The following is a 51966-nucleotide window of genomic DNA, read 5'->3' as shown; positions in this document are numbered from 1 at the left end:
CCTTCGGCGCCCTGTCCGTCTTGCGGACGTTGGCCGGGTCGATCTTCAGCTGCATCAGCTTGGCTTCGATGATCTGCATGCGGGACTCCTCAATGTGCTGCGGTTTCAATCGTCGTCGGTGGTGCGGCCGAGCCGCGTGACTCGCCCCTCCCAGTGGGCCGCGCCGTTTGGAATCCGGGTCGTGCTGCCGGTGTGGATCGGGAGCAACTGCTCCTGACCGTCCCAAAAACCGTAGCCGGCCCGGAATGCCTTGCGCCCGCCCTTGGTCAAGCCAATCGGACAGAATGTGAACCAGCCCATATCGATGAACTGCGCGACCGCGACTGGTCCGAGATACCGCTCGACCCTGGGATGAAGGCGCGCTTCTCGGCTCATTTTCGCTTCGCCTTGTTGGCGGCCTTGGCCTTCGCGGCCTTGCGGTTGGCGTTGAAATCGAGCCGCAACTGCATGGCCATGCGGGCCACCGTCGCGTAGGTGCGGCCCGGAAGCAGTGCCGGCACGTCGACAAGCAACCGGCCGGTCTTATGCGCCTTTTGCAGGATCGCCTTTTCAGCGTCGGTCCACGGCTTGCGCTGCTTCAGGCCGAGCTGGCTCGCCATCGAAAGGATTGCGCCACGCGAGCGGTCCAGCTTCTGCATAATCTCAGCGACTGACTGGTTCGCCGTGTACATGGTCGTCAGCGTCTCGATATCGCCGTCAGTCCACGGAACCGCGCTGTTCCGGCTGATGCCGTGCTTCTGGGCAAACTTCGTAATACCCGTGACCCCGCGCTCGAACCCGGCTGCCTTCAGGTCGGCGATGATCTCGCGCGTGGTTTTTCCCTCGTTCAGGCCGGCCAGCGCGATCTTGGTCTCGTCGTCCGTCCAGTAGTTGACGCGGTCGCGGGTGATGCCGAGCGCGATCGCGCGCATCTGAACGGCAACCCTGCCGCGGCTGAAGCCGTTCTCGGCCAGCTTGGTCACGATGTCGATGATACGGGTTTCCTTGCCGTACTCCTCGACGAGGATGGCGTCCTCTTCGGGCTGCCAACCCAGCATGGCCTTCTGGCTGATCAGGCCGAGCGCATGGGCGCGGGTCGAAATGCCGCTGGTCGACACCTGCAGGCCGGCCGCGGCGAGTTGCGCGCCGATCTCGGCGAGCGGAGTGCCGACTTCGTAACCGTCACGGATGATCTTGTCGTGAGCCTGCAGCCAGTCGATGCCGCGGCCGCCGGTGCGCGAGACCTGCCTCACCCGGAGCTCAGCCGGCTCAGAGCCCTCGGGCGCATCGTCAACCTGCGCCAGCATCGCGATCGCATCCGCCGCGCTGACCTGAGGCGGCGCCTCGATCTTGGGAGCCTCGCCCTTGTGCCTGGTCTCGACGCCACCGGCTTTGAAGCGGGACCTGCCGGCGATATTGAAGGCCGGACCGATGCCGATGAACTCGCCGTCGGACAGCGTCCTCAGCGCACGGCTGTGGCCCGAGGTGAAGCCGAGCACGTCACCGGCGCGCTCGAGGTCACGATCGAAGATCGTCCGGCCGACGATGATATTGGTCGGCTTGGCAATGACCGGCGTCGAGGTCTCCGCGATCCGGCTGGTAGCGACGATGCCGGCAAGACCGCGCTTGCGGCCCCGCGTCATGGCATCCGCGAGCGCGCGGATCGTTCGCTTCCTGGTCTCGACCTCGACGTCGCCAGGGTCGTATCGCGGCGCCAGCGACTGCGTCTCGTCGATCAGCACCAGCATCGGGAACCAGAGTTCGGCCGGCGCCTCGACCAGCGCTGTGACCAGGTCCGCCACGATCACGAACCGGTCTTCGGTGGTCGCGTCCGACAGGTCGAGGATGGCGCTGTACCTGTTGCGGCGGATATGCCGGCCGAAGGCTTCGCCGCCGATCCGCTGCACGTCCGCGGCCTTCACGACGGCGACGTCGAACTTCTCCGCGATCGTCGAGAACTCACCGTCGACGTCGATCAGGAGCTGCTGGACCCTACCCCAGGCCTGCTCGAACAGCCGGCGCAGCAGCATCGACTTGCCGGCGCCGCTGTTGCCCTGGATCAGAAGGCGGCCATCGACGAGCTTGTCGAGACTGACGCCGACCTGGTCGCCGTTGGAGCCGGTGCCGAGGTGGATGTCGCCGTCGCGGACCTTCCGCGGTTCCGGCTTTACGATCGGCGCCGGTGCCCCCGATCCGCCCGGTCCGAACCCGCGGCCTTCGCCGCGCAGGGCCTCCGCAAACTTGGCATCGATCACGGTCATGCGGCCTCGCTTTCGTCGGCGGTCGCCGCGAGCATGATGCTACGGTTGTGGACGCTGTGCGGATTGCGCGGGATGCCAAATCTTTCGGTCAGGGCCTCGGCGATGGCGGTGAAGCCATGCCCGGCGATCCGCATCTCGGTAAGCATCGCGTCATGTTCCGGGGTGTATGGATTGATCGTGATGCCGTTGCGCTGATACGGCTTGCGGCCGTAGCTCGGCGGCTTCTTGGATAGGAGGCCATTGCAGAGCGCGTACCAGTAGACGGTGTTTTCCTTCAGGCTGAGCCGGCGCGCGATCTTGGCGGCCGTCGGCTTCTGCATCGAGGCGAACAGCTGCTCGATCTTCTCCCTGATCTCGTCGGTGAGGACGCGGCCCTTTCTCATTCCATCACCCCGAAGCAGTCCGGCGTCGTGCAGGCCGCGCGGACGTGACCGTTCACTGAAGCCCGCGACCAACGGACCTTCCCTTCCTTGCAGGCAGGGCAGTCGAATTCGCCGGACTTGCCCCATTCTGGCTTGTTCTTTTTGTCGCGTGAGGAGCCTGGGATTTGCGCGAGCACCACGAGCATCCGGGCCATTCGCTCTTTCCGCCACGCCTCCCAAACCGCGCGCTCCTCGTCAGTGTGTTCCTCGCGTTTGTCGCACGCGACCTGCTGCGGGCTCGCTGGCATGCACGGCGACGCAGCGCCTGGTGCAGAGAGGTCGATACCGACCGCGCAGCGCGGGCCGGTCCCGGGACCGAGACCATTCACGTAGTCGTAGTGACGACAGTGTCGGCTAGCAGGTTGCGGCCGCGCAAATCTGTTGCTGGTCATGAGATCACCCATCCCTGCAACATCACGGTGCCGTGCTGCTCATTCAAAAGTGAAGCATCACCGCTCGCCGCCGGTGATGTTGGGCGCGCGGGCGGTGTCGCGCGCGGGTCTGCGCCTTGGGGGTAGGCCGCGGCGGGGCTAGTTCCGCGGGCGAGGCAGATTCCTTCGGTCACGATCCGATCTCCCGCAGCGCGGTGTCCCGCGCGTTGTTCAATTCGGCCATAGCTTCCGTGCTGCCGCCGCGATCCGGATGCCGATCGCGTGACAGCGCCTTGTAAGCTGTGTCGATATGAGTTCGAGAGACCGCGGGCACGTCGGCCAGGTCGAGGATTTCTCGCCAATGCTTGCCCTTCGGCGACGGCAGCGCCTGGAATCCGGTGAATGTCGCGCGCACCAGCGCCAGGGTCCCATGCCGCAGCTCGACCCTGCGCGCCTCGATGATGTGATGGATGGCCTGCAGGTTCGCGGCTGGGGTCTCATAACGGTCGACGGGAATGCAGACCTGAAGACCGTCCCACGAAAACCAGACCGCGACGCCAGGATCGGCCGGCCGCTTGCCGGTGTTCTCCGTTAGTGGGTTCAGGTCGATGTTGCTGGACAGCACCGGGCTTTCGATCTTCCGGTTGCTGTCCTTTGCAAAGGCTTCGAGGCTCTTGCGGACATTGCGGAGCGCTGTCTCGAAGTCGGAGCGGAAAGCGCCTGAGGTGCGGCTGCCCTTCCAACGGGGGAAGCCGGCCGGCCAGTGGAGCGGGAAGGCGCGAACGGACTCGGTCACAGCTGCACCGTCCTTCCCGGCTTCGCCTCATAGGCGGCCTTTGCCGCCTGGATGGTCGGGAAGCACTTGCCCTTGAGCCATTCCATGAAGGCGCGGTATCCGGGGTGACCTGCGGCCTGGAATTTTTCGACGCCGTCCCACCACTCCTTCGGCGACGCCATCTCGAACAGCATGCCCTTGCAGTGCGGACAACAGGGCAGCCCGCCGAACGGCCCCCGCCCCCTCGACCCGATCTTCTCGATGCCGTCCCACCAGACGCAGCGCGCGCCGTAGACTATGCGGGTGTCCTCGATCGCGGTCCGCTCGATCATTGTTCACCTGCCAGCATGGAGCATGCGACGATCAGGCGCGCGGCCGCCACGACGCCGAGAACGATCACCGAGATCGAGACGCATCCGATCAGCGGCCAGCCGACGAGCCACACCCACGACCAGGCCGAGGACCAATCGAACACCGGTCCCAGGAAGATCAGATGAAACAGAGCGCCGACGGTGACGGCATAAGCGCCGAGGCTGACGGTATTGGTCATGGCCACGCCGCCGCCTTTCTCCGCTCCTCCAGGTGATGGCGAGCGGTGAACTTGGTGTCGGCGTCCATGTCGGACTTCCGCACGATCCAGTCGAGATAGTCGCCCGGCAGGTCTTTCCACGCCTGACCGCGGTGCTTGCCGAAGGTGACGCGCGGCAACAACGACGGCCCCGCCGACCATACGATCATGTCGGCCAGCGACGCGCCGGCCTTGAAGGCCTCGACCAGGATGTGCGCAGTCACATAGGCATCGGGAGCGGCTCGGTGGGGGGGCATTGCCAAGGCGTCATCGAGCTCGATGCCGAGGTAGTACCGGAGACATTGGTTCGAATGGCTCGGGCATTCCGGCCAGAGGCGGCGGCCAACCTTCAGCGTGCAGATCCAGTTCTTGGCGCCGCCCGTGAAGAACTCGCGCTCAAACGCCATGTTGTGGGCAACGAAGACATCGACGCTCGGGTGATTGAGGGTGATCAGGCCGGTATCGATCGACGGTGCGTCGACCAGGTCGCGATCGCTGATATGGTGAATCGCCCTCGCCTCCGGCGGCATCGGGCGGTTTGGATTGACGAGCATGCCGACCGGCTGACCGATCTTGTCGCCGTCGCTCGTGTCGACATCGCAATAGCCGATCTCGCACAGCGCCGCCTCGGGCGGCATGCCGGTGGTCTCGAAGTCGACGACACGGAAAAGCATCAGATGGTCTCCACGGAAGGTGCTGGACAGTCGCGCGCGAGCTGGTCGAGCGATCGCGTGTCGGTCGGCTCGAGCCTGATGCTGGCGAGGATCTGCAGGCCTTCGCAGCCGACGCGGGGATCGTCGAAAAGGATCTGTGGCGCCGGCCCGCGGACACCACCGATCCAGCAGAAGGTGCGAGGGCGAAAATCCGTCATGCATGCCCCGCTGGTGTTTGCTGGGCCGCGACGCGCGGATGCTTCAGCCAGCGCTTGCGGTGTTCGAGCAGCGCGATGGCGAATGCCTTGGCCGCCTTGCTCGAATGATGAGCGAGCAACTCGCCGAGGATGTTGCCCATCGCCTTCGCTGCTTCATTGACGTCAACCTCAAACGGCGCCGACGGATCGCCGCCCTCGCTGAGGGCAGCGCGGAGACGGCATTCCAGGCAGTTGCACTTCTGCTCGGTCACGACTCGTGCCCCGGCGGTATTGTCAGACCACAGAACCCGCGGCGAGCGGCTTTCGCCTTCTCGAATTCAGCCTCGGCGACCGAGCGTGGCTCCTCCCAATAGCCGCCCTCCCAACCATCTTTCTCGTCGCCGGTCATCGGCAGCCACGTCGCATCCGGTGGGATGTCTTCCCCACGGTCAGGACCTGACGCGGTCCTTAGAACTTTGTCGTCTTCCGTGTCAGGCCAGAGCTGTTTCGGCTTTCGTTGCTCCGGCTTGGGATCGCGCCAGCGCCACGCCATGCATTGCGAGCCGATGCAGCCCCATGGGCCGCTCGTTCGGATACCGACTCCCTCAGGGGTTCGGAGCTCCGGAACGCTGAACGTGTGGGGACAGGTTTTGCCTTTGGCCTGATCTTCCGTCATTACCGGCATGGCGAGACCTCCGGCAGCAGCGTCGCCGTCGACGTCGGCGACTCGGGCGCAATAGAGCCTGCCGCGGACTCGGCGAGCGCTTTTGCCTGATTGTCGATGGGCGGTACTCCACCGATGACTGCGCCGCTGTCCCTGCCCGCGGCAGGTTTCTCGTGAAGCTGCTTGCCCCGGATCTCGTCGTGCAGCGTCGAGACCAGGTAACCCTGCGCGGATCCGTCGTTGGCGCGCCAGAAGCTCATGGCGAGGTTCAGCGTGTACTCGCCCTCGACCAAAACATTGAAGTCGTCGAGCTCGACATAGCGGAGCCCAAAGGTTTTCAGCGCCGCGAGGCGCGAGGCGCTCGCCGGCTGCGCCTTTTGCCAGCCGCGGTGCCGCTCCTTGAGACGGTCGGACTGATTGATCATGACGATCGCCTCTCCAGCTTGACGATGTCGAAGCCGATGCCGTTGAGCAGGCGGCGGAACGAGCGCGCCGCGGCGATCCAGGGCGACTTCTGCCCAGTCGAGCGGTCCGCCCAGAGCGGCCGCATCAGACCATGCCGGTACCGCAGCAGCGCTTCGCCGAGAGCGTCGACGATCTCCTGGTCGGTCTGCTCGGCGTCCCAGGCGAGCAGCGCCTCGTCGGCGCTGTCGAAGACCTTGCCGGTCGACAGGTGGTAGGTCTGCGAAACCGTCTCGAACTCGCCCTCGGCATCAGGCTTGAAGCCCTCCCAGACCACGGTGATGCCGGGGCAGTTGACGACGTCGAAGGTCTGGCGAACGAGACCAGTGCTGCTGATCTCGGTCGCCCGTGGCCTCGTGATCATGACGGTTTCGGCGGCGCTCATGACCGGTCGGCGTCCCTGATCTCGGCGCACTTCTTGGCGAGCTTCTCCTGCTGCGCCTCGCGGGCATCGGAGCCGACATGTGCCTTGTTGCGCAGCGTCTTCTCCTCCTTCCAGCGCGCCTCGCCGGCGGTGGCGTCGGTGAGCGCGGCAATCCAGGCGTCCGAGTATTTGATGTACTCGGCCTCGGTCTTCGGCGCCGTCATGTTGCTGGCATCCGATTCCGGGCCCGCGGCCGCCCCGTCCCCTTGCTTGGGAGGGCTGGGGTTCGAGGCGGCCTGGCCCGACGCAACGGTTCCCGGAGGGGTGTTTTCGGTCGGTTGCGTCGAAGCTGTGGAATTGGTGGCGGAGCCAGCCTGGTCAGGACCCGAAGCAGTCTGTTGCTTCTGGTCGGCTGGCTCCGCCGTCCCCGCGCCAGCGCCTTGCGAAGGTGCTGCGGCTTCGGCCTGCGCGGTGGATTGGGTGGTTTCCTTGACCTCGCCGGTCTCGGGGTCGTGTGAGGCGCCCTTCGGCGGGAATGTCTCGTCGACGGTCGCCATGCCGTCGGCGATCGCCTTCATCATGGCGATGACCTTGGCGACGTCGGGCGCCGTCCAGTCCTTGGCGGACTTGCCGGTGACGGCCTCGACCCGCGACAACTCGACGCCGAGATTGCCGATGCCCTGGACGGTGCGGTCGCGGTAACCGGCGAGGTTCTTGCCGATCTTCTCGACGAGCGAGCTGCGCGCGGCATCGAACGCGTAATCCGAATAGGTCTGCAGCGCGTTGACGACGACGTTGCGGATGGCCTTCGAGACACCGATCTGAAACGCGATGTCGAGCTTGCGCGCATTGTCGTCGCCGCCGAGCTTGGAGCCGCCCTTGTTCTGCTGGAACGGCCGCGTCAGCGCATAGCCGGTCTCGAAGTCGGTGAACCGGGCATAGATCAGCCAGCTCGTTCCCATGTCGATGACGCGGGTGTCGACCTCGCAGTTGCCGTAGATCCGGGCGACATCGTTGGCGAGCTTGATCGACGCTCCCTCGATGTAGTCGGTGACCCACTCCTCCTTGCCGGTCTCCTTGTCCTTGACTTTCTTCCGGACCGGGAACCGATAGAACCAATCGTCTCCGGCAGCGGCGCCCAGGGCGGCCAGCTTCTGGAACACGCGGGCCTCGTCGCGGTAGACTGCGACCTGCTGGGCACCGAACACGCGATCGCCGGTCGAGGCCATCGGCAGGACGGACGGCGCCTGGACCTCGCGCACCGGGGCGCTGGCAAAAGCATCCAGCGCGCTGCGCCGCTCGGTCCGGTCGTCAACATCAACGTTCGACATTTCGAAATACCTCCTGTTCAGCCGCGGAAGCGCGACCTGTTGTCATTGAAGATGCGGGCGCCCTTGATCTGGCGGCGTCCGGCCTTGATGAAGGCGCGCAGCGCCTGCTCGATCGAGGCCTGCGCGATGAACGGCCGCAGCGTCTCGAGGTCGACGGTGTCCATGTCGAGCTGGTCGAAGGTCCAGTTGTCGACCAGCGAAGCCGTGCCGGCCTCTGTCTTGACGATCCCCATCGAGGACGTCGGCGCGGCCGCCGCAGCAGTGGCCCGGTTTGCGAAATCGGCCAGCGCGTTGGACTGCGTGACCGCGGCGGCGACCGCCTGCACGTTGCCGGACTGCACGGTCTGTTCGACCTGGCGCTGAGCCGCGGCCGCCTTGGCCTGCGCCTCGGCCGCGGCCTGGTCGCGCGCGGCCTGCTCCTTCGCCGCCTTCTTGCGCTGATAGGCTGTCGAGACCTTCTCGAGGTCGGTCTTCAGCGCAGCAAGGGTTGCGCCGAGCCCATGCGCGAAGAACGACTCCAGTAGCGTGTTGGCGTCGAGGAACGGCCGCTTCGCTTCCTTTTTCTGCTCGTCGATCCGCTTCGCCAGCTTGATGATGCCGCTGGCAGCCTTGGTGATCCTGGCGAGGTCCTCATCATCCTCGGCGACGTTGGGAAGATCGAGGCAGTCGTTCTCGATCTCGGCCACGTCCTGGACCAGGTGCAGGAAGTCGGCGGTCAGCTGATCCTTGGTGACCAGTGGCGGCGGGAGGTTGTCGGTCTTCTCGACCTTGCGGGCGACGGCCATCAGCCACCTCCCTTGAGGACGCGCATCACGCGATAGGAGCTCGGCGCGACTTCGTAGCCGGCGCGCTCCTGCGTCTTGTGGCTGACGCGGCGGCCGTCGGCGAGCCGCGCGATCGCGGCCTCGCCCATCTTGCCGGCGATCGCGGTCTTCGCCGTGCCCTCGTCCTTCTCCGCGGCCTTCTTGCGGGCGCGGGCATCCTCGAGCCCGTGCACCAGACCGGGCAATTCGTTGTCATGGCTGAGGTCGATCTCGATCCCGTTGTCCTTCGGGAACAGCAGCTTGACCACTTCCTGGTCGCGCTCGACATCGATCGGCGGCTGGATGCCGGTGTCGAGATAGTTGCGCCAGAATGCGCCGACGCGATCGCGGATCACCGCCTCCGCCGGCGCGTTGCGCTCCAGCGGAATCGCGTAGAGGTCCCACCGGAAGGTGTCGACGACGAGCGCTACGATCATGCCGCGCGCGGCGTCGGCCAGCATCGTCTCGGTCAGGGTTTGCAGCTGGTAGGCCAGCGGCGCGTTGATCGGGCTATGGGCATCCTCGGGATCCGCGCGCCAGTAGGAATCGAACACCGGCCGCGCGATCACCTTGGTCTGGACGACGGTCACGCCGTCGAGGCCGGGGATGATAGCCGCGCCGTCCGGCGTCGCGCCGAGGCGCAGCTCGGTATCGCGGATGTAAACCTTGGCACGTCGGACCTCCCACTCGGGATATTCCCAGCCGATCGCCTCGAACACCGCAGCTTCGCCCCAGAGGCCGCGCTTCATGGCCTCGGTCATCTCCTGCGGCCCGATCTTGCCGAGCTTCTCGGCCCAGACCTTGGTCGCGGAGCCGAACATGCCCTCGCCGCACACCGCCGGCACGTCGCTGGCGGTGATGTCGCGCTGGCGAAGCGCCAGCCAGGTCGCGCGGTCCTTCGCGGGATCGATGGGGTATCGCTCAATTGCCATTGGTCACCTCTCGGGCGATCTGCTCGCGGATCCAGCCAACCAGCTGCCTGCGCTCGTGCTTGCGCTGGCCTTCCTCCATCACGGCGGTGTTGCTGTCGATCAGGTCGAGCAGCGGGCCGAGCGAGGCAACATCCTTGCTGAGCCGCGCAATCTTAATCCGCTTGAAGATGTTCTCCTCGGCCGGCGGGGCGAGCAGCTCGAGCTCGGCGAACAGCCAGGTCGTGCGGATGAAGAACGGCGGCTGGTCCTTCCGTGCCGGCGGCGCCGCGCGCTGGTCGTGCTCGGCCAGGATCGCGGTGGCGGTGGTGAGCATGCGGCTGAGATTGCTCATCGGTCTCCCCACGACGGGTCGACGCTGGCCAGCACCTCGCGCTCGCGGCGGATCTTATCCTGATCGGCGCGGATCGTCTCGATCGTGCGCTCCTTCAGCCAGAACTGAAAGACGATGTGCATTGAGCCGTCGCAAAGCGTTTTCGACAGAACGTGACCGTTGTCGTTCTCGCCGTGGTCCTTGACCGGCAGAGCGATAAGGTCGAACTCGTCGCGCTTCCTCATCAGCACGTAGATCAGCGTGCCGCCCGGATACACGCCGACAAAATCAAAGTCCGGTTTGGATTCTTGGAGCCGCTTGTTCATGCCCGCCTCTTTGGGGTGCTCGGGAATGGGACCACGTTGCTGACCGTCATTCGGTGAGCGAGGATCATGCGAGTAGCCGCGGCCATGCCGCCGCCGGTGCCCCTGAACCCGGGCGGCAGTGCGCCGACGTGCACCTCGAATGACTTCTGCCACTCCTCCAGCTCGACGATCGGCAGTTGCTCGCCTTCCGGCGTTTTCGTGAACTGCTTCCGACCGCCGCCGCGCAGGCCGGTGGCCTTCAGCCATTCGTCCTTGTCGATCGTGTAGGACGCCGGCCCTGTGTCTGGGTGCTGGTGAGGCTCGCTTCCACCCTCATGGGAGTGCCTGATCGACTGGCCATGGTTTGCGCGCGGGACGCTGATGATAGCGTGCTCGTGAACTTCGAGCTGTCGCTGGTCTGGGCTATGTCCGAACAGATCGCCGGTCATACCCGCCTCCCAGGCGTGGTCGGAAACGCGCGTCGCTCGATCGAGCCGGACGGCAAAGCCGGCAAGTTCACCACGTTGCCCTGGATGTGCACGGGCTCGGCCTTCACCTCGCGCCGCGTCCACCGGGTGAATTTCCGCATGGCGTGCTCGTAGCCGAGGCACCAGCCGATCGCGGCCAGCGGACCGCCGATGAAGCCGCCACCGATCATGATGCCGGTGATGGTTGGATGATCGAGCGTGAAGAGGAAAAGCTGGTCCATCACGCCGCCTCCCCGACCGGCCGGCGGGCTTCGAAGAAATCCTTCGGCTCACGGTCTCGGATGTAGATACAGGCGAGACTGTTCCAGGTGATGAACAAGGCGTCACCGACGAGGCTCAGTGGCTTGCGCGAAACCACGTCAAAGGCCACCATCCCAGACAGCATTCCGAGATAGACGAGCCGCAGCATTGGCCCTCTCCATGCCTCGGCCATGGCGTTGTAGACCCGCAAGCTGTGCTGCTGAGCCGCATACCTGCCCGCGGTCCATATCCCCATGATCGCGAGGCAGAAGACATCCAGCCATCCAAACGGCGGCCAGCACAGTTTCTCGCAAACGATGACCGCAAACATCACGGTCGCCGCGTAGATGCCGGGGTCGCCGCGTAGATGCCGGTGCGGTCCCAGATCCACAGATAGGCTTCCTGCGCCAGGTCGATCGCCATCTCGTCGAAGCGGAGAAGGGCCTTCAGCATCACGAGGCCCTCCCTGCTTGGAGGGCGGCATCGGACACGAACTGCTTGCCGTCATGCGGTGGATAGACGATGCCCTCGCCGTATCGCCATTCGAAATTCGTGAAGTCGCCGCCGTCGGTGATGATGACGCGCCGGACAATGCCGGTCTTCGCTGCGACGCTCGACGTGTAGTGCTTGGCGGCTTCGACGGCCTCCTTCGGGCCGACAAAACTGCGAACGACCTCATAGGAGCCGTCCTCAAAGAACTGACAAACTGAAAATTCGCCGGTCATCTGAACGCCTATTGCCGGGGTGGCGGGGCGGCCCGATGCCGCCCCGAGGTGCATCAATCCATCGACTGCCGCGCCAGCTCGGCGTAGGGGTCGTATTCCCGCGCGATCCGGAACTCGTATTCGCCGGGCGGCAGGTCGATCGACTCGTGGGTGTCGTGGTCGCGCTGGTGATCCAGCGATGTCGGATTCTCCAGGATGGCGTAGAGAATCCTCATTCCCTCCGGCGGCCGGTCCAGCACCATCACCTCGGCGCCGTCGCTGCGGGACAGCACGTGATGGTGGCCGGTCTCCGAATGACCGATTACGAGCTTGCCCTTCTCCAGGGCCAGCGGCGTGCAGCCGGCGCGCGACTCCCGCGATGCCGGCACATCCCCGATCCGGCGGATCGTGATCTCGCCCTGGGCGGCGGTCTTGAGGAAGGTCTTCATCATTCTCTCTCCTGGGGGTTACGCCCGTACCTCGGGCTTGACGAAGTCGCTTGGCTCCAGGCCGACGATCCAGGCCTGGGCATCGAGTGCTTTGGTGATGTGCGGCGGGATGCCGATCGCGAACTCGCGGCCGGTGCCGCAGCGGACCCGCAGGAATTTCGCGGGATCGCGGAGGTCTGGCAGCCGGACCTCGACGAGCTCGCCGATCTGCGGGTCAGGATCACGGTCGATGGTCTTCGCCTTCAGCTCGGACAGGATGCGCGACCAGCCGAGGATCTCGCAGGCGGCCCGGCGCAGCTCCATGTTCTGTTCGCCGAGCGCGACCGCCGCCGTCAGCGCGGCTTTGTCCTCGATCCATTCGGCCGGGATTTTCGTGCCGTGCCAGTAATACAGCGACCAGCCGTCGCGCCAGCGGTGTGAGGGGCCGGTCTCACAGTGCGGGCGATTCTGTTCGTCCTTGAGGATGATCTCCGGGAAGTCGGAGACCAGGCAGAATTCCTCGTGCATGATGCGGAAGCCGCCATGAATTGCGGCCTGCTCCCAGTGCGCGTAGGCGGCGTGTTCGCGAAGCTCCAGCCCGAGGATATCGCGGCAGGCGGTGATGTAGCCGTCGTAGCCGGCCCACATGTTGCCGCCCTGGTAGTTGTTGGCCCAGCGGTTGGCGCATAGGAGCCCGAAATCTCCCGCGAGCGCCTTACAGGCGCGAGCGGCAAATTTTTCTGCGTCGTCGGTCGCGTCGTCGGTCGCGGCGCGGGTCGCGTCGTCGGTCGCGGCGCGGGTCGCGTCGTAGGTCGCGGCGTAGGTCGCGGCGTAGGTCGCGGCGCGGGTCGCGTCGTCGGTCGCGGCGCGGGTCGCGTCGTCGGTCGCGGCGCGGGTCGCGTCGTAGGTCGCGGCGCGGGTCGCGTCGTCGGTCGCGTCGTAGGTCGCGGCGCGGGTCGCGGCGCGGGTCGCGTCGTCGGTCGCGGCGCGGGTCGCGTCGTCGGTCGCGGCGCGGGTCGCGTCGTCGGTCGCGGCGTAGGTCGCGTCGTCGGTCGCGGCGCGGGTCGCGTCGTCGGTCGCGGCGCGGGTCGCGTCGTCGGTCGCGGCGCGGGTCGCGGCGTGGGTCGCGGCGTAGGTCGCGGCGTCGGTCGCGGCGCGGGTCGCGTCGTCGGTCGCGGCGCGGGTCGCGTCGTCGGTCGCGGCGCGGGTCGCGTCGTCGGTCGCGGCGCGGGTCGCGTCGTCGGTCGCGGCGCGGGTCGCGTCGTAGGTCGCGGCGTAGGTCGCGCGCACACCATCCTTCGGATGCTTGCGCGCGTACCAGATGGCTGCAGACGCGCCATAGGCGAACGCCATCACCAGCGGCGACGGCACGATCACGACGCGCGGCTTCTTCAGACCGGCGACCTCATACAACCCCTCGATCGCCGGGATGATCTTCTCGGGCTCAATCGGATCGGTCCGCATGGCCCGGGAAATCCATAGCCTGGAGTGCTCCTCCATCAGCTTCAGCTCGCGGTCCGTGACCCCGCCGTGCGCCTTGGTCTTGGTCCGGATGATCTTGGTCATGACGCAACCCCTTCGATGCAGGCTGCAACTGCCCTGCCCCACTCACCACTCGCGCGGTCCATGTTTTGCCAAACGGCGCCCTTCTTCTGCAGCTTGTCCGCTAGCCAGGCGAAGTCGCAGGCGTAACAGATCGCGTGAAGGAGGATGCGCTCGCCGGACGAACAGACGCCGTCGCACTGACGAACGAGCTTGACGAAGTTGCCCTGATCACAATCGTTGAAGTCGACGATCAGTGTGCGAAGTGAGCGCCAGCTCGACGCAGCATCGAGATATTCCGACAAGCCTAGCTTACGGAACATGCACCGGGCGGGCTCTCCCGCTTTGAACTCTGCGAAGGTCATCACGCCGCCCTCGCCTGCTGCTTGTCGACGATCGGCGAGGCCAGCAGCCGGAGCGTCAGCTCAACGGCAGACCACATCTCCTCGTTTGTCTTGGACCGATCCAACGGGAGAGTGACTGAGCGCTCCTCATCGCCGTCGGCGACGCCGATGTCCCAGACCAGCCCGACGCCGAGCTTCACGTACAGGACGGCCCGGCCGATCTCCTCACCATTGAGCTCGAGCTTGATGGTCTCGCAGGTGCCGTACATGCCGATCATCCGGGCGATCTGGATCGCCGGTTCGGCAGGTCGGTGGCGCGGTGCGGTTCGCATGAAACCCTCCCAAGGTCTGGAGGGATCATATGCGGGTATTTACCCGCGTCAATAGGGAAGCGGGTATAAACCCGCAAATTATTTTTTTTGGCCCCGTCGCGCGCGCGTATACGGTTCCCTTGAGATACTTCCCGTATGGACGGTGCTTCAAGCACCGTCCCAATACGAGGATAGATTAGTTATCTATTCTATATGGTGCAAAAGCCGCGCCACAGGCTTCGGGGACAAAATGGACATTGGGGTCATGTCCGTCCCTCGAGCGCGCCTGAAGGGCGCTCAAGAGTATGTTACTTGGCGACGCAAGGGGTGCTGGCGGTGCTCTTCCGACACTCGGCCAACGTCCAGTATCGGCGCTCTCTCCCGGACTGAAACTGGATGACCGTTCCAGCAGGCAGCTTGCTGTCCGGTAAAGCCTGCAGATCATCATCCAGACAGTGCATCATGTTGCTGAACGACTTTTTCGGTGCGGCTGACACCCTGTCCTCGCAGGCCTTCCACATCGTGGCCGGCACAGTCTGTTTCAGCGCCGCGGCTCGATCCATCGCTTCCTGCTCGTTCATGAGACAGATGTCCCGAATCATGTTCACGTAACTGTCGGTTGGGGCTCTGCCCGTCGCCTTCACCTCGGCTGCAGCGTCCTGAGCGACGCCGTTACAGGCCGCGACCGAGATCTCGTTCGTCGCCTTTCGGAACTCGGGCTCTGCGGCGCACGCCGATCCTGCGAAGCCGCTCGCAGCGAACCCGGCTATCCCAAGCCAAACCACGGTCTTTACGGCGCTCATTGTGGCCTCATGTCGATGACCCTCGCGGCCCAGCGGATCTTTGCGTCGCGGATCGGCGGCTCGGTGTTGGAGAGCAGTTCGTAGGTTCCCGCGCCGATGCGCTTGATCTTCTTCACCAGCGTGCGGCCATCCTCGAGCTCGAGGACGCAGAGCTTGTTGACCAGGTCAGGGGTGATCGCGCGGTGCTCGTCGTTGAAGAAGACCAGCCAGCGGTCGAACAATTCGCCGAGGCTGTCACCTCGGATCTCCAGCGCGCGCGTCAGCGGCGTCGCATTGCCCGGCGCCGGCACGCGGTCCCACTCGTTTTCGTTCAGCGGCAAATAGACAGCTTCCGCGCCGGCACGGACGAAGCCAACCAGCGGCACGCCAGAGCTGGCGTTGAAGCCATCGATGGGGGTCTCCCCGTCGAAGGGCGAATCCGGTTGGGCCAAATAGCCGAGGAGAGCCCGCTCCTCCTCTCCATCACCGGTCAAAAGCCAGGCCTTCGATGTCCGCAGCACGGGAGCCAGCTTTTCCAGCGTCTCCGTAGAGACACCGCGCTGCTTGCCGTTTTCAACGTTCCTGCGGATGCTTCTGATGGTATCCCTGGAAAGGCCGGCCGCGATGCTCGCGGCGTTCTCGCTCATCCGTAGAGCCTTGAGCCGCCTCGAAATTCTGCCGATGATCGCCTTGCCGGATGCCTTCATGCGCGGGATTATACCCGCGCCGGTTCCAGTGGCGTGAGCGGACATATTCCCGCTCCGTCTTGACGACGCGGGTAAATACCCGCATAGTCCAGCAGCCATGAAGCTCACCGACCAGCTGTTAACCGTTGCGGAAACCTATTGCAGCGCAAAGGAAATTTCGCTCGCGCGGGTTTCGACGCTGATCTTCAACGACGGCAAGAGATTCGCCGCGATCCAGCGCGGCGGCAACCTCGGCACCGATCAGTTCGAGAAGGCTATTTCGTGGTTCTCCGAGCGCTGGGACGACAATACGCCCTGGCCGATCGGTTTTCCGCGACCGAAGGTGCCATTGCCCGAGCGGAGCGATTCATGAGCCCTCGCCCGCTTCAGCAGGATGGCAAGCCGCCAGCAGGCGCAGCCCAGCAGCAGAATGCAGGCAGTGTGCAGCAGCAGGATCGTGACGAGCACCGGATCGTTCAACATCGGTCGTCTCCTTTCCCGCGCATCCAGCCACTACCTGCGCGCGAAGTCATGCCATCGATTTTTCGGAACATTGAAAGAACCAGGAGTTGGGGGACATGCAGAAGCTGGTGCTGACCGAGATCCAGGCGTTCACGAAACGCCTTGTCCGGCAGGCGATCAATGCGCTCGGCGGCAACCGCGCCGCGGCCGAATTCACCGGGATCGAGGGCTCCGAGCTGAGCCGCTTCGCCAGCGACGACGTCGATCGCCACATCTCGCTGTGGCGCGCCATGGAGTTGGACGCCGCTGCCGGCGATCCGATTCTGAAGGCCTGGGCGCGGCGCCGCGGTTACGAGATCCTGACAGCCGACGAGAAAACCGAGCTCGTCGACAACGTCAATAAGCTGGTCGGCAAGCTCGCGCACGCCACCGCCAATCTGCAATCGCATGCCCTGGAAGCCGCATCCGACGGCAAGGCCACCAACAACGAGATCAAGGAAACCGAGGTCCGCGCCGGCGCCGTGATCGACGTCGCCGAGGACACGGTGCGCGCCATCACGAGGCTGCGCGTGGTCGGCTAGCCGCGCGTTCCTGTTGCGTCATCACGAGTAGCGGCGCCGCAGCGGTCCTGCGGCAATAACGGGGCGATGCCGCGTGCGGCAGGACTCCGTCAATCGACGGGGCGAACTCCATGATTGAACCAGTCTGGACTGATGACCGCGTCGAGCGGCTGAGAGGACTTTGGGCCAAGGGTCTCAGCTGCAGCCAGATCGCGAACGAACTGGCCTGCGGCTTCACGCGCAGCGCGATCATCGGCAAGGCGCATCGCCTGAAGCTGCCGGCGCGCCGCGATGCGAGCGCCGGGCAGCCATCAGCGAGACCGGCCGCGCCGCCGCGGCCGCCGAAACCAGGCAAGATCGCCTCGGTCTCGCAGATGCCGACCTTCCGGCCGAAACGCAACCAGTCCAACAGTCCCGCAATCCAGCGCGAGATCGACGCCGCCGAGCCCGGCGTCGACGCCAATCTAACTGGCAAGCCCGATGGCCGCGGCATCAAGCTGCATCAGCTGAGCGACCTGAATTGCCACTGGCCGCTCGGCGATCCCCTCACCCCTGAATTCGAGTTCTGCGGCGGCAAGGCCGTGCCCGGCCAGCCGTACTGCGCCGCTCACTGCCGCATCGCCTACCAGGCGCCGGTAGCGCGGGTGCGGACGCCGGAGGATCTGGCGCCGAAGCTCAATCGCGCGCGGCCGAACAACTATTACAAGCGGTGAATGCCAACTAAAGGAGCCACACATGGCACGCAAGAAAGGTGACGGCAGTAAAAGCAGCGGCGCATCAGCGGCGCCGCGGCAGACGCTCGAGGAGCTGACCGACGACCAGCGCTATTCGCTGCTGGAACAGCACCGGCAGACCCATGAACGACTGCTGGCGGCGAAGAAGGCGGCGGACGCCGCGCTGCGCAACCACGGCAAGATCGTCAAGGCCGACCTCGGCAAGAACGGCATGGACCAGATCAAGTGCCTGATCGAGGCCTCGACGCCGGAAGGCGAGAAGGCGATCCGGGCGCGCATCGAACAGGACGCCCAGGTGCTGCGCTGGCTCGGCGTTCCGATCGGCACGCAGGCCGACATGTTCCCGAGCGATGACCGCACGCCGCTGGCCGAGCGCGCCTTCAACGAAGGCAAGCGGCAGGGCCTCGCCGGCGAGAGCTGCAACAATCCGCACCACGTCACGACCGAAGCGCACCGCGAGCACAACCGCGGCTATGGAATCGGCCAGGAGCAGCTGGCATCCAAGGGTTTCAAGAAGCTCGAGGACAATGAGGACGAGGAAGGCGACGGCAAACCCAAGGGCTCGTTCGTCGACACGATGCGGGCACAGAACGATGCCGTCCAGGAGGCCATCAAGAACGGCACCATCGACCAGCTCGGCACCAAACGCGGTGCCGCCGCCGTCGACAGCCTTGCCGCGCACTGAGGAAGCATGCAGCAGCGCGGGACCATTCTTGCCCTGGATGTCGCCAGCAAGACCGGCGTCGCCTTCGGGCGACCCGGCGAGGTCCCGCGCCTTGAGACGGTCGACTTCCGCGGCAACGACGAGCTGCCGAACTTCTACGGCCGCGCGGTGGAATGGATGGCGACGCGGCTGCGAGATGATCCGCCTGACATGGTGGTGATCGAGCGCGCTGTCCCGCCGTCCGGCGCACAGGGCTTTACCAACCACGACACCACGATGATCACGATCGGGATGTTCGGCATTTTTGCCGGCATCACAGCCTGCAAGGGCGTCAGGCTCGAGTTTGCCTCGATCAACACCTGGAGAAAGCACTTCCTCGGCACCGCAAAGCTGAAGCGCGCGGAGGCGAAGAAAGCCGCAATCGATCGCTGCCGCTTGCTGGGATGGGATGCCGAGGACGACAACCAGGCGGATGCCGCTGGTATCTGGGACTGGGCCGGCCAAACATTCATGGGCCGGACCCCGGATGTACTTCATTTATTTGGGGAGAGGAAACGTGCCTGACCAAGCCGCGCCGCCCTCGTTCGACGACATGGCCGTCGCTATTACCCTTGCCGCCACCAAGGTCCGGCTCGATTTCGAGCAGATGGAGCTCCTGTCGCACCGTGTCGGGCTCTCGCCGATGGGCACCACGCTCGCGCTCGCCGAGCTGCAGAAAACCCTCGACCACCTCGCTGCGGCGCATCGCTTCCTCAAGGAGAGCGCCGCGGCCGAGACGGAGATCCGCGCCGTTGCTGCACGGAAGAAGATGGGCAGCTGGTTCAGTCGCATCCCGAAGGTGGCAGCGCTATGACCGAGCTCACCAGGATCAGCGGTGCCAAGTTCCGCGCCCGTCTCACCGGCAAGACCCTTTCCAACATCGACGCCAAGGAGAAGCCGAGGCTGTTCTGGATTGCGATCACGAACCTGCGAGTCGACGAGCGGTACCAGCGCAAGATCGTGGGCCGCGCTTCGGAGAAGAGCGTGCTGTCGATCGCCGAGAATTTCTCCTGGGCGAAGTTCGCGCCCGTCGTGGTGGCCGAGATCGACGGCGACGAGGAGCTGTTTGCGGTCATCGACGGCCAGCACCGCACCACTGCGGCGGCGCTGCGCGGGATCCGTGACGTTCCCTGCCTCGTGATGAAGGCCGGCTTTGCCGATCAGGCCGACGCGTTCGCCGCCATCAACGGCGGCGTCACGGCGATATCGACCATGCAGCTCTACCACGCCCGTGTCGCCGCCGGCGATGCCGAATCCGTCGCACTCCATGAGGCCTGCCGTGATGGCGGGGTCACCATCTGCCGCTATCCGATTCCGGCCGCCGACATAAGGGTCGGCGAGACGCTCGCGGCCGCGCGTCTCGCCCGGCAGCTGAAGCGCTACGGCCGTGATGTCTTCGTCGCCGCGCTGTCCTGCATCACGAAAACCGGCGACGGCAACATCGGCATGGTGCGGGCGCCCGTCGTGGAGGCGCTGTGCGCCGTGCTCGACGGCGAGCCGGCATGGGGGGGCGCAGGCGATGCGCTCATCGATGCCATGCAGAGCTTCGATTTCTTCAAGGCCTATTCCGATGCCCGCCTCCGCGCGGTTCAGGAAGGAATCGGCATTTCAGTTCCGCTCGTCGAGATCATCGGCGATCACCTCGAGAAGGCGCTTGTCACTGAACAATGACGTTTCCGGCGGCATTCCTCGACGATTTGCGCGCACGGCTTCCGGTCTCGGAAGTCGTTGGCCGGACGGTGAAGCTCAAGCGTCAGGGTGCTGAGTTCGTCGGTCTGTCACCGTTCAACAAGGAAAACTCGCCGTCCTTCACCGTCAATGACGCCAAGGGCTTCTATCACGATTTCTCGTCGGGTAAGCACGGCGACATCTTCAGCTTCCTGATGGAGACCCGCGGGGTCGACTTCCCGGCCGCGGTCGAGGAATGCGCCCAGATCGCGGGCCTTCCGGTGCCGAAGAACGGCAACGGCGGTGCGGGGCCGGCGCGCACCGCGCCGAGCCCGGCGTCACCGCCGGATCGCGATGAACCGCCTTTCGATCCCGATGCCTACGACATCTCACGTGCCGCGCCTGACCGCGGCAGACCATCCAAGCGCGAGATCACCCGGACCTACGACTATGCCGACGCCGGCGGCAGCCTGATCTACCAGGTCTGCCGCATCGAATGGATGGAAGGCGAAAAGCGCAAGAAGACCTTCATGCAGCGCCGCCCGTCCGGCGACGGCACGAGCTGGATCTGGGGGCTGTCGGCCGGCGAGTTCCTGCGCGGCCGCGACGGCGACTGGTACCAGGCAACGGAAGAGAGGATCGAGAAGTGGGTCGGTGCCGAACGCCGGCATTTCCCGATCGGCGTCCATCACGGCCTCTACCGGTTGATGGAGATGCGCGAGGAAGGCGATGCTGACGCCATCGTGTTCCTGCCCGAGGGCGAGAAGGACGTCGAGACCCTGCGTTCTATGGGTCTGGTCGCCACGACGAACAGCGGCGGCGCCCGCAACTGGCGCGCCGATCATGCAGAGATCCTGCGCGGCCGCGACGTCGTGATCCTCCTGGACAACGACCAGCCCGGGCGCGAGCGCGGCCAGATCGTCGCGCAATCCCTGAACAACGTCGCCAAGCGGATCCGCCTCGTCGATTTCGCCGGCGTCTGGGACATGGCACCGAAGGGTGCCGACGTCACCGACTGGGTGCGGGAGCGCGAAGGCACCGCCGAAGAGCTCCTCGAGATGGTTGCCGCCGCGGCGGACTGGCGCCCTCCTCCCTTCGTCTCGAAATTCGGCGGCATCACCTTCGAGCAGCTCGACGAGCCAGGACCCGAGCATGCCCACGTCATCGACGGCCTGATCACCGTCGGCGACAAGTCCGTCCTCGGCGGCGCCTCGCAGTCCGGCAAGTCCTTCCTCGCCATCCACATGGCGATGTGCATCGCGACCGCGATGAAATTCTTCGGCCACAAGATCATGACCCCGGGGCTCGTGATCTACCAGGCCGGCGAAGGCGGCCGCGGCATCAAGAAACGCTTCAGGGCCTGGCGACAGTATTTCGGCGCGGCGAAGGATCGCCGGATCCCGATCTATATCCTGCAGTCCAAGATCGACATCCACAGCCACGAGGGCGACACCGCGGCGCTGATCGAGGAGATCAAGGGCGTCGAGCGGCTCTACGGCATGCCGGCGATCGCGCTCTTCATCGACACCCTGCAGAAGGCGCAAGGGATGGCCGACGAGAATTCCGGCCGCGACATGGGCACGGTGATGGCGAACGTCGACCGGATCGCCGATGCTGTGCCGGGCTGCCACGTCTGCCTCGTGCACCACATGAACGCCAACGGCACGAAGCTGCGCGGCCACACCTCGGTCTATGCCGGCGTCGACCAGGTCATGCTGGTGTCGAAGGATCCGGAGAGTAAGCTCCGGACGATGACGCTCGACAAGCAGAAGGACGACGAGGACGGCGCCAAGATCCTGTTCGAGCTGATGCAGGTCGAGATCGGGCACCGCGCGATCGACGGCAAGCCGATCACTTCGTGCGTGACGCTGCCGATGGGCGAGAAGCTCGAGGTTAAGGGCAAGGGCCGCTTCAGCGACCGGACGCTGAGCCTGTCGGACCAGAACGCAAACATCCTGGCCGCACTGAAGAAGGCGATCGGAGACCATGGCGAGCCGGTGCCGCAGGTGCTGCGCGCGAAGCTGCCCCGGTCGATTGCAACCGTCGTCCAGTACAAATTCTGGAGGGACGCTTTCGAGGCCGTCGCCTTCGAGAAGAACCCGGCCACCGTGCGCAAGGCGATGGAGCGCGCCGGCCCGAAGTTCCTGCGCCTCGGCATCATCGGGCGGGACGGAAACTACGTCTGGTTGACCGGGCGCGAGGCCAATTCTGGCCCCACCGAGCTGCAGGGCGGCACCGCCCTGACGACCGAGACCCAAGGGGATTTGGAAGACGCCATGATGGCGGACGAGTGAGGTTGCGACATGTTGCGACATCCTGTTTTGCGACAACTGCAAAAAGAAAATATGCAGCAAAAACAACGAGAGCGACATGTTGCGACATCATACGACAGACATGATGCGCGATGTTGTCTCTTCCCTCGCTGTCTCATGGCGGAACAGCATCCGGACCTCGGCAAGGCCTGTTTTCAGGTGGCTGGCGGCGAGAAGGGACCATGGCCGCCGACGCTAGGGCAGCCGGTGAACGATCCCTGCTCGCTCGGCTCCCTGGCCCGCCTTGGCGCGCTGGTCGTTTATGCCATCGGAGCCCGCGAGGATGGCCCGATCAAGATCGGGATCACGTCCGATGTGGTGTCCCGGCTGAGCGCCCTGCAAACCGGCAACTGGCAGCAGCTCTCGGTCTTGTCCGCGCATTTTGCCGGCGCGCGCGCCACCGCGGCCAAGATCGAGGCCGCGCTGCACGGCAGGCTCGCTCACCGCAGCATGGTCGGCGAGTGGTTCGACCTGCCGCTCTCCGCCTTCCACTGCGCAATGCGGGAGCTCGTCAATGTCAATCGCTGATGACGAGGTGGACCTCACCCAGCTGTCGCTTGCCGACCGGGCCGAGCTCATGGCGCGGATCGATCGCGAAGGCGACGCCGATCTGCGCAGCTACGTCCTCGGCGCCCTCGGTTGGGGCACGGCGCCGCCGGCGCGCGCGACGCGCGAAAGCGTCCGCGAGCTGCCTCCGCAGTGGACGCAGGTGCACGTCCTGGACCGCCTCGAGGAGGCCTTCGCGGTGCTGGTGTCGCTGCCTGCCCGCACCAGGCCGAAACAGTTCGGCAACGGGATGCCGACGCCGGTTCAGGAGCGGCCGTCGCTGAAGGACCTTCTCGACATGGCCGAAGCCGGCGAGAGCTTCGAGGACTACCGCAACCGCGTCCGGATAGCGCCAACCACCGCGCAGATCACCAGGATGGACCAGGCGCTGCGGTGGCCTTTCGAGCACCTCGTCGACAATCCGGACCGCGCGCGCGCGCTGAGCCTGCGCGCGATGTGGGCGGCGATGAAGATCGACATCCGCAAGTGCTGTGAGCGGCGGGCGATCAAGCATGAGCTTTTCCAGCAGAATTGGCAGATCGGCCTGCGGACGGTCACCGAGCGCCTGATTATCACGCGGGTGGCCGTTTCGTGAAGAAATCCGGACGTCGCGCCCGGATGGCCGACAGCGTTCGCCAGCGGAGGCTTGACCAGCTGATGGCCGCGTACATCGCAGGACGAAGCTTGACCATCGCCGTTGCGATCGACAACGGCGCCGGCGTCATTCGCTTGGAAGCTGGCCTTTGGCCCGGCCCCATTCCGGCCGAAGGCGAGCGCGGTGAGGAGGCGTTCGTGTTCACCAAATCCGCGCATGCTGAGCTCGTGGTCGCGCAGTGTTCATCGACCTCAAGCATTGATGCCTTGAAGATCGATTTCGAGATCGCGGCGGCCGCCGTCGGCGCAACATGGGAACAGCCGGTCAAGGTTCTGGCTGCGGCAGCTGACGAGATCCGCGAGCTCGAGACCCAACTCGACGCCTGGAACAAGTCGGGCGGCCTGCGGACGATGAACGCGGCCTACAAGCAGTACCGGGCGCTGGCGGTCGCCACGGCTGCGCCGGCGCTGAGCTACTCGGACTACCTGCATGCCTACAAGGTCAAGGTTGCCCACCTCGTCGGCCAGAACGTCGCTCGCGGCCTACCGAAGCACACCGGCATCCTGGCGCTGGTGCCCGATCCGTTGCCTTCGGTGCCGTGGCGGAAGTAGCGGCGAATCATGCTGGTATCGTGTCCCTAGCCTGCGCATAACGTAGCCGTATGTGCGACATATCGACGATGTCTCGTCGTGTCCGACGGACGGACGAAGAACTTTTTTATACATCTAGATCAATAAGTTAGCTGCGCGACATCATGGTATGTCGCAAGTTGTCGCTTGACATTCCAAAAATTTCGCGGTTCTCATCGCGCGCATCCGCATTAAGCGGAACTGTGTCCAAGCGGAAGCAAGCCGCCTCAAGCGGCGCCAGCTTCCCGCCCCTGACCTCACCTCACAGACAGTCTTATCCGGTACCGCGCGAGACGAGCGATGTGCGAACGCGCCTGAAGGCGCTCGCATGTCCACTTTGTCCCCGATGTCCCTCAATCCTTAATGGGCGGAAAAATCGACATGCCGTCTGGCGCGCAGATCGCCGGCAGCGTGCCGGTCCTCTTTTGCTGCACAACCGAAGGCCAGCGCATCATCTCGATCGGCCGACACAAGATTGCCTATGACGACGATGGCGGCATGCCCGTGCAGCTCCAAGCCACGGCCGGCGAGAAGGTCTCTACAAGCGCCCCGTCCCGTTCTTGAACAATATTCACACCTCCCGCGCGCGTGGGTCCTGCATGCATCCGTCGATCGACGAGGAGCAGCTTGCCGCTTCGCTCGACGACGTCTGGCGGACGCCGGTGCGGATCAAGAACAAGTTCCGGATCAAGGGCCATTCCGAATGGGTGGCCGAGGCGCTGACCAGGCTGGCTGACGCCGGCCGGATCGAGCGGAAGGTCGAGGAGACCAAGGGCATCCGCAAGGGTCGCGGCGCGGTCTTCCGCGCGCAGACGTTCGAGACGTTCCGGCGGCTGCAGGCTCAGTGATGGCGACGAACCCGCCCGAGCATCCGTGCATGATCTGCGGCGGCAAGCTCGAATGGCGCATGGTCGAAACGAGGCGCGCGCCGGGCGGCCTCTGGTTTGGGCCGACTGAGTACGAGCAGTTGCCACACACCTGCCCGCCCGGCGCGGCCGAAGCTTGGCTTGAGCGGATCATCGACCGGTCGCCGCGCAAGCCGTTCTTCACAGTGATCGGTCAAAAAACGGAGAAGACAGCAATGTCCCACGCATTCATGCGCGCCAAGATGCAGGTCAACAAGGTTGAGCGGTTCGCCGGTCAGGACCGGATCACCTGCAATGCCGTAGCCCGGTCGACGCCCTACCCGGCCGACGGCAGCGATGAAGACAACACCTACGCGAAGTTCAGCCCTGCCGGCGAGCTGTCGCTGACGATCGCCAACCCGGCGCTGCTCGGTATGATCGAGCCGGGCCAGAAGTTCTATCTCGATTTTGTTCGGGTGCCGGAACAGCCGGCAGCGAAGGATTCCAAGGCGGACTGACCAACCGCCAACCAGTGCCGGCGCTCGCTCGTCATGGGGAGTGCCGGCCGCTCTTCCACCAGCAACCCGAGGCCAGTCGGATGCCGCGCAATTTCGGTGTTCGCCAGTCCGCATCCGAGTTCTGGAACGACGGCGAGCCGGAGCGCGATCCGAAGTGGCCGTACTGGGTGATCGGCGCGGCCACTCTGCTGCTGGTCGGCATCGGGATCTTCATCGCGTGAACAAGCTCTTCGGCGGGATCATCGAGTTCCTGGCGGACTCGATGACGCACAAGGCGCCGAAGGATGACCACCGCGCGATCGCCGGCGCGCTGATCGAACTTCTGAAGTCCAACCACAGGATCATCACCATGAGCCAGCAGCTCCTCGACGCCGTCGCGACCCTCACCGGCAACGTCAACACCTTGGCGACCAACATCGCTGCGCATGACACCGCCGTGCAGGCGGAGATTGCCGCGCTGACCGCGGCGCTTGCCGCCGCCGGCGTCACCGATCCGGACGTGCAGGCCTCGATCGACAAGATCACCGCAGCCAGTAACGGCATCGCGGCCGCCGCGGCGACCGTCGCCACCGAGACCGCGGCACTGTCGGCTTCGCTGCCGCCCGGTGCGCCGGCGAGCTGAGAACCGGCATCAGGAGTAGCGTTGTGACGACATCTGCCGGCCGCGTCCGCGGCAAAGTCAAGTTCTTCTCGGATGCGAAGGGCTACGGCTTCATTCGCCCCGAGGGCGGCGGCGACGAGGTGTTCGTTCATCGCACCGACCTCGGCAGCTCGCTGCATATCCTGCTGCCGGACCAGGTCGTGACCTACGAGCTCGCCAAGGCCGAGAAGGGACTGAAGGCGACCAACGTCGAGCTGGCGTGATGGACGCCGCGGCGGCGCCGAAACCGAAGCGGAAGCCGGCGAAGAAGCGCAAGCGCAAGGTTGGGCGGCCCAGGGCCGAGATCAGCCTCGCCCGATACCGCAGGCTCTGCATGTTCCAGTTCACCGACGAGGAACTGGCCGCGGCGCTCAACGTCTCGAAGTCGACCATCATCCAGCTGCGAAAAGAGCCAGCCTTCGCCGAGGCGTGGGAGCGCGGTCAGGCCGAAGGTCGCGTCCGCGTCAAGCGCCGCGGCTTCGAGCTGATGAAGCTGAACAACTCCGCCGGCGTGCAGGCCTGGCGCGAGCACACCCGGTTTTATCTCGGCTGGACCGAGAAGCGCCTCGTCGAGCTGACCGGCCAGAACGGTGGACCGATCCAGCACGTCGACCTCAGTAAAGCGACCGATGAACAGCTCGCGGCACTCGAAGCTCTCTTCGGTCCCCTTGCCCTCGCCGCAAGCGATGATGGCGGCGATCAGGGCGGAGCGGACACGGCGGGAGACCGAGCGGGAGCGTGAACGGCTTACCCGCGACGCGGACGCGATCCGCGCGCGGTGCGAGAGATTGGCGGGCTTCTTCCGTGAGGCCTGGCATGTGCTCGAGCCGAACACGCCGCTGATCTGGAACTGGCACCTCGACGCACTGTGCGAGCACCTCGAGGCGATCACCGCCGGCCGGATCAACCGATTCCTTGCCAATGTGATCCCGGGCTCGTCGAAGTCGCTGGCCGTCAGCGTGATGTGGCAGGCCTGGGAATGGGGTCCGAAGGGGCTCCGCTCGATGCGGTACCTCACGACCGCATTCAACGACGGCCCGGTCAAGCGCGACACCCGCAAGTGCCGCGACCTGATGCTGTCGGACTGGTACCAGGCGCTGTGGCCCGAGGTGGTGCTGACCCGCACCGGCGAGACCTCGTTCGCGAACTCGTCGACCGGCACCCGCGAGGGCGTTGCCTTCGGCTCGCTGACCTCGCAGCGCGGCGATCGTCTCGTGATCGACGACCCACACTCGACCGAGACGGCCGAGAGCCAGACCGAGCGCGACAACACCACGCGGAAATTCCGCGAAGGCGCGCTGAACCGCCTCAACGACCAGGAGCGGTCGGCGATCGTGGTCATCATGCAGCGCCTGCATGAGGACGACATCTCGGGCGTCATCCTCAAGCTGAAGATGGGCTACGTCCATCTGATGCTGCCGATGGAGTTCGAGGCCGAGCGGCGCTGCACCACCTCGATCGGCTTTACCGACCCGCGGACCGCGGACGGCGATCTGCTCGACCCGGGCCGCTTCTCGCGCGAGACCGTCGAGAAGCTGAAGCGCGACATGACGGCCTATGCCTATGCCGGCCAGTATCAGCAAAGACCATCGCCGCGCGAGGGTGGCATGTTCAAGCGGCACTGGTTCGAGTTCGTGCCGGCGCCGCCCGCGGCAACGCGCTGGTGTCGAGGCTGGGACCTTGCCGCGAGCAAGAAGAAATCGCAGACCGCCTCAGGCCCGGCCTACACCGCCGGCGTCAGGCTCGGTGTTGCCTCGGGCACCTATTACATCGCCCATGCGGTCCGCGAGCGCGCTTCGCCGGCCGAGGTCGACACGCTGATCAAGAACACCGCGACCCAGGACGGCACAGCTGTCCGGATCTCGATCCCGCAGGATCCAGGACAGGCCGCAAAGGGCCAGGTCCTGGCCTTCGCCAAGCTGCTCGCCGGCTTCGACGTCCGCTTCTCGCCGGAGAGCGGCGACAAGGAGCTGCGCGCGAACCCGGTGTCGGCGCAGGCCGAGGTCGGCAACGTCAAGATCATCCGCACCGGCGATGCGGCGAAGGATGCCTGGATCGAGCCGTTCCTCGAGGAGCTGAGCCTATTTCCGGCCGGCACCTTCAAGGACCAGACCGACGCGCTGAGCCGCGCGTTCGCGGAGCTGCTCGAGCCGGCGCCGCCGCCGACGCCCGACATCGGCAGCCCGGTGCAGGTCTCAGCCGGCGTACCGAACCACTGAAGGGAAGCTGAACCTTGGCCGACGCAAACGACATCGCCAAGGTCTCGCCGCCGGGCCCACCGCGGCCCGAGGGTACGCCCTACATAGGCCCCGGCATCCAGGGTGATCCGAACGCCAAGGCGTTCGGCGAGATCGGTGTTTCCGGCCTCAAAGTCTTCTCGGGCTATCTGAACGAGGAATACCTGCCCGAGCTCCGCGGGCAGCAGGCGATCAAGGTCTATCGGCAGATGTCGGAGACCGATCCGGTCGTGAACGCGGTGCTGACCGCCGTCACGCTGATCCTCCGCGCTGTGGACTGGCGCGTCGAGCCGGCGAACGACAGCGGCGAGGCGCAGAAGGAGGCCGAGTTCGCGCAGTCGCTGCTGACCGACATGTCGCACACCTGGGGCGACACGGTCGCCGAGATCATGTCGATGCTGTCGTTTGGCTGGTCGTACCACGAGATGGTGCTGAAACGCCGCGTCGGGCCCGACCAGAACGACGGCTCGACCAGGTCGAAATATACCGACGGCCGCATTGGCATCCGCAAGCTGCCGATCCGCTCGCAGGACTCGCTGCAGCGCTGGGAGATGCAGCAGGACGGCGGCATCGACGGGCTCTGGCAGATGCCGCCGCAGGGCGGGCAGACGCTGTTCGTGCCTATCAACCGCGCCCTGCTGTTCCGGACGACGTCGCGGAAGAACTCACCCGAAGGTGTCTCGATCCTGCGCGCGGCCTATCGGCCATGGTATCTGAAGAAGTCGATCGAGGACTTCGAGGCGATCGGCGTCGAGCGCGAGCTCGCCGGCCTGCCGGTCGTCTCGATCCCGTCGAAATATCTCGCGGCGAACGCCACCGCTGAGGACAAGGCTGTTCTTCAGCAGTACGTCAAAGTCGCTCGCGACATGAAGTTCAATCACCAGGGCGGGCTGGTCAAAAGCTCTGACCACTTCCCGATGGCAGACGGCAACCCGTCGTCCGTCCCGATGGTGAAGGTTGAGCTGTTGTCGACCGGCGGCCGCCGCGCCATCGAGACCGACCCGATCATCGCGCGATACAACCGCAACATCGCGATGTCGGCGCTCGCCGACTTCATCACGCTGGGCGACCAGAAAGGTTCGTACGCCCTCTCGAAGAACAAGTCCGAGCTGTTCCTGCGTGCCTGCGAGACCTACCTGAATCAGATCGCGGACGTCATGAACCGGTTCATGCTGCCGCGGATCTTTTCCTACAACGGCATACCGTGGGATCTGATCCCGGAGATGAAGCCCGGGCGCGTGGCGCCGGTCGACCTGAACGAGCTCGGCACCTACATCCAGCAGCTCGCCGGCGCCGGCGCGCCGCTGTTTCCGAACGAGGAGCTGTCGGCGTATCTCGCCGATGCGGCGGGGCTGCCGGAGCCGGCGCCGGAGACGGCGGTCGACGTCCGGACCAAGGACGGTGACCCGGCCGAGGGCGATCTGGCGGCCGACGACTTCATGTCCGCCCAGGGCGGCCCGGGAAGCAAGGCAGCCTGATGTTCGTCGTCGCGAAGTCGGCCACCGATCCGCGGTGGCTGCTGCGGCGATCGCCGCCGTTCCGCCCGGCAGCGCCGGCCATCGCCAAGATGTCGGCAGCCGACGCCGCAGAGATCGATCGCCTGCTGAGCCAGGCCGACCAGGTCAGCGCCAAGGTCAGGAAGTCGTTCCTCGACGCGATCGCCCGAATCGATGCGCAGATCGACGTCGGCGAGCTGAAGGCGCTGCTGCAGCAGGGTCGCGTCGACCAGGCGCTGCAACTGGTGAACAGCCACCTGTCGGCTGCTGGTTTTCAGCCGGTGGCCAACACCATCACTGCTGGCGCCATCCAGGCCGCGCGCGCCGCAGAGCCGGCGCTGTCGGCCGCAAACGTGTCGTTCGGTGCGATGAACCCGCACACGGTCGACTTTCTGCGGACCTACGAGATGGGGCTGGTGCGCCAGCTCGGCGCCGACGCCCGGGCCTCGGTGGCGTCAGCGGTGCGCGCCGGCGTCTCGGCCGGCCGCAACCCGCTCGATGTCGCGCGCGATGTCCGGCAGTTCATCGGCCTGACCGAGAACCAGACCCGCGCGGTGCTGAACTATCGCCGGATGCTGGAGAACGGTAGCCGTGATGCCCTGCAGCGGGCGCTCCGCGACAGGCGGTTCGATGCGTCGGTGCTGCGCGCGATCGAGGACGGCGCCGCGATGATGCCCGAGAAGGTCGATCGTCTCGTCGCCCGCTATACGGAACGATATCTGCGGTACCGGTCGGAGACGATCGCGCGCACGGAATCGATCCGGGCGGTGAACTCGGGCAACAACCTGCTCTGGCGGCAGGCCGTGCACGATGGCCGGTTCGGCGCCGACCAGGTCACGAAGACCTGGGCGACCGTCGTGGACAACAAGGTCCGGCATGCTCATGTCGAGCTCGACGGCACCACAGTGAAGCTGAACGAGAACTTCCAGTGTTCGGCGGGCCCGATCGCCTATCCCGGCGATCCGAACGCCAGCCCGGAGAACACCTGCAACTGCAGATGTGCCGTTCTGTACCGGTTCAAGCTTCGGCCGCGGACCTGACGAGAACGCCGCCGGCTTCGAGTCGCCCGAGCAGGTCGACCATGATCGTGCGGAGTGTTTCGTCGCCACAAATGCTGATCTGCCGCTCGACCTGTTCATGCAGGTCCGAGAGGAATGCCAGCGTCGAGCCATGGGGCTCGGCGAGCGGCGTGTCGACTGTTCCGTGTCGCCTGTCGAAGGCGCTCGCGTGACGCGGTGGGACGTTCACCACGAACGTCGGCCCCCCATCTACCGTGCCGCCCGCTGCAAGTCCTGCGCTCTTCTCGCTCATCGCCAAACCTCTGAGGGACAACGTCCTTGCCATTCACCACCGCCAACCAGCAGGTGATCGCCAAATTCCTGCCGGCGCCGGCGCTGGAGGTCTTTTGTAAAGCTGCGACCCAGGCCGAGCAAGACAACAAACCTTACAACGATTGCGTCAAGGCGGGCTGGACGGCGGTTGGTGCGGCCGGGTGGCAGAAGCCGGCCACCGGCAAGAAGTGGATCCGGAAGGATGATCCCGGCGGCAGCAGCGTCCATGTTGACGCGCCGCTCGGCGGCGCCCGCAAGAAACCGAAGGCCGAGGACGACATGACCGAGAAGTTCGACACCGAGGCCAGCGTCTTCAAGGTCGACGACAGCCTCGGTCTCGTGTTCGGCTGGGCCATCGTCTGCAACAAGGCCGGCGAGGCCTACTACGACACCCAGGGTGACCACATCCCTGAGGACTCGATGCTGAAGGCGGCCGCCGACTTCATGAAGAACAGCCGCGTTGCGAAGGACATGCACCAGGGCGACGAGATCGGGCCCGTGGTGTTCGCCTGGCCGATGACGGCCGAGATTGCCAAGGCCATGGGCATCGAGACCGAGACTACCGGCCTGATGATCGCGATGCTGCCGCCGGCGGACATCCTCGCGAAGTTCAAGGACGGCTCCTACACCGGATTTTCGATCGGCGGCGACCGCGTCCACGACGAAGAGGTCGCAGCATGATCGAATATGCAATCTCGTTCTTCATCGTGGCCGCCGCGATCGCGCTGCTGATCTACGTGGGCAAGAAGTGAACTACGGTCTCTCCGCCGCACCAGCAGTGCGCTGGCTGATCTCGTCGGACAGCGGCGTCTTCAACGCCGTGCGCGGGTTCATCGCTGACCTCTCTCAGCGCGACTACGTCGACGTCGCGGGACCGCCCAGCACCGACGACATGCACCGTTACCTGCACAAGATGGCACAGACCGTGCCGCTGCCCTGCGTGCGGCTCAAGCTGCGCATGGTGAAAAATCTGACCACCGACGAGCGCGGCGTCGAGGTGACCTGCTCAGACCGCGATCTCGAGGAGATCGCCCGCTGGCAGCGCCGAGCTGTCGCCAAGAGGTAACGACGATGTCGAAGCGCATCATGCGGGCGTTCAAGATGAACGAGATCTCGGCCGTCGACCGACCGGCACAGGCCGGCGCGCGCATGACCATCATGAAGCGCGACGACACGGAGCCCTATTGGAAGCGCAACTTCTCGCAAGATCAGCGCGACCATCTTGCCAGTACCGGCGCGGCGTTGCCGGACGGTTCATTCCCGATCCAGAACGGGGGCGACCTCGAGAACGCCATCCACGCCGTCGGCCGGGCGAACGACCCTGCCAAGGCAAAGGCGCACATCATCGCGCGGGCGAAGTCGCTGGGTCTTGCCAGCAAGCTGCCCGACGGCTGGGTGTCCAAAAACGGAAAGGTTGAAGACATGACCGCAGAGGAACTGAAGAAGGCGATCGACGATGCCGTGAAGACGTCACCGCTCGTTATCGACCTGAAGAAGCAGCTCGAAGCCGCGACCTCGCAGCTGGAAGCCATCACCAAGGCGAAGAAGCCGAAGCAGCAGAACGCCGACGACATGTCGGAGCCGGATGCCGACGACGAGACCGCCAAGGCCTGGCGCCCGTATGTCGAGAAGCGTGTCGCCGCGGCGCTTGCCAAGGCGAAGGAGGAGTTCGAAGCCGAGCTCGCCAAGCGTGCGGATATCGCCAAGAACGACGACAGCTTCACCGCTGAAGGCGGCGCCGTCATTCGCAAGTCCGACTACGCCAAGGCCGAGCACTACGAGCTGGCCAAGGCCCAGCAAGAGCGGCTGGAGATCCAGGACTTCTCCAAGCGCGCCGCGGCGGAGATCCCGGTCCTGCCCGGCACCGAGCTCGCCAAGGCGAAAGCGCTGCGCGCGATCGCCAAGCTCGGCAAGGAGGATCGCGAGGCGATCGAGGCCATGCTCAAGGGCGGCAATGCCGCCATGAAGGCGCAGATGACCGTGCTCGGCAAGGACGGCGGCGGCGACGACACCGCCGAGGGCCAACTCGCCAAGATGGTCGAGACCTACGCCACCGAGAAGAAGGTCACCAAGGCCGAGGCCTACACCAAGGTGCTCGACACCAAGGAAGGCAAGGAACTCTACGCGAAGTCGCTCAACGAGAAGCGCGCGGCCTGATCTCAGGCTCCGCGGCATAGCGCCTGCCGGCTGAGCCGCCGGCTGGCGCACCCGCCCACGACGTCACCGATCTAAATCGAAAGGACGACCATGTCGTTCGACCATACCGCTCATCTCGACATCAGCCTGCCGGCGGCGGGCGACCTCTCCACGAAGCAGTATCGCTTCGTTTCCCTCGACTCTTCCGGAAACATCGCGGTCGCAACCCGCGGTGCACTGGCCATCGGCGTCCTTCAGGACAATCCGGGCGCGGCCGGTCGGCCGGGCCGCGTGCGCACCGTGTCCGGCACCATGACGAAGGTCGTGCTCGGCGGCAGCGTCACGGCTGGCCAGGCCGGCGTTTCGGATGCCAACGGCGCGGCCGTGAACGCGGCCTCGACCGACAACGCCTACATGGGTTTCTTCCAGGGGTCCGGATCGAGCGGCGACATCGTCGCCTTCCTGCTCCAGCCCCGCGGCCTGTCGTAAGACAACGCTGCACCCTCCGCCCTGACAGCCCGCCCTCACCGGCGGGCTTTTTCGTGGGCTCGTCTCTTTGATCTCGAAAAGGCCGAAAGGAACTTTCCGCCATGGGTAACCCCACTGCGGGCGACGTCCACGTCAATACGCCGCTCACCAACATCTCGATCGCGTTCATGCAGAACCCGGCCGGCTTTGTTGCCGATCGCGTGTTCCCGAACGTGCCGGTGCTCAAGCAATCCGACCGGTACTTCACCTACTCCCGCGCGGACTTCAACCGCGACACCATGCGCAAGCGCGCGCCCGGCACCGAGTCGGCCGGCGCCGGTTGGCGTGTCGACAATACGCCCAGCTATTTCGCGGACGTCTGGGCGCTCCACAAGGACATCGAGGACCAGATCCGCGCCAACGCGGATTCGCCGCTCGATATGGATCGCGATGCGACGCTGTTCCTGTCGCAGCAGGCGCTGATCAACCGCGAGGTGAACTGGGCATCGAACTTCTTCACCACCGGCAAGTGGACCGGTGCCGCGGTGGACGTTTCCGGCGTCTCCGCCTCTCCGACCGGCAATTCGGTGCTGCAGTGGAACGATGCGAACGCGACCCCGGTCGCGGACGTGAAGAAGTACAACGATGCCATCCATCTGGCTTCGGGCTTCCGCGCCAACAAGCTGGTGATGGGTCGGCAGGTCTGGTCGAAGACCTCCGAGTGTCCGTCGATCACCGACCGCGTCAAATACGGCGCATCGCCCGGCGCGCCCGCGATCATCACCAAACAGGCGGTTGCAGCCCTCATGGAGATCGACGAGATCCTCGTGATGGACGCCATCCAGAACACCGGCAACGAGAACAACGCGGAGAACACCGCGGGCACGGTCAACGCCGGTGAGTCCAACGCCTTCATCGGCGGCAAGGCTGCGCTGCTGGTCTACGCAGCCCCGTCACCGTCAATCATGCAGCCGTCCGGAGGCTACACCTTCTCCTGGACCGGGTTCATGGGCGCCGGGAGCATGGGCCAGCGCATCAAGCGCTTCCGGATGGAGGCGCTGGAATCCGATCGCGTGGAGATCCAGCAGGCCTATGTGCCGAAGCTGATCGCCTCCGAGGTCGGCGTCTACTTCACCACCCTCATCGCGTAACCCCGACAGAGACCGGGAGCCAGCTGTGGCGTCCATCAAATACTGGCTCCCGGCGTTCGACCCGTCGGCGGACTTCGTCGTCGCGGCATGGCCGCTGGGCTTTTCGATCGGCGGCTATCAGCCGAAGCCCGGCGAGCCATTCGACAAGACCGCGATCAAGCGCCGCAACGTGCTCGAGGAGCTCTACGCCAAGCGCTGGATCGCGGTTGCCGAGAAACACGTCACCCCGCCACCGCCGGCGCCACGGCCGATCGAGCCGGATGATGACGGTGATGAGATCGACGACGACTGGAAGGACCTGGTCGCTGCCCTGCCCGGCTTGGTGCCGGAGCCGCCGCCCCAGACCACCAGGCGCCGCCGTAACGCGCAGGCCTGCGCCTGATGGATATCGCGGCGATTGCGGCCAGGAACGGTGTTACGATGCACCGCGCACAGCCCTCCCCGCTGCCCGAGCTCGGCCGCGTTGAGGGCTACTGGAGCGACAAGCCGCTCGCCATCGTCGGCACCGGGCCGTCGCTCAAGGGATTCGACTTCTCGCGCTTCAATATCGCCGGAGTCCGCGTGCTGGCGGTGAAGGAGGCGATCTGGGACCTGCCGTTCGCCGAAGAGGTTTTCTGCCTGCATCGGCCCTGGCTGATCGACCGTGAGGCCGAGCTCACCGCGCTGCCGACGCGCAAGGTCTTCGCCGTAGAGCCGGAGATCGGTCGCTGCCCGATCATCCCGCACTCGCTGTACCTGCTGCGCACCCGATACGCCGGCTACAGCGACAAGCCGACCGAGATCCAGTCCGGCGGCAATTCCGGCTTCGGCGCGACGAACTACGCCTACCTGAAGCGCGGCCAGCAGACCGTCCGCCGCTGGAAATGGGCGCTGTTCGGCTTCGACTACACCGACCAGCTCGGCGAGCATTACTGCGCCGATCGCTACACCTGGTACCAGCCGGGGCAGAACGCGCGCTACTGGAAGAGCTGGGGCGACAATTTTAACGACTGCAAGGCGCAGCTCGAGCGTGCCGGCATCGACGTCATGAACGCATCGCCGATCTCGACGGTCTCGGCATTCCCGAAGTGCACAATCGAGGATGGTCTGGCGTGGCTGACGGCTCGGTGAAGCGGCGTCCGGCCTTGCATCGCAGGGAAAGCATCTGGATTGGCTGGGATCCTCGTGAAGCCGCTGCCTTTGCCGTCGCCCGGGAGAGCTGCCGCAGGCACCTGACACGCCAGATCCCCATCCATGGGCTGCTGCTCGACGACCTGATCCGGCAGAAGCTCTACACGCGGCCGTTCGAATACCGCTACCCGGCGGCCGACAAGCCGCAGATGTGGGATCTGGTCAGCGACGCGCCGCAATCGACGCAGCACGCCAACGCCCGCTTCTTCATCGCGATCCTGGCGAAGACCGGATGGGCGCTGTTCACCGACGGCGACGTCCTCTTCCGCGGCAACGCCTGCAGGATTTTCGAGCAGCTCGACAACGACAAGGCGGTCTACTGCGTAAAGCACGACCATACGCCGGCAAAGGCCACCAAAATGGACGGCCAGCTGCAGACCCGCTATGCCCGGAAAAACTGGACCTCCGTGATGGCGGTCAACGTCGACCATCCGTCAAACAAGAAGCTGTTCGATCTCGAATTCCTCAACACGACGCCTGGCCGCGATCTCCACGCCTTCTGCTGGCTGACGGACAAGGAGATCGGCGAGCTCGATCCGGTCTGGAACCATCTTGTCGGCACCTCCGACCCGCAGGTCTCGGCAACCATCGCCCATTTCACCAATGGCGTGCCGGACATGGCCGGCTACGAGAACCAGCGCTACGGCGACGAGTGGCGCGCCGCGCGCGACGCCTGGGTCCGCGGCTGATGGGGTTCGGCGACGAGCTGCTGGGCAGCGGCATGGCGCGCGGCGCTCGCGCGCGCGGCAAGCGCATTGCCTTCGGAGACGGTCGCCGCATCATCTGGTCGACGGAATCGCACCAGATCTACCAAGGCAACGAGAACGTCGCCCCGCCAGCGGACAGTCAATTCCGCGACCTGATCTGGATCCCGCACTACAAGGGCGTCCGGCTATACGGCACGCCGCGTTCCGGCGGCTGGACGTGGAACCTGGATTTCCGCTCGATCCCGGGCGAGATCTTCTTGACCGATCAGGAGAAGGCGCTTGCCGCGGCAAAGATGCCGGCGGGCGCGGTGCTGATTGAGCCGCACGTCAAGGCGATGGCGCCCAACAAGCGCTGGCCATGGGATCGGTTTCAGGAGGTGGCGACCCGTCTTCTCCGCTCCGGTCATCGAGTGGTTCAGTTCTCGTACGGCCAGCAGCTGCTCGCCGGCGTGACGCCGATCGCAAGCCCGAGCTTCCGCGCCAGCCTAGCCATGATGGCGCGCTGCGCGCTCTACATCGGGCCCGAGGGTGGTCTGCACCACGGCGCGGCGGCGGTCGGCACCACCGCAGTCGTGATCTTCGGCGGCTACATTCACCCGATGACGACGGGCTATGCGACGCACGTCAACCTGTTCGGTGCCGACGAGGCCTGCGGCAACACCGGCGCGTGCGAGCACTGCCGGCGCGCGATGGCGCGCATCAGCGCGGACGAGGTTTTTGGCGCAGCTGCGCGCTTATTGACAGGAGGAGTACATGACCACAACCCGCAGGACCTTGCTAGCAGTGATGGGGCTCGCGCCGGTGTCCGCTGTGCAGGCTGAGACATTCAGCGCGCCGGCAACCGATGGGCGGGCGCAGACCGTCCAGGGCGCATACAGCAAGGAGCGCTATGCGTGCGCGTTCGAGCAACTCGCTGCGGAACTCCGTCGCGACGCTGTCGAGCTGGTGAGGATCAACTTCGCGTCCAGGCTGGAGAGCAATTCTCTCGCCGACGTCCACACGATGACGGTTGAGCTGATCTATCTCCCGGAGGCCTGACCATGAAGCAGGTCAAAGGCTTCTGGCTCCCCGACCACGAGGAGCATCTGGTCCCGTTCCTGGAAACCGGTCCAGAGTTCGCGGGCGGACCGACCTACCAGCTGCACAAGCTGATGGCGGCGATGCCTTTCATTCGCAATTTCCGGACCGCGGTAGACGTCGGCGCGCATTGCGGGCTGTGGTCGCGGCCACTCGGTGCCATGTTCTCGCTCGTGAAGGCGTTTGAGCCGATCGCGACGCATCGGGAGTGCTTCCACGCGAACGTGGTGCCGCGCGACTACGGCACCTTCGAGTTCGGCGTCACGCTCTATAGCTGTGCTCTCGGCGACCACGACGGATCGGTGTCGCTCCATACCGGACCTTCGTCGTCAGGCGACACCTACGTCCAGGAAGGCGGCGAGCACAACGCCGTCCTCAAGACGCTCGACTCCTTCGGCTTCGCGGACGTCGACCTGATCAAGCTGGACTGCGAGGGCTACGAGCTCTTCGCCATCAAGGGCGGCGAGAAGACGATCCGCGAGCAGAAGCCCTGCATCATCGTCGAGCAGAAGCCCGGCAAGGGCAAGCAGTTCGGCCTCGGCGACCAGGACGCGGTCGTGCTGCTGCAGTCGTGGGGTGCGGAGGTCGTCAAGGAGATTTCCGGCGACTTCATCTGTCGCTGGCGCTGATCCGTGCTCTGGTGCTGCATCGAGCCGGCGCGGGTCGAGAAGACGACCCCGATCATGGAGGCGCTTGCCGCCGGCTTCCGCGGTCGCCTCTGCGTCGGAGAGCCGCCGGACGACGGTGAGCCGTTCATCGTCTGGGGACAGATTTTCACCGCGCTGACGGCAATCCCGAAGGCGCTGGCCCAAGGCCGGCCGTTCTACCAGCTGGACAACGGCTTCGTTGATCCGGCGCGCGGTGGTCCGACTGGCTACTACCGCATCACCTATCGCTCGCCGTCGCCGGTGTTCTGGCAGGACGCGCCGCCGTCGCGGATCAAGCGTGATCTGCGGCCATGGCGACAGAGCGGAAGCCACATCGTCATCGGCCTGCCTGGCGAGAACTTCGGCCGATCGTTTGGCATCGACTGCCGGCGCTGGATCGAGGAATCGCCGGTGCGCGAGCTCCGGCGGTACACCGTTCGGCCGATCACGACGCGTCTGAAGCGCGCTGAGACACCACTGGCGCAGGACCTCCGCAACGCCTGGGCGCTGGTCACGCATTCGAGCAATGTTGCCGTTGATGCCGTGCTCGCCGGCATCCCGGTGTTCTGCAAGGCCACCTGCCCTGTGGCGCCGGTCGGCAATCTCGACCTTGCCGCGATCGAGCGGCCCGAGATGCCGGACCGCGGGGCCTGGTTCAACAGCCTGATGGCGCAGCAGTTCACGGTGGACGAGATGCGGTCTGGGATGGCGCGGGAGTATCTCAGCGCCGCGATCGCCGGATCGCGCCACGCGACGGTCTCTCAATAAACCAGTACGTGAGGGCCGAAACCACAACGGTCGTTGCGATCAGTGCAACATAGACGGGGGCTGTCCACGTCGCCGACCTTCCTACGACATGCGCAAAAACGATGAACATGGCGAAGTGGACCATGTAAATCGAATATGAGATGTCTCCGAGGTAATGGATTGGCGCGGAGCCAAGCACGCGCGAAGGCTGCGAGCAAGCGTCCGTAGCGGTGAGCACCAAGAACGGGAAGAAGAGGACCACTGTCTGCGGTCTGATGGTGTCAAGATACGAGAGCGTCAGCACGGCGCCAAAGCACAACCAGATGGCGGTCGAATAACGCGAGCAGAGTGAGTGGATTCCATCGCGCTGCCGATAGCTCCAATATGCGATCCACCCGACCGCGAATGCGCTTGCACCTCGCAGTGTCGCGGCCCATTGGCTCCAGGCGTTCGGCTCGCCGTAGGGTAAGCCGTTCGTCAGGCGGCCTTCAAAAAACAGCAGGATCGCGTAAGTAGCTGCCGATAGCGCCACAAGGAGCAGAAACCTCGTGTTTTCCGAAGGCGGCTTCAGGCGCAGCAGGACCGGAAACAGAAGAAGGTAGCATAGCCACTCGATCGATATGGACCATGCGGGTGCGTTCCAATGGACGCCAGATCCTACGATCGGCCAGTCGTTTACCATCAACAGTTGTCGGGCGAAGTCCGCCATGGCGACGCTGGCAGGATAGGTCTCCGGGCTCACTCGATCGGGGATTGTGTACGCAGCTCCGATGGTGAGCAGCGTGACAAGGTACAGCGGATAGATACGAGCGATCCTCGCGATCAGATACGTCGAGAAATGAAAGCTCTTGCCGCTGTAGACGTATGAAAGCGTAAAGCCGCTCAGGCAAAAGAACAGATCGACCGCCGCCGTATACCAGTGGAAGAAATGCTCAAGATGGTAGGGCAGCGGTGGATTGAAGTGACCTAGCACGACGACGGTGGCGGCTACACCGCGTAGCCCGGTTAGCGCCCTCAGCTCAGGCCGCGCAGCGCTGCGTTGAATATCCAACGACCCCTCGCTTTGAAAAGCTCAAATTCTACATCCGACCGCGCCCCTCGACAACTTGAAGGGGCAGCAGCGGTTAACGGCGGCAGGGAAGAGATCGGTTAATGGCTGACTGGTACGTCTCATCCACGGCATATGCGCTGGTTGCCACGTTCCAGACCAGTCATGCTTATGCGCTGAACGATATCGTCCGCCCGACATCGCCTTCCGCCACCAACAAGTACAGCTACAAATGCACGACGGCCGGCACCTCCGGAGGCTCTGAGCCAAGTTGGACGACCACAAAGGGCAACACGACGACGAGCGGAACTGCAACGTTCACGCTAGTGGATGCCGCCGGAACAACGCTGAACTGGACTGCGCCGGTGGGAAACCTGGCGTCCATCACCAACGGGTCGGGCGGCCTGAACATGCAGGCCTCGACTGGCGACCGCATATTCATTTCGAGCGATCACACCGAGACCAATGTGATCAGCACCTATCGGGCCGGGATATCCGGAACGGGCCAGGTCATCGTGTTGTCGGTCAACAAGAATGGGTCCGTGCCACCTGTGCCTGCGGACCTGACCTCTGGCGCATCCATCTCCTGCGCCGGAGGCGGCAGCGATCTCTCCATTGACCCGGCTTGCGACAGCTATTGGTACGGCATCACCTTCACGGCAGCTTCAGGACGCAATATCAAATTTAACAACGGAGGGCATCGGGGCCAGTACTTCAAGAATTGCTCGTTCGTCATGGCTGGATCGTCGGGAAACTTCGCGCCTGATGGTCAGGGGCAAGTAACCCTCGATAACTCGACGATCACGTTCAGCAATTCCAGCCAGTCGATCAATTTTAACGGCACTTGCGATCTTCGATGGATCAACACGCCGTCTGCGTTGGGTGGGAGCACCTTCCCGACGACGCTGTTCAACAACAACAGCTTCAATAATGGCGGCGGCCTCGCGACGTTGCGCGGAGTCGACATCAGCTCCGTCACGGGGACGCTGGTCGCGGCGATCAACGGTCAATACATCCCGAAGATGCTGTTCGATAGCTGCAAGGTTTCAGCCAGCGCAACAAGATTCCCGGCAGCCGGGAGCAACACCGTCGCGACTGCCGACGAAGTCGAATTCGTCAACTGCTACGACGGGTCGAACATCATTTCGGAAAGGTACACTCAGGCGGGGAAGGTCACGACTGACCTGACGACGTACCTAACAGGCGGCGCGGCGGATGATGTCGGCGGCTTCAGTCAAAAGATGGTCTCGAACGCGTTTTCTGACCTCCTGGGCTTTCCGCTGGAGGGCTTCTGGTTCGACGTTGAAAACACCGCCGTTGGATCGTCCAAGACGGCGACCGTCGAGATCGTCTCGTCAGCAAGCCTGAACAACACGGATATCAGGCTTGTGCTTGAATATCAGGGGACGTCCGGATCATCGCTCGCGTCGTTTGCTGATTCACTCGCGACGCCGTTGACTGCATCCGCAGCGCTGACCACGTCGACGGCAACATGGAATAGCCCGCCGAGCACTCCAGTGTATCAGAAGCTTCAGGTCACGTTCACACCTCAAGTGGCGGGGCGCGTGCGTGGCCGGGTGCTTCTGGGTAAGGCTTCCGCCACAGTCTGGGTCAATCCGCAGATTTCGATCGCATGACCACGAAAACGCAAGTCAGTTCCGGATCGCGAGTCGGTCACTCTGCGGTCATCGCAGACGATGCAAGCGGCAAAACGCGAATGATCCCGGCTGTGGCCGCGATGCAGGCGACGTCTAGCATCGCTAAGGTCAAGTTGATCTACATGAGCGGCAATCTGGACGGTATGCGGGGTAATCTCGGGTGATCGCCTACAAGAATGGCCAGACATCTGTTGTCCTGCGCTTCAAGCTGCTCGACAGCTCGAGCACGGTCGGCGCCGGCCTGACCGGGCTCACCAGCGCGTCGACCGGGCTGCGCATTTCTACGATCGCCGACAACGAGTCCGCCGCAACCGCCTACACCGTGGCAGGGTCGACGATCGAGTCGATCACGACACTGGGCACCTACGCTACGCCAACGGCGACAAAATGTCGGTTCAAGGAGGTAGACTCTACCAACCATCCGGGGCTCTATGAATTCCAGTTGGCTGATGCGCGGTTCGCCGTCTCGAACGCGAAGTCGCTGATCGTCAGCGTCTCCGGGGCGACGAACCTGCAGCAGGCTGACTTCGTGGTTCCGCTGGTGGTCGATGACCCGTACACCGCGAAACTGACGGACAAGACCGGCTATTCCCTCTCGCAGAGCTTCCCGGCGAACTTTGCTTCGCTCGCGATCACCGCGGGCGGCGCAGTCACGGCGGGCACCGTCAGCGACAAGACGGGATACTCACTATCGCAGACCTTCCCGACCAATTTCGCCAGCCTGTCGATCGATAGCTCCGGCCGCGTCGACCTCGCCAAGATCGCGGGGACTTCGCAGACGGCCCGCGACATCGGCGCCAGCGTGCTGCTCTCGGCGGGCACCGGCACCGGCCAGCTCGACTTCACGTCAGGCGTGGTCAAGTCCAACCTGGCGCAGATCCTCGGCACGGCGCTGACCGAAACTGCTGGCCAGATTGCTGCCGGCTTCAAGAAGTTCTTCAATATCGCGTCGCCCGCGAGCACGATGGATGCCCTGACGCTGGTGGCCACCGCGACTAACCTGACGAACGCGCCGACCTCGGGTGACTTCACCTCTACGATGAAGACGAGCCTGAATGCCGCTACGCCGGCGGTCACGGTGAGCGACAAGACGGGGTTCACGCTCGCGTCGGATGGTCTCGCGGCAGTCACGGCATGGACCGTTGCGATCACAGGCAACATCACCGGCAATCTGTCCGGATCGGTCGGCAGCGTCACCGGCAACATCGGCGGTTCGGTTGGCTCGATCAGCGGCGTGGCCTTCCCGACAAATTTCGGCGCCCTCGGCATCGGTTCAGGCGGCCACGTCCTGAACGTCGACACGCTGACGACCTACACCGGCAACACGCCACAGACCGGCGATGCATTCGCGCTGATCGGAACTGCCGGCGCGGGGCTGACGGCGATCGGCGATACCCGCCTCGCTCATCTCGACGCGGACGTGTCATCCCGGCTGGCCTCTTCGTCCTATACCGCGCCGCTCTCGGCCGCAGGCACAAGGTCTGCGCTCGGCATGGCATCAGCGAACTTGGACACGCAGCTCGCGACGATCGACAGTGACATCGGTAGCACGACATCGGCGATCTATGCTCGCATCGGCGCGCCCGCCGCCGCCAGCGTCTCGGACGATATCGCAGCCGTAGCATCAAAGACCGGCAACCTGCCGGCCAGCCCGGCGGCGACCGGCGATATTCCGACCGCTGCGGCAATCCGCACGGAAATGGACAGCAACTCGACCAAGCTCGCACACCTCGACGCCGATGTGTCCAGCCGATCGACATATGCTGGAGCAGATACGTCCGGCACAACGACCCTGCTTGCGCGGTTGACGTCGACGCGCGCTGGTCTGCTGGACAATCTGGATGCCGCTGTTTCCTCACGGTCCACCTTCGCCGGTGGCGCCGTCGCTTCGGTCACGGGCAATGTCGCGGGCTCGGTCGGCAGCGTGTCAGGACTGACGGCCAGCGACGTCGGCGCCATTAAGGCTAAGACCGACAGCCTCACCTTTACCGTGTCAGGCAAAGTCGACGCCAACATCACGCACGTCACCGGCGATGCCGTGACCGGTTCCGGCACCACCGGCGATCCGTGGGGTCCAGCCTAAATGGCGTCCGCTTGGGGCCTGTCGTGGGGCGGCAGCTGGGGCAGAGCTTGGGGCACGTCGGGACCGGTCGGCCCCGACGCCGCCAGCGCGATTACGATCGAGGGCGTGATGTCCGGTGTCCACGTGATCGATGGAACGAAATCCTCGGTCATCTCGATCGACGGCACCCTGTCGACGATCATCACCATCGATGGCTTGAAGGGGGCATCATGAGCGGTCCGGCGACTGGCCAGGACATCACCCTTCAAGCTGGCGACACGGCTCAAATCCACATTCCCGTGAAGGACGACGCCGGGAATTACGTCGACCTGTCCGGCATTCAGCGTGCGCGGTGGTGGCTCGGCAAGAGCGCTAAGGCCACCGGCGCAGATGTCTATCTCAAAAAGGACAGCAACAGCACGATGGTCTGCGATGACGGCGTCACGCGCAACCAGGTCGAGTGGGAGGCGTTCGAGACCGACAAATGGCGCCTCGTCGTCCATCTCAAGGGCGCCGACACCGAGACCGGCGTGTCGCCGATTCCCAAGACCGGGGCGAGCTACTATCACGAGGCGGAGATCGTCGATGCCGACGGCAACATCGCCACGGTCAGCACCGGAAGCGCCGAGCTGGTCGCGAGCATCGTGAGGAATCTCTGATGGCAGTCAGCGACGACTTCCGCGACCTCGTCCGCCTCAAGGTAGGCGACACCGACGGATCGCTGTTGTCCGATGATCAGATTGATCTGCTGATCGACGGACAGTCGTCATCGAACCTTGCGGCGGCGCTGTGTGCCGATGCCCTTGCCGCCAAGTTCTCCCGGTCGGTGACATTCGCCGTCGAGGGCCTGCGGATCGAGAACTCTAACAAGGCGCAGGCCTATCTTGCGCTGGCGCAGCGGCTGCGTGCGCAGGCGGCGCTGAGCGACGCCGGCGGCATCGGCGCGCCGTCGGTCGGCGGCATCAGCAAGTCGCAGATGGAGACCGTCGACGGCGACACGGATCGGGAGCCGAACCGCTTCAAGGTCGGCATGTCCGACGCGCCTGGCACGATGCCGGCCCGCGGCGGCAACGATGATGGTGCCTGCTGATGCTTGCCGAGGATCTGCAGGGCGACATCGCCGAACTGCTCGACGATCCCGACTACGGCCGCAAGGTCGTCCTGCGCCGCGAGGTGCCGGGCACCTATGACGAGACCACGGGCGCGACTGCGCCGGCGACACAGCTGTCGAACACCACGCGCGGCCTCCTGCTCGGCTATCGCGACAGCCTGGTCGACGGCACCCTGATCAAGCGCGGCGACCGGAAATGCATCCTTCGCGTGAAGGGTATGACGATGTCACCACAGGAGACAGATCTGCTCGATGTCTTTGACAAGACCGGAAAGGTGATCACCGACACATACACCGTGGTCTCGTTCAAGACCGGCGAGCTCGGAGGAGTGCCATACCTCTACACTCTGCAGGTCCGGAAGTGATCGAGCTCGGCCTCGACGTCAGCGGCTTCGATCCGGAGCGCGACCTGGTCGTGCTCGTGACCGAGTTCCTGCAGGACTTCGGCGGCGAGGTCATCACAACGACCCCCTACAAGACCGGCTTTCTCCGCGACAACTGGTACGCAACCATCGGCGACGGTGGCGGGGGCGCCCCGGGCCGCGGCAATCCGATCGGCCGGGTCACCGCGGTGGTCGCCAGCTATCAGCTCGGCGATACCATCACCTATTCGAACGGCGCCAACTACGCCGGCTTCGTCGAGTTCGGCACCTCGCACATGGCGCCGCGCGCCTGGTGCCGCGCCGCGATCGACCGGGCCCCGGACATCCTGGAGGCCGCCGCAGCAAGGGTCCAGCAATGAGCCGGTCTTCCGAAATCCGCGGCCTGCTGCAGGTCCGCGCCAAGACCGCGATCGGCTTCCCTGCGGCAGTGAAGTACGAAGGCAAGACGTTCGAGGCGCCGCCGACCAATCCATGGGCGCGCATGACGCTGACCAACACGCGGCGCGGCCCATTCAGTCTTTCCGATTCCGCGATCAACGGCGGGCTACTGCTGGTCGACCTGTTCTATCCCGTAAACAAGGGGACGAAGGCGATCGAGGATGCCGCGGACGCTCTTATCGATGTCTTCCCGATCGGCGACCGGATCGCCGGCGCAACGCTCAGCCTGTGGATCCAGCAGGCCTACCACTCCGGCGTCATCGAGACGCCGACCGATTTGCAGGTTCCTGTGACCGTCTCGTGGAGATGCATCACGGACTGACCTGAAGGCCAGGAGGTGTGCGGCGGCTGGCCACCGTCGCAACAGCAGGCGGAGCCCCGCCAACCGAAACCTTCGAAACCTTCAGGAGATCACACATGGCCGCAGGTGAAGTCGGCGCAGGCCTAGGCTGTACGATTGCCATCGGCACCACCGCCTCGAACCAGCTTACGGACACCTACATCAACATCGGCGAGGTCGTGACGATCCCGCCGATCGGTCTCGCCTACGACTCGATCACGTTTGCCTCGCTCGCCGACGGCTTCGAACGCTTCTTCAAGTCGATCGGCAAGGGCGGCAATCCGCAGATCGGCGTCGGCCGCAAGGCCTCCGATGCCGGTCAGGCGGCCTGCATCACCGCGCTGAGCAATCCGCTGGACATCAATTTCCGGCTGCAGCTCAACGATTCCTCGCAGACCACCGGCTCGCACCCGACCACGATCTACTTCAAGGCCAAGGTCATGAGCTACCAGACCGGCCCGTTCACGACCTCAGCGGCTGTGATGGCGGTGATCCAGCTCGGCATCAACGCGGCAACCTTCATCGACCAGGCCGCGACGTAAGGCCCTCCGGATGCGGGAGACCAGTTTCGAGAGATGAGCGCCGCGCAACACCAGCGCGGCGCTTTTGGCGTTTTGGCTTACCAGGAGCACCACAGTGGGATTTGACCTCAATACGATCGAGATGCGCTGCCACGCCGAGACCGGCGTCAACTTCGAAATCCTTCACCCCAAGACAGGCAAGCCGATCGTCGACGGCGACGGCAAAACGCTCTGGATCAACATGAGCGGCTCCGATGCCTCCCGCATCAAGAGCGCGGTCGACGAGCGCGCCGCGAAACGGGAAGCCGAGGCGAAGGCAGCAGCGGCCAAGAACGAGCTGGTGCCGCTCCGCACCTGGCAGGACAACGAAGACGACATGATCGAGGATCTCGTGCTCCTGACCAACGGCTGGTCGGACAACTGGGTGCTCGACGGCAAGCCGTTCCCGTTCAGCAAGGAGAACGCCGCGATCCTCTATCGCCGCTTTCCCGAGATCGCGGCGCAGATGACGAGCCGCGTCACCGTGCGCCTGAATTTTTTGCCGACCTCTGCGAGCGCTTGAGGACATGCGCAGAGGTCAGGCTCTACACGTCCCTCGGCCTCGAGGCGCATGTCGCCGGCGTCGTGGAGCCGGTCCTGTCGCCTGCGGCGCGGCAGGTCTGGCGCTGGTTCTGCCAGATGCATGATCTCCGCGACTATTCGCGCATCACCGAGCCGGTCACGATGCCCGATCAGCGCCTCGGCTGGCAGGTGAAGTCGAAGGTGCTGCGGCTCCATCCGGAGCGCATCGAGGCCTGGATGCGGCTGCGCGCGATCGTGCCGGAGCAGTGGCACCTCGCCGCGCTCGATCTGATCGATGAAATCTACGTCAAGCTGAAGAACGATCCCCCGCCTCCAGCTGTCGCCGCGACCGGCGCGAACATCCTCGCGATGTTCCGCGCGCTCGGCATGAAGTCGAAGACGAAAGCCTTAAGAGATGGCCGACCTCCCTCCGATAAACCTTAGGGTCAACACCGGGCCCCTCAAGGATTTTACCGACGCCTCCAAGCAGGCGAAGCAGGGACTCGGCGATCTCAACGCGGAGATGGCGAAGACGAAGCCGGCCGCCGACCAGGCGGCGTCAGGACTCGACAAGGTCGGTCAGTCAGGCAAGCAGGCCGCGGCGGGAATCGATCAGGCGGCGAAGTCGGCCGAGCAGTTCACGGCGCGCACCTCGAGCCTCGCCCGCGGCCTCGAGGCCCTGCCGGCCGGATCGGCCAAGGCGGTCCAGGCGGCGGAACAACTCGCAGCCTCGCTGATCAAGCAGACGGACGCCGCCGGCAAGGCGATTCCGGTCAGCCAGCAGCTCGACCAGATCGTCGCCAAGACCGGCGTCTCCTATACGCAGGCCTCTCAGGCGCTGCAGGGCGCGATCGCCGCGCATAATGCGGCGTCGACAGCTACTGCATCGCACGCGAAGTCGGCGCAGAACCTGGCTGGTGCGGCCGGAGGTGCAATTCCGCCGGTTGTCAATCTCGGGCAGGCCGCAAGCACGGCAGGCAGCGGTATCGGCGGCCTTGGTACCGCGGCGCGATCCAATGGGTTCCTGCTCGAGGGATTGGCCGCCGCAGCTGCAGCAACGGTCCTAGCTATCCAGAAGGCCGGAGATGAGGTTGTCCGGCAGAACTCACGCTTCACGGCCATCACCGGGAGCGTCAAAGAGGGCGCCGCTGCGTATGACACCATCCGGCAGAGCGCCTTAAGGACCGGATCCGATATCGGATCATTGGCCTCCGCAGTCGAGCTTGCGACTCAGGGCGTTGGCAAAATGAGCACCAGCTGGCCCGTGATTACCAACGGCGCCAGTCAGTCCTCCCAGGAAATCCAAAAGCTGAAAGGAGCGTTTGAGACCCTTAACACGGTCATGCGGATTTCTGGCTTCACGGCGCAGGAGCAGGCAGAGGTGCAGGCAGCGCTCGCCAAGGGCATTCAGCAGACCGGCGGCCTGACCGAAAATACGTTCCAGCAGATCAGGGACCTCTCCCCGCAAGTCGCCCGGGCCATTTCCAGTGCTTTCGGCTACCAGGACATTGACCAGTTTCAGAAGCAGTTGGCGCGCACGCCCATCTCGCTTGCCGACTTCGAGAACGGGATCGTCAGGATTAAGCCGAAGGTCGATGCGGCCTTTGACCCGAGCAAGCCAAAGACCTACGGACAGGCAATCGACGACCTCAACAACGAGTGGAAGAAGCTACTCACCACTCTGTCTGATGATGGCGCGTTCAACTTCGTCACCACTGAGTTGGCGAAGTTCAGAAGCGACCTGAAGGGGCTTGAGGCAGAGATAGAAAACGTCATCAGTTGGTACAACCAGCTGAAGTCGGCCACCGGCAATGCGGTTGGGGCAGGCAACTCCGGAGCCGGCGCTTTTGGGGGTGTTGAGGGGGCCTCGCTGGCGGCGCCGCAATATGGCGGAGTCGGCTTTGGTGGCGGCAGCGGCCCGCAGCCCGCCACCACGACCGCCGGCAACGGTTTCGACTTCAGCCAGATGTCGACCGATTACGCCTCGATGGTTGCCGAAGGTACCTATCCGGCCTTTGCGCAAGGCGGCGGGTTTACCGTCGGCGGCTCCGGCGGCGTCGACTCGACGCTCGTCAAGTTCTGGGCGACGCCTGGCGAGGAAGTCGAGATCAAGACGCCGGCGCAGGCCGTGTCATCCGGTGCGCCGAAGTCGAGGTCCGGGATCAGGGCGTTCGCGGACGGCGGCAGCCTGACGGTCGAGAACACCCTCGGCGATCTGCTTCCAGACGGCCGCGGCGACGCCATGGCCGCCAGCGACGCGACATCGGCCAAGATTTCTGCATCACTCAAGGAGCAGACCGCAGCGCTCGGCGAGCGCATCAATGCCGAGCGGGACACCGTCGTTGCGTCGATCGCCAAGTCGGCATCGGACATCATCACAGCCATCAAGGCGATTCCCACCGTCGCGACCGGCAGCACCTCACCCCCCTCGGCAGCCACAACGCCGGCGCCGACTGCCGGCGCAACGGGCACCGGTGGGACCGGCGCATCATCGACCGCATCTGGCGGAGGCGGCGGCGGTGGCGGCGGTGGTGGTGGCAGCGTCAAGTGGCCGGAGGATGACTGGTTTGCCACCGACGACCAGAAGAAGAAAAAGGCTGGCAGCTCTCAAAATTCTCAGCAGCAGGCTCCGTTGCTTTCGGCGCGCGATGCCATTGCTGCCGCGCTTGGCTCCGGCGTATCACTTGGTCAAGGCGGCGGCGTCAGGGGCTATCAAGGCACGTTCCCCGTCACCGGATCAGGCATCGACCCGTTCACCGGCAAGCCGGTCACACAGAGCGATGGTCGGTCGATCAGCCGTGTGCCGGACACCCAAAAGACCGACCTCAAGCAGCAGACCGATACGCTCAAACAGTCGCAGGACGCCGGCTCGAAGTCGATTGCCGACCAGGTCAAGAGCAATACCGATCAGACCAAGTCGATCGGAGAGCAGACCACCTCGTCGCTCGACGATATCTCCAGGTTTTCCTCCGATCAGCTCCAGCGCCTCGGAACCGTCGATCAGTCTACCAAGGCCGGCACTGACGCGACAAAAGCCGGTACTGATGCCACGAAGACAGGCTTCGGCGACACCAAGGCCGGCCTCGGCGAGGTCAAGGACGCCAGCGCGCAGACCAACGAGAGCGTCGGCAAGACGACCGATGCGGTTTCGAGCGGCTCTGGTAACATCGTCGACTCCGTCAATTCGGCCGCCTCCTCGATCGCGCAGGCACTCGGCAGCGCCGTCAGCAACGCCAGCGCCTCGACGAGCGGCAACAGCGGCTCATCAGGCTTCGGCGGCTCTGTCTCAGGATCCAGCTCAGGTTCGTTCAGATCGGGATCGTCCGGTTTCGGGGCGGATATTGCGGGCGGCTCCGGCTACTCCGGCTACTCGGGTTCTTCGGGCTCGTCATCCAGCAGTTCGTCGAGTAGCGGCAGCAGCGACGGCGGCGGCTACCAGCCCGACGTCTTCAGCGGCTTCGGGTCGGCCGACTACGGCACCGCTGCGGAGTCCTTCGCGAGCGGCGAGACCGCCATGGCGACCGGCGGCCAGTGGACCGTGCCCGGCCCCGGCCACACCGACACGCAGAAGGTCGAGTTCTGGGCGAGCCCCGGCGAGATCGTGACGGTGACGCCGCCCGGCGGCACGCCGCCGGCGAATCCGGCCTTCGGCTTCACACCGCAGACGAAGAACGGCGCCAAGGCATTTGCCATGGGCGGCCAGATGACGCTCGGTGAGGAGATGGGAACGCCGGCGGTGTCGAAGTCGTCCGCCGATCTGATCTCGTCGCATGTTGCCAGCATGCTGTCGGACCAGTCGCAGGCGATCACCAGCAAGATCACAGACGTTGGCTCGACGATCGTGAATGCGGTCGCGGATTCGACCAAGAGCGTTCAGTCGGCGATTGCCAACGTCGCCCGAGCGATACCGGACCCGGTGCCACCGCAAGCTCCGACTTCCAGCGGTGGCGGCGGATCAGGTGGCAGTGCTACTGGTACAGAGCAGACACTGCATCAGAAGGTGACGGCCGGGAATTATCCCGGCGGCTTCAAGAACTGGCGCAGCATCCCGTTCTTGGCGGATGGCTACCAAGGTATTCAGGACTGGAACGACCCGAGCAATCCGGCGGCGTCGTACTATGCAAACATCGTCGGTCAGGCGAGTCTTGCGGGCTATAACTTCTCGGACTTCAGCGTCCAGAAGTTCGCCACCGGCCAGAAGCAATACGCCGTCGGCGGCCAGTTTATGGTCGGCCGTGAGGGCCTGCCGGCATTTGCCACCGGCGGACAGATGACAGTTGACGCCGGCTCGGCGCCGTCGGTCGGCACCGACATTGTGGCCTCAGGTCTTGACAGCAAGACGAACTCCATCACCGCCAGCGTCACGCAGGGCATGGACGCGATGGCGTCGCGGATCGTCAGCGCGATCAACAGCAGCAACAATGCCGTAATTTCCGGCGTGAACGGCATCGGCGCCCGGTTCGACGCGTGGAAGAACTCCGTGAACACCAGTGCGAAGACCGGCACGGCGGCCTCGTCGGCGCCGGCGTCGAGCGCCCCAGTG

Annotated in this window: 77 protein-coding genes (2 of these 77 cut by a window edge); 45 read left to right on the top strand and 32 right to left on the bottom strand. The window is 64.9% G+C overall.

Annotated features, from left to right (window positions below; genetic code table 11):
• From XH93_RS18125 to XH93_RS17985, 30 genes are all read right to left on the bottom strand, one after another.
• Positions 1-79: the 5' end (the start) of a ParB/RepB/Spo0J family partition protein gene (locus XH93_RS18125; protein ID WP_194474587.1), read on the bottom strand. The gene continues 1556 nt to the left of window position 1, outside the view; 79 of the gene's 1635 nt are visible here — the first part of the coding sequence; the start codon lies at positions 77-79; the stop codon falls past the left edge of the window.
• Positions 80-105: 26 nt separating this feature from the next.
• Positions 106-375: a hypothetical protein gene (locus XH93_RS18120; RefSeq protein WP_194474586.1), complete on the bottom strand. Its 270-nt coding sequence runs from the start codon at positions 373-375 to the stop codon at positions 106-108.
• A complete protein-coding gene (locus XH93_RS18115) occupies positions 372-2240 on the bottom strand; it encodes a helicase HerA domain-containing protein (protein ID WP_194474585.1) in 1869 nt (622 codons plus the stop codon). The genes XH93_RS18120 and XH93_RS18115 overlap by 4 nt, the downstream gene beginning before the upstream one ends.
• Entirely contained in the window at positions 2237-2623 is a 387-nt protein-coding gene (locus XH93_RS18110; protein ID WP_194474584.1) for a hypothetical protein, read from the bottom strand. The genes XH93_RS18115 and XH93_RS18110 overlap by 4 nt, the downstream gene beginning before the upstream one ends.
• On the bottom strand, positions 2620-2817 hold the full coding sequence (locus tag XH93_RS18105) for a hypothetical protein (RefSeq protein WP_194474583.1): 198 nt from the start codon (positions 2815-2817) through the stop codon (positions 2620-2622). The genes XH93_RS18110 and XH93_RS18105 overlap by 4 nt, the downstream gene beginning before the upstream one ends.
• Before the next feature lie 406 nt (positions 2818-3223).
• On the bottom strand, positions 3224-3658 hold the full coding sequence (locus XH93_RS18100; protein WP_371815084.1) for a J domain-containing protein: 435 nt from the start codon (positions 3656-3658) through the stop codon (positions 3224-3226).
• A gap of 167 nt (positions 3659-3825) precedes the next feature.
• Complete coding sequence (locus XH93_RS18095) at positions 3826-4140, bottom strand: hypothetical protein (protein WP_194474581.1); 315 nt, start codon at positions 4138-4140, stop codon at positions 3826-3828.
• Positions 4137-4358, bottom strand: coding sequence for a hypothetical protein (locus XH93_RS18090; protein ID WP_194474580.1), 222 nt, complete (start codon positions 4356-4358; stop codon positions 4137-4139). Before XH93_RS18090 ends, XH93_RS18095 begins: the two co-directional genes overlap by 4 nt.
• Positions 4355-5014 (bottom strand): exonuclease domain-containing protein, encoded by a 660-nt coding sequence (locus tag XH93_RS18085; RefSeq protein WP_210340499.1) that lies wholly within the window; start codon positions 5012-5014, stop codon positions 4355-4357. Before XH93_RS18085 ends, XH93_RS18090 begins: the two co-directional genes overlap by 4 nt.
• A gap of 35 nt (positions 5015-5049) precedes the next feature.
• Positions 5050-5247, bottom strand: a complete 198-nt coding sequence (locus XH93_RS18080; RefSeq protein ID WP_194474578.1) for a hypothetical protein — start codon at positions 5245-5247, stop codon at positions 5050-5052.
• Entirely contained in the window at positions 5244-5498 is a 255-nt protein-coding gene (locus tag XH93_RS18075) for a hypothetical protein (RefSeq protein WP_194474577.1), read from the bottom strand. The genes XH93_RS18080 and XH93_RS18075 overlap by 4 nt, the downstream gene beginning before the upstream one ends.
• On the bottom strand, positions 5495-5911 hold the full coding sequence (locus tag XH93_RS18070) for a hypothetical protein (protein WP_194474576.1): 417 nt from the start codon (positions 5909-5911) through the stop codon (positions 5495-5497). Before XH93_RS18070 ends, XH93_RS18075 begins: the two co-directional genes overlap by 4 nt.
• Positions 5902-6315, bottom strand: coding sequence for a hypothetical protein (locus tag XH93_RS18065; protein WP_194474575.1), 414 nt, complete (start codon positions 6313-6315; stop codon positions 5902-5904). Before XH93_RS18065 ends, XH93_RS18070 begins: the two co-directional genes overlap by 10 nt.
• Positions 6312-6737, bottom strand: a complete 426-nt coding sequence (locus XH93_RS18060; RefSeq protein WP_194474574.1) for a hypothetical protein — start codon at positions 6735-6737, stop codon at positions 6312-6314. The genes XH93_RS18065 and XH93_RS18060 overlap by 4 nt, the downstream gene beginning before the upstream one ends.
• On the bottom strand, positions 6734-8047 hold the full coding sequence (locus XH93_RS18055) for a hypothetical protein (protein ID WP_194474573.1): 1314 nt from the start codon (positions 8045-8047) through the stop codon (positions 6734-6736). Before XH93_RS18055 ends, XH93_RS18060 begins: the two co-directional genes overlap by 4 nt.
• A gap of 17 nt (positions 8048-8064) precedes the next feature.
• Positions 8065-8832, bottom strand: a complete 768-nt coding sequence (locus XH93_RS18050) for a hypothetical protein (RefSeq protein ID WP_194474572.1) — start codon at positions 8830-8832, stop codon at positions 8065-8067.
• Complete coding sequence (locus tag XH93_RS18045) at positions 8832-9782, bottom strand: YqaJ viral recombinase family protein (RefSeq protein ID WP_194474571.1); 951 nt, start codon at positions 9780-9782, stop codon at positions 8832-8834. The genes XH93_RS18050 and XH93_RS18045 overlap by 1 nt, the downstream gene beginning before the upstream one ends.
• Entirely contained in the window at positions 9772-10113 is a 342-nt protein-coding gene (locus XH93_RS18040) for a hypothetical protein (protein WP_194474570.1), read from the bottom strand. Before XH93_RS18040 ends, XH93_RS18045 begins: the two co-directional genes overlap by 11 nt.
• Positions 10110-10418 (bottom strand): hypothetical protein, encoded by a 309-nt coding sequence (locus XH93_RS18035; RefSeq protein WP_194474569.1) that lies wholly within the window; start codon positions 10416-10418, stop codon positions 10110-10112. The genes XH93_RS18040 and XH93_RS18035 overlap by 4 nt, the downstream gene beginning before the upstream one ends.
• Complete coding sequence (locus tag XH93_RS18030) at positions 10415-10846, bottom strand: hypothetical protein (RefSeq protein ID WP_194474568.1); 432 nt, start codon at positions 10844-10846, stop codon at positions 10415-10417. The genes XH93_RS18035 and XH93_RS18030 overlap by 4 nt, the downstream gene beginning before the upstream one ends.
• Positions 10843-11106: a hypothetical protein gene (locus XH93_RS18025; protein ID WP_194474567.1), complete on the bottom strand. Its 264-nt coding sequence runs from the start codon at positions 11104-11106 to the stop codon at positions 10843-10845. The genes XH93_RS18030 and XH93_RS18025 overlap by 4 nt, the downstream gene beginning before the upstream one ends.
• Entirely contained in the window at positions 11106-11456 is a 351-nt protein-coding gene (locus XH93_RS18020; protein WP_194474566.1) for a hypothetical protein, read from the bottom strand. The genes XH93_RS18025 and XH93_RS18020 overlap by 1 nt, the downstream gene beginning before the upstream one ends.
• Positions 11456-11578: a hypothetical protein gene (locus tag XH93_RS42750; RefSeq protein ID WP_256436626.1), complete on the bottom strand. Its 123-nt coding sequence runs from the start codon at positions 11576-11578 to the stop codon at positions 11456-11458. The genes XH93_RS18020 and XH93_RS42750 overlap by 1 nt, the downstream gene beginning before the upstream one ends.
• The gene (locus XH93_RS18015; protein WP_194474565.1) at positions 11578-11850 is read right to left on the bottom strand and encodes a hypothetical protein; all 273 of its coding nucleotides are present in this window, start codon (positions 11848-11850) and stop codon (positions 11578-11580) included. The genes XH93_RS42750 and XH93_RS18015 overlap by 1 nt, the downstream gene beginning before the upstream one ends.
• 53 nt (positions 11851-11903) lie before the next feature.
• Positions 11904-12278 (bottom strand): hypothetical protein, encoded by a 375-nt coding sequence (locus XH93_RS18010; protein ID WP_210340498.1) that lies wholly within the window; start codon positions 12276-12278, stop codon positions 11904-11906.
• Between the two features lie 18 nt (positions 12279-12296).
• Positions 12297-13823, bottom strand: coding sequence for a DUF6745 domain-containing protein (locus XH93_RS18005; RefSeq protein WP_194474563.1), 1527 nt, complete (start codon positions 13821-13823; stop codon positions 12297-12299).
• Complete coding sequence (locus XH93_RS18000) at positions 13820-14164, bottom strand: hypothetical protein (protein WP_194474562.1); 345 nt, start codon at positions 14162-14164, stop codon at positions 13820-13822. The genes XH93_RS18005 and XH93_RS18000 overlap by 4 nt, the downstream gene beginning before the upstream one ends.
• Positions 14164-14475: a hypothetical protein gene (locus tag XH93_RS17995; RefSeq protein ID WP_194474561.1), complete on the bottom strand. Its 312-nt coding sequence runs from the start codon at positions 14473-14475 to the stop codon at positions 14164-14166. The genes XH93_RS18000 and XH93_RS17995 overlap by 1 nt, the downstream gene beginning before the upstream one ends.
• A 287-nt stretch (positions 14476-14762) precedes the next feature.
• Complete coding sequence (locus XH93_RS17990; protein WP_194474560.1) at positions 14763-15257, bottom strand: hypothetical protein; 495 nt, start codon at positions 15255-15257, stop codon at positions 14763-14765.
• On the bottom strand, positions 15254-15988 hold the full coding sequence (locus tag XH93_RS17985) for a phage repressor protein (RefSeq protein ID WP_246799655.1): 735 nt from the start codon (positions 15986-15988) through the stop codon (positions 15254-15256). Before XH93_RS17985 ends, XH93_RS17990 begins: the two co-directional genes overlap by 4 nt.
• A gap of 52 nt (positions 15989-16040) precedes the next feature.
• Between XH93_RS17985 and XH93_RS41915 the strand changes: the two genes are divergently transcribed.
• From XH93_RS41915 to XH93_RS17880, 21 genes are all read left to right on the top strand, one after another.
• Entirely contained in the window at positions 16041-16295 is a 255-nt protein-coding gene (locus tag XH93_RS41915) for a hypothetical protein (protein ID WP_210340497.1), read from the top strand.
• 205 nt (positions 16296-16500) lie between these two features.
• Positions 16501-16965: a hypothetical protein gene (locus XH93_RS17975; protein ID WP_194474558.1), complete on the top strand. Its 465-nt coding sequence runs from the start codon at positions 16501-16503 to the stop codon at positions 16963-16965.
• 110 nt (positions 16966-17075) lie between these two features.
• A complete protein-coding gene (locus tag XH93_RS17970) occupies positions 17076-17657 on the top strand; it encodes a GcrA family cell cycle regulator (RefSeq protein WP_194474557.1) in 582 nt (193 codons plus the stop codon).
• Positions 17658-17679: 22 nt separating this feature from the next.
• Entirely contained in the window at positions 17680-18363 is a 684-nt protein-coding gene (locus tag XH93_RS17965; protein ID WP_194474556.1) for a hypothetical protein, read from the top strand.
• A gap of 6 nt (positions 18364-18369) precedes the next feature.
• Positions 18370-18906, top strand: a complete 537-nt coding sequence (locus XH93_RS17960) for a hypothetical protein (RefSeq protein WP_194474555.1) — start codon at positions 18370-18372, stop codon at positions 18904-18906.
• Complete coding sequence (locus XH93_RS17955; RefSeq protein WP_194474554.1) at positions 18899-19195, top strand: hypothetical protein; 297 nt, start codon at positions 18899-18901, stop codon at positions 19193-19195. Before XH93_RS17960 ends, XH93_RS17955 begins: the two co-directional genes overlap by 8 nt.
• A complete protein-coding gene (locus tag XH93_RS17950; protein ID WP_194474553.1) occupies positions 19192-20052 on the top strand; it encodes a DUF6551 family protein in 861 nt (286 codons plus the stop codon). The genes XH93_RS17955 and XH93_RS17950 overlap by 4 nt, the downstream gene beginning before the upstream one ends.
• Positions 20049-22343: an AAA family ATPase gene (locus tag XH93_RS17945; RefSeq protein WP_194474552.1), complete on the top strand. Its 2295-nt coding sequence runs from the start codon at positions 20049-20051 to the stop codon at positions 22341-22343. The genes XH93_RS17950 and XH93_RS17945 overlap by 4 nt, the downstream gene beginning before the upstream one ends.
• 9 nt (positions 22344-22352) lie before the next feature.
• Positions 22353-22889, top strand: a complete 537-nt coding sequence (locus XH93_RS17940; RefSeq protein ID WP_194474551.1) for a GIY-YIG nuclease family protein — start codon at positions 22353-22355, stop codon at positions 22887-22889.
• Positions 22876-23502 carry a DUF6362 family protein gene (locus XH93_RS17935; protein ID WP_194474550.1) on the top strand — a complete coding sequence of 209 codons (627 nt, stop codon included), beginning with the start codon at positions 22876-22878 and terminating at the stop codon, positions 23500-23502. The genes XH93_RS17940 and XH93_RS17935 overlap by 14 nt, the downstream gene beginning before the upstream one ends.
• A 23-nt stretch (positions 23503-23525) precedes the next feature.
• Entirely contained in the window at positions 23526-24113 is a 588-nt protein-coding gene (locus tag XH93_RS17930) for a hypothetical protein (protein WP_210340496.1), read from the top strand.
• Positions 24114-24512: 399 nt separating this feature from the next.
• A complete protein-coding gene (locus XH93_RS17925) occupies positions 24513-24695 on the top strand; it encodes a hypothetical protein (RefSeq protein ID WP_194474548.1) in 183 nt (60 codons plus the stop codon).
• Between the two features lie 35 nt (positions 24696-24730).
• The gene (locus XH93_RS17920; protein ID WP_194474547.1) at positions 24731-24979 is read left to right on the top strand and encodes a hypothetical protein; all 249 of its coding nucleotides are present in this window, start codon (positions 24731-24733) and stop codon (positions 24977-24979) included.
• A complete protein-coding gene (locus tag XH93_RS41910; protein ID WP_210340495.1) occupies positions 24979-25494 on the top strand; it encodes a hypothetical protein in 516 nt (171 codons plus the stop codon). The genes XH93_RS17920 and XH93_RS41910 overlap by 1 nt, the downstream gene beginning before the upstream one ends.
• 80 nt (positions 25495-25574) lie before the next feature.
• Positions 25575-25715 carry a hypothetical protein gene (locus XH93_RS17910; RefSeq protein ID WP_194474546.1) on the top strand — a complete coding sequence of 47 codons (141 nt, stop codon included), beginning with the start codon at positions 25575-25577 and terminating at the stop codon, positions 25713-25715.
• Entirely contained in the window at positions 25712-26116 is a 405-nt protein-coding gene (locus XH93_RS17905) for a hypothetical protein (RefSeq protein WP_194474545.1), read from the top strand. Before XH93_RS17910 ends, XH93_RS17905 begins: the two co-directional genes overlap by 4 nt.
• 23 nt (positions 26117-26139) lie before the next feature.
• Positions 26140-26358, top strand: a complete 219-nt coding sequence (locus XH93_RS17900) for a cold-shock protein (RefSeq protein ID WP_194474544.1) — start codon at positions 26140-26142, stop codon at positions 26356-26358.
• Entirely contained in the window at positions 26358-26876 is a 519-nt protein-coding gene (locus XH93_RS17895) for a hypothetical protein (RefSeq protein ID WP_194475555.1), read from the top strand. Before XH93_RS17900 ends, XH93_RS17895 begins: the two co-directional genes overlap by 1 nt.
• Before the next feature lie 46 nt (positions 26877-26922).
• Entirely contained in the window at positions 26923-28353 is a 1431-nt protein-coding gene (terL, locus tag XH93_RS17890; protein ID WP_371815082.1) for a phage terminase large subunit, read from the top strand.
• 14 nt (positions 28354-28367) lie between these two features.
• Entirely contained in the window at positions 28368-29849 is a 1482-nt protein-coding gene (locus XH93_RS17885) for a hypothetical protein (protein ID WP_194474542.1), read from the top strand.
• Entirely contained in the window at positions 29849-30907 is a 1059-nt protein-coding gene (locus tag XH93_RS17880) for a phage minor head protein (protein WP_194474541.1), read from the top strand. Before XH93_RS17885 ends, XH93_RS17880 begins: the two co-directional genes overlap by 1 nt.
• Here the strand turns inward: XH93_RS17880 and XH93_RS17875 are convergent.
• On the bottom strand, positions 30885-31178 hold the full coding sequence (locus XH93_RS17875) for a hypothetical protein (RefSeq protein ID WP_194474540.1): 294 nt from the start codon (positions 31176-31178) through the stop codon (positions 30885-30887). The genes XH93_RS17880 and XH93_RS17875 overlap by 23 nt on opposite strands.
• Positions 31179-31204: 26 nt before the next feature.
• Here XH93_RS17875 and XH93_RS41905 point away from each other — a divergent pair, with 26 nt between their 5' ends.
• The 12 genes from XH93_RS41905 to XH93_RS17815 all read left to right on the top strand — a co-directional run bounded on the left by XH93_RS41905 (position 31205) and on the right by XH93_RS17815 (position 39322).
• Positions 31205-31879 carry an XkdF-like putative serine protease domain-containing protein gene (locus tag XH93_RS41905; protein WP_210340494.1) on the top strand — a complete coding sequence of 225 codons (675 nt, stop codon included), beginning with the start codon at positions 31205-31207 and terminating at the stop codon, positions 31877-31879.
• Positions 31880-31946: 67 nt separating this feature from the next.
• Positions 31947-32264 carry a hypothetical protein gene (locus XH93_RS17865; protein ID WP_194474539.1) on the top strand — a complete coding sequence of 106 codons (318 nt, stop codon included), beginning with the start codon at positions 31947-31949 and terminating at the stop codon, positions 32262-32264.
• Positions 32265-32269: 5 nt separating this feature from the next.
• On the top strand, positions 32270-33355 hold the full coding sequence (locus XH93_RS17860) for a hypothetical protein (RefSeq protein WP_194474538.1): 1086 nt from the start codon (positions 32270-32272) through the stop codon (positions 33353-33355).
• Positions 33356-33445: 90 nt separating this feature from the next.
• Positions 33446-33823: a capsid cement protein gene (locus XH93_RS17855; RefSeq protein WP_194474537.1), complete on the top strand. Its 378-nt coding sequence runs from the start codon at positions 33446-33448 to the stop codon at positions 33821-33823.
• A gap of 101 nt (positions 33824-33924) precedes the next feature.
• A complete protein-coding gene (locus tag XH93_RS17850; RefSeq protein ID WP_194474536.1) occupies positions 33925-34953 on the top strand; it encodes a hypothetical protein in 1029 nt (342 codons plus the stop codon).
• Positions 34954-34978: 25 nt separating this feature from the next.
• Entirely contained in the window at positions 34979-35335 is a 357-nt protein-coding gene (locus tag XH93_RS17845) for a hypothetical protein (protein WP_194474535.1), read from the top strand.
• Positions 35336-35373: 38 nt separating this feature from the next.
• Complete coding sequence (locus XH93_RS17840) at positions 35374-36063, top strand: hypothetical protein (RefSeq protein WP_194474534.1); 690 nt, start codon at positions 35374-35376, stop codon at positions 36061-36063.
• Positions 36045-36812: a hypothetical protein gene (locus tag XH93_RS17835; RefSeq protein WP_194474533.1), complete on the top strand. Its 768-nt coding sequence runs from the start codon at positions 36045-36047 to the stop codon at positions 36810-36812. The genes XH93_RS17840 and XH93_RS17835 overlap by 19 nt, the downstream gene beginning before the upstream one ends.
• Complete coding sequence (locus tag XH93_RS17830) at positions 36812-37651, top strand: glycosyltransferase family 9 protein (RefSeq protein WP_194474532.1); 840 nt, start codon at positions 36812-36814, stop codon at positions 37649-37651. The genes XH93_RS17835 and XH93_RS17830 overlap by 1 nt, the downstream gene beginning before the upstream one ends.
• A complete protein-coding gene (locus tag XH93_RS17825; protein WP_194474531.1) occupies positions 37584-37868 on the top strand; it encodes a hypothetical protein in 285 nt (94 codons plus the stop codon). The genes XH93_RS17830 and XH93_RS17825 overlap by 68 nt, the downstream gene beginning before the upstream one ends.
• Before the next feature lie 2 nt (positions 37869-37870).
• On the top strand, positions 37871-38536 hold the full coding sequence (locus XH93_RS17820) for an FkbM family methyltransferase (RefSeq protein WP_194474530.1): 666 nt from the start codon (positions 37871-37873) through the stop codon (positions 38534-38536).
• Between the two features lie 3 nt (positions 38537-38539).
• Positions 38540-39322 (top strand): hypothetical protein, encoded by a 783-nt coding sequence (locus tag XH93_RS17815; RefSeq protein ID WP_194474529.1) that lies wholly within the window; start codon positions 38540-38542, stop codon positions 39320-39322.
• Here XH93_RS17815 and XH93_RS17810 read toward each other — a convergent pair.
• Entirely contained in the window at positions 39276-40352 is a 1077-nt protein-coding gene (locus tag XH93_RS17810) for an acyltransferase (RefSeq protein ID WP_194474528.1), read from the bottom strand. The genes XH93_RS17815 and XH93_RS17810 overlap by 47 nt on opposite strands.
• 101 nt (positions 40353-40453) lie before the next feature.
• Between XH93_RS17810 and XH93_RS17805 the strand changes: the two genes are divergently transcribed.
• The 12 genes from XH93_RS17805 to XH93_RS17750 all read left to right on the top strand — a co-directional run.
• Positions 40454-41986 carry a hypothetical protein gene (locus XH93_RS17805; RefSeq protein ID WP_194474527.1) on the top strand — a complete coding sequence of 511 codons (1533 nt, stop codon included), beginning with the start codon at positions 40454-40456 and terminating at the stop codon, positions 41984-41986.
• Between the two features lie 181 nt (positions 41987-42167).
• Positions 42168-44090 carry a hypothetical protein gene (locus XH93_RS17800; protein ID WP_194474526.1) on the top strand — a complete coding sequence of 641 codons (1923 nt, stop codon included), beginning with the start codon at positions 42168-42170 and terminating at the stop codon, positions 44088-44090.
• Positions 44091-44303, top strand: coding sequence for a hypothetical protein (locus XH93_RS17795; protein WP_194474525.1), 213 nt, complete (start codon positions 44091-44093; stop codon positions 44301-44303).
• Positions 44300-44728 (top strand): hypothetical protein, encoded by a 429-nt coding sequence (locus XH93_RS17790; protein WP_194474524.1) that lies wholly within the window; start codon positions 44300-44302, stop codon positions 44726-44728. The genes XH93_RS17795 and XH93_RS17790 overlap by 4 nt, the downstream gene beginning before the upstream one ends.
• Positions 44728-45159: a hypothetical protein gene (locus tag XH93_RS17785; protein ID WP_194474523.1), complete on the top strand. Its 432-nt coding sequence runs from the start codon at positions 44728-44730 to the stop codon at positions 45157-45159. Before XH93_RS17790 ends, XH93_RS17785 begins: the two co-directional genes overlap by 1 nt.
• A complete protein-coding gene (locus XH93_RS17780; protein ID WP_194474522.1) occupies positions 45159-45545 on the top strand; it encodes a hypothetical protein in 387 nt (128 codons plus the stop codon). The genes XH93_RS17785 and XH93_RS17780 overlap by 1 nt, the downstream gene beginning before the upstream one ends.
• Positions 45542-45922: an HK97 gp10 family phage protein gene (locus XH93_RS17775; protein ID WP_194474521.1), complete on the top strand. Its 381-nt coding sequence runs from the start codon at positions 45542-45544 to the stop codon at positions 45920-45922. Before XH93_RS17780 ends, XH93_RS17775 begins: the two co-directional genes overlap by 4 nt.
• Positions 45919-46323: a phage tail terminator-like protein gene (locus XH93_RS17770; RefSeq protein ID WP_194474520.1), complete on the top strand. Its 405-nt coding sequence runs from the start codon at positions 45919-45921 to the stop codon at positions 46321-46323. The genes XH93_RS17775 and XH93_RS17770 overlap by 4 nt, the downstream gene beginning before the upstream one ends.
• 95 nt (positions 46324-46418) lie before the next feature.
• Complete coding sequence (locus tag XH93_RS17765; RefSeq protein ID WP_194474519.1) at positions 46419-46883, top strand: hypothetical protein; 465 nt, start codon at positions 46419-46421, stop codon at positions 46881-46883.
• 94 nt (positions 46884-46977) lie between these two features.
• A complete protein-coding gene (locus XH93_RS17760; protein ID WP_194474518.1) occupies positions 46978-47424 on the top strand; it encodes a hypothetical protein in 447 nt (148 codons plus the stop codon).
• Positions 47421-47867, top strand: coding sequence for a hypothetical protein (locus XH93_RS17755; protein ID WP_194474517.1), 447 nt, complete (start codon positions 47421-47423; stop codon positions 47865-47867). The genes XH93_RS17760 and XH93_RS17755 overlap by 4 nt, the downstream gene beginning before the upstream one ends.
• Positions 47839-51966, top strand: partial view of a tape measure protein gene (locus tag XH93_RS17750; protein ID WP_194474516.1) — the 5' portion only. It continues 459 nt past the right edge of the window; the window shows 4128 of its 4587 coding nt (coding positions 1-4128); its start codon is at positions 47839-47841; its stop codon lies off the right edge, out of view. Before XH93_RS17755 ends, XH93_RS17750 begins: the two co-directional genes overlap by 29 nt.

Origin of the sequence: Bradyrhizobium sp. CCBAU 51753, from assembly GCF_015291565.1 — a bacterium.
Classification (GTDB): Bacteria; Pseudomonadota; Alphaproteobacteria; order Rhizobiales; family Xanthobacteraceae; genus Bradyrhizobium; species Bradyrhizobium ivorense.
Note: the sequence above shows the minus strand (reverse complement) of the source record. Positions and strands in the feature narration are given on the sequence as shown.

Excerpts from the sequence above, each read along its gene's own strand:
- XH93_RS18095 (WP_194474581.1), bottom strand. The coding sequence starts at position 4,140 with ATGATCGAGCGGACCGCGATCGAGGACACCCGCATAGTCTACGGCGCG.
- XH93_RS17795 (WP_194474525.1), top strand. The coding sequence starts at position 44,091 with ATGGCGTCCGCTTGGGGCCTGTCGTGGGGCGGCAGCTGGGGCAGAGCT.
- XH93_RS17825 (WP_194474531.1), top strand. The coding sequence starts at position 37,584 with ATGACCACAACCCGCAGGACCTTGCTAGCAGTGATGGGGCTCGCGCCG.
- XH93_RS17880 (WP_194474541.1), top strand. The coding sequence starts at position 29,849 with ATGTTCGTCGTCGCGAAGTCGGCCACCGATCCGCGGTGGCTGCTGCGG.
- XH93_RS17895 (WP_194475555.1), top strand. The coding sequence starts at position 26,358 with ATGGACGCCGCGGCGGCGCCGAAACCGAAGCGGAAGCCGGCGAAGAAG.
- XH93_RS18000 (WP_194474562.1), bottom strand. The coding sequence starts at position 14,164 with ATGACCTTCGCAGAGTTCAAAGCGGGAGAGCCCGCCCGGTGCATGTTC.
- XH93_RS18045 (WP_194474571.1), bottom strand. The coding sequence starts at position 9,782 with ATGGCAATTGAGCGATACCCCATCGATCCCGCGAAGGACCGCGCGACC.
- XH93_RS17790 (WP_194474524.1), top strand. The coding sequence starts at position 44,300 with ATGAGCGGTCCGGCGACTGGCCAGGACATCACCCTTCAAGCTGGCGAC.
- XH93_RS18055 (WP_194474573.1), bottom strand. The coding sequence starts at position 8,047 with ATGTCGAACGTTGATGTTGACGACCGGACCGAGCGGCGCAGCGCGCTG.
- XH93_RS17850 (WP_194474536.1), top strand. The coding sequence starts at position 33,925 with ATGGGTAACCCCACTGCGGGCGACGTCCACGTCAATACGCCGCTCACC.
- XH93_RS18050 (WP_194474572.1), bottom strand. The coding sequence starts at position 8,832 with ATGGCCGTCGCCCGCAAGGTCGAGAAGACCGACAACCTCCCGCCGCCA.
- XH93_RS17840 (WP_194474534.1), top strand. The coding sequence starts at position 35,374 with ATGCACCGCGCACAGCCCTCCCCGCTGCCCGAGCTCGGCCGCGTTGAG.
- XH93_RS17965 (WP_194474556.1), top strand. The coding sequence starts at position 17,680 with ATGGCACGCAAGAAAGGTGACGGCAGTAAAAGCAGCGGCGCATCAGCG.
- XH93_RS18085 (WP_210340499.1), bottom strand. The coding sequence starts at position 5,014 with ATGCCGCCCGAGGCGGCGCTGTGCGAGATCGGCTATTGCGATGTCGAC.
- XH93_RS18110 (WP_194474584.1), bottom strand. The coding sequence starts at position 2,623 with ATGAGAAAGGGCCGCGTCCTCACCGACGAGATCAGGGAGAAGATCGAG.
- XH93_RS18015 (WP_194474565.1), bottom strand. The coding sequence starts at position 11,850 with ATGACCGGCGAATTTTCAGTTTGTCAGTTCTTTGAGGACGGCTCCTAT.
- XH93_RS17970 (WP_194474557.1), top strand. The coding sequence starts at position 17,076 with ATGATTGAACCAGTCTGGACTGATGACCGCGTCGAGCGGCTGAGAGGA.
- XH93_RS18035 (WP_194474569.1), bottom strand. The coding sequence starts at position 10,418 with ATGAACAAGCGGCTCCAAGAATCCAAACCGGACTTTGATTTTGTCGGC.
- XH93_RS18040 (WP_194474570.1), bottom strand. The coding sequence starts at position 10,113 with ATGAGCAATCTCAGCCGCATGCTCACCACCGCCACCGCGATCCTGGCC.
- XH93_RS17770 (WP_194474520.1), top strand. The coding sequence starts at position 45,919 with ATGAGCCGGTCTTCCGAAATCCGCGGCCTGCTGCAGGTCCGCGCCAAG.
- XH93_RS42750 (WP_256436626.1), bottom strand. The coding sequence starts at position 11,578 with ATGCTGAAGGCCCTTCTCCGCTTCGACGAGATGGCGATCGACCTGGCG.
- XH93_RS18010 (WP_210340498.1), bottom strand. The coding sequence starts at position 12,278 with ATGAAGACCTTCCTCAAGACCGCCGCCCAGGGCGAGATCACGATCCGC.
- XH93_RS18025 (WP_194474567.1), bottom strand. The coding sequence starts at position 11,106 with ATGGACCAGCTTTTCCTCTTCACGCTCGATCATCCAACCATCACCGGC.
- XH93_RS17995 (WP_194474561.1), bottom strand. The coding sequence starts at position 14,475 with ATGCGAACCGCACCGCGCCACCGACCTGCCGAACCGGCGATCCAGATC.
- XH93_RS17990 (WP_194474560.1), bottom strand. The coding sequence starts at position 15,257 with ATGAGCGCCGTAAAGACCGTGGTTTGGCTTGGGATAGCCGGGTTCGCT.
- XH93_RS18065 (WP_194474575.1), bottom strand. The coding sequence starts at position 6,315 with ATGATCAATCAGTCCGACCGTCTCAAGGAGCGGCACCGCGGCTGGCAA.
- XH93_RS18120 (WP_194474586.1), bottom strand. The coding sequence starts at position 375 with ATGAGCCGAGAAGCGCGCCTTCATCCCAGGGTCGAGCGGTATCTCGGA.
- XH93_RS17875 (WP_194474540.1), bottom strand. The coding sequence starts at position 31,178 with ATGAGCGAGAAGAGCGCAGGACTTGCAGCGGGCGGCACGGTAGATGGG.
- XH93_RS18020 (WP_194474566.1), bottom strand. The coding sequence starts at position 11,456 with ATGTTTGCGGTCATCGTTTGCGAGAAACTGTGCTGGCCGCCGTTTGGA.
- XH93_RS41915 (WP_210340497.1), top strand. The coding sequence starts at position 16,041 with ATGAAGCTCACCGACCAGCTGTTAACCGTTGCGGAAACCTATTGCAGC.
- XH93_RS17820 (WP_194474530.1), top strand. The coding sequence starts at position 37,871 with ATGAAGCAGGTCAAAGGCTTCTGGCTCCCCGACCACGAGGAGCATCTG.
- XH93_RS17805 (WP_194474527.1), top strand. The coding sequence starts at position 40,454 with ATGGCTGACTGGTACGTCTCATCCACGGCATATGCGCTGGTTGCCACG.
- XH93_RS17765 (WP_194474519.1), top strand. The coding sequence starts at position 46,419 with ATGGCCGCAGGTGAAGTCGGCGCAGGCCTAGGCTGTACGATTGCCATC.
- XH93_RS17910 (WP_194474546.1), top strand. The coding sequence starts at position 25,575 with ATGCCGCGCAATTTCGGTGTTCGCCAGTCCGCATCCGAGTTCTGGAAC.
- XH93_RS18115 (WP_194474585.1), bottom strand. The coding sequence starts at position 2,240 with ATGACCGTGATCGATGCCAAGTTTGCGGAGGCCCTGCGCGGCGAAGGC.
- XH93_RS41910 (WP_210340495.1), top strand. The coding sequence starts at position 24,979 with ATGGCGACGAACCCGCCCGAGCATCCGTGCATGATCTGCGGCGGCAAG.
- XH93_RS17960 (WP_194474555.1), top strand. The coding sequence starts at position 18,370 with ATGCAGCAGCGCGGGACCATTCTTGCCCTGGATGTCGCCAGCAAGACC.
- XH93_RS17975 (WP_194474558.1), top strand. The coding sequence starts at position 16,501 with ATGCAGAAGCTGGTGCTGACCGAGATCCAGGCGTTCACGAAACGCCTT.
- XH93_RS18030 (WP_194474568.1), bottom strand. The coding sequence starts at position 10,846 with ATGACCGGCGATCTGTTCGGACATAGCCCAGACCAGCGACAGCTCGAA.
- XH93_RS17940 (WP_194474551.1), top strand. The coding sequence starts at position 22,353 with ATGTTGCGACATCCTGTTTTGCGACAACTGCAAAAAGAAAATATGCAG.
- XH93_RS18090 (WP_194474580.1), bottom strand. The coding sequence starts at position 4,358 with ATGACCAATACCGTCAGCCTCGGCGCTTATGCCGTCACCGTCGGCGCT.
- XH93_RS17785 (WP_194474523.1), top strand. The coding sequence starts at position 44,728 with ATGGCAGTCAGCGACGACTTCCGCGACCTCGTCCGCCTCAAGGTAGGC.
- XH93_RS17930 (WP_210340496.1), top strand. The coding sequence starts at position 23,526 with ATGGCCGACAGCGTTCGCCAGCGGAGGCTTGACCAGCTGATGGCCGCG.
- XH93_RS18080 (WP_194474578.1), bottom strand. The coding sequence starts at position 5,247 with ATGACGGATTTTCGCCCTCGCACCTTCTGCTGGATCGGTGGTGTCCGC.
- XH93_RS17860 (WP_194474538.1), top strand. The coding sequence starts at position 32,270 with ATGTCGAAGCGCATCATGCGGGCGTTCAAGATGAACGAGATCTCGGCC.
- XH93_RS17780 (WP_194474522.1), top strand. The coding sequence starts at position 45,159 with ATGCTTGCCGAGGATCTGCAGGGCGACATCGCCGAACTGCTCGACGAT.
- XH93_RS17985 (WP_246799655.1), bottom strand. The coding sequence starts at position 15,988 with ATGTCCGCTCACGCCACTGGAACCGGCGCGGGTATAATCCCGCGCATG.
- XH93_RS18060 (WP_194474574.1), bottom strand. The coding sequence starts at position 6,737 with ATGAGCGCCGCCGAAACCGTCATGATCACGAGGCCACGGGCGACCGAG.
- XH93_RS17855 (WP_194474537.1), top strand. The coding sequence starts at position 33,446 with ATGTCGTTCGACCATACCGCTCATCTCGACATCAGCCTGCCGGCGGCG.
- XH93_RS17945 (WP_194474552.1), top strand. The coding sequence starts at position 20,049 with ATGACGTTTCCGGCGGCATTCCTCGACGATTTGCGCGCACGGCTTCCG.
- XH93_RS17830 (WP_194474532.1), top strand. The coding sequence starts at position 36,812 with ATGGGGTTCGGCGACGAGCTGCTGGGCAGCGGCATGGCGCGCGGCGCT.
- XH93_RS18070 (WP_194474576.1), bottom strand. The coding sequence starts at position 5,911 with ATGCCGGTAATGACGGAAGATCAGGCCAAAGGCAAAACCTGTCCCCAC.
- XH93_RS18105 (WP_194474583.1), bottom strand. The coding sequence starts at position 2,817 with ATGGCCCGGATGCTCGTGGTGCTCGCGCAAATCCCAGGCTCCTCACGC.
- XH93_RS17920 (WP_194474547.1), top strand. The coding sequence starts at position 24,731 with ATGCATCCGTCGATCGACGAGGAGCAGCTTGCCGCTTCGCTCGACGAC.
- XH93_RS18005 (WP_194474563.1), bottom strand. The coding sequence starts at position 13,823 with ATGACCAAGATCATCCGGACCAAGACCAAGGCGCACGGCGGGGTCACG.
- XH93_RS17950 (WP_194474553.1), top strand. The coding sequence starts at position 19,192 with ATGACCGAGCTCACCAGGATCAGCGGTGCCAAGTTCCGCGCCCGTCTC.
- XH93_RS17935 (WP_194474550.1), top strand. The coding sequence starts at position 22,876 with ATGTCAATCGCTGATGACGAGGTGGACCTCACCCAGCTGTCGCTTGCC.
- XH93_RS17925 (WP_194474548.1), top strand. The coding sequence starts at position 24,513 with ATGCCGTCTGGCGCGCAGATCGCCGGCAGCGTGCCGGTCCTCTTTTGC.